At 42.2% G+C, this 48,557-nt stretch carries 45 protein-coding genes, 22 tRNA genes, 1 rRNA gene, 1 pseudogene and 1 riboswitch; of the genes and pseudogenes, 8 read left to right on the top strand and 61 right to left on the bottom strand.

Annotated elements, in window-relative coordinates:
• Positions 1–97: 97 nt before the first annotated feature.
• The 13 genes from HNQ82_RS13320 to HNQ82_RS13260 all read right to left on the bottom strand — a co-directional run bounded on the left by HNQ82_RS13320 (position 98) and on the right by HNQ82_RS13260 (position 2,138).
• Positions 98–168 (bottom strand) — tRNA-Gly (locus tag HNQ82_RS13320).
• A 178-nt stretch (positions 169–346) separates the two neighbouring features.
• Positions 347–423 (bottom strand) — tRNA-Pro (locus tag HNQ82_RS13315).
• Between the two features lie 20 nt (positions 424–443).
• Positions 444–520, bottom strand: a tRNA-Arg gene (locus HNQ82_RS13310).
• 59 nt (positions 521–579) lie between these two features.
• Positions 580–662 (bottom strand) — tRNA-Leu (locus tag HNQ82_RS13305).
• 21 nt (positions 663–683) lie between these two features.
• Positions 684–767, bottom strand: a tRNA-Leu gene (locus tag HNQ82_RS13300).
• A gap of 5 nt (positions 768–772) precedes the next feature.
• Positions 773–848 (bottom strand) — tRNA-Lys (locus HNQ82_RS13295).
• A 148-nt stretch (positions 849–996) separates the two neighbouring features.
• Positions 997–1,071: transfer RNA gene (locus HNQ82_RS13290), tRNA-Gln, on the bottom strand.
• A 31-nt stretch (positions 1,072–1,102) separates the two neighbouring features.
• A tRNA-Asp gene (locus tag HNQ82_RS13285) sits at positions 1,103–1,178 on the bottom strand.
• 7 nt (positions 1,179–1,185) lie between these two features.
• Positions 1,186–1,258: transfer RNA gene (locus tag HNQ82_RS13280), tRNA-Val, on the bottom strand.
• A 39-nt stretch (positions 1,259–1,297) separates the two neighbouring features.
• Positions 1,298–1,369: transfer RNA gene (locus HNQ82_RS13275), tRNA-Glu, on the bottom strand.
• Positions 1,370–1,385: 16 nt separating this feature from the next.
• Positions 1,386–1,478, bottom strand: a tRNA-Ser gene (locus tag HNQ82_RS13270).
• A gap of 2 nt (positions 1,479–1,480) precedes the next feature.
• Positions 1,481–1,555, bottom strand: a tRNA-Asn gene (locus HNQ82_RS13265).
• Between the two features lie 127 nt (positions 1,556–1,682).
• A complete protein-coding gene (locus HNQ82_RS13260; protein WP_171335226.1) occupies positions 1,683–2,138 on the bottom strand; it encodes a SprT family protein in 456 nt (151 codons plus the stop codon).
• Positions 2,139–2,210: 72 nt separating this feature from the next.
• Here HNQ82_RS13260 and cmpA point away from each other — a divergent pair, with 72 nt between their 5' ends.
• Positions 2,211–2,324, top strand: a complete 114-nt coding sequence (gene cmpA, locus HNQ82_RS13255; RefSeq protein WP_171335225.1) for a cortex morphogenetic protein CmpA — start codon at positions 2,211–2,213, stop codon at positions 2,322–2,324.
• Here the strand turns inward: cmpA and HNQ82_RS13250 are convergent.
• The 9 genes from HNQ82_RS13250 to HNQ82_RS13210 form a co-directional block, all read right to left on the bottom strand.
• Positions 2,319–4,484 carry a Tex family protein gene (locus tag HNQ82_RS13250; protein WP_246349065.1) on the bottom strand — a complete coding sequence of 722 codons (2,166 nt, stop codon included), beginning with the start codon at positions 4,482–4,484 and terminating at the stop codon, positions 2,319–2,321. The two genes, cmpA and HNQ82_RS13250, sit on opposite strands and share 6 nt — an antisense overlap.
• Before the next feature lie 57 nt (positions 4,485–4,541).
• Positions 4,542–4,892, bottom strand: a complete 351-nt coding sequence (gene ndoA / locus HNQ82_RS13245) for a type II toxin-antitoxin system endoribonuclease NdoA (protein WP_003253417.1) — start codon at positions 4,890–4,892, stop codon at positions 4,542–4,544.
• Between the two features lie 4 nt (positions 4,893–4,896).
• Positions 4,897–5,178 (bottom strand): CopG family ribbon-helix-helix protein, encoded by a 282-nt coding sequence (locus HNQ82_RS13240; RefSeq protein WP_055441975.1) that lies wholly within the window; start codon positions 5,176–5,178, stop codon positions 4,897–4,899.
• A gap of 152 nt (positions 5,179–5,330) precedes the next feature.
• Positions 5,331–6,488, bottom strand: a complete 1,158-nt coding sequence (alr, locus tag HNQ82_RS13235; protein ID WP_183250224.1) for an alanine racemase — start codon at positions 6,486–6,488, stop codon at positions 5,331–5,333.
• A 93-nt stretch (positions 6,489–6,581) separates the two neighbouring features.
• The gene (locus tag HNQ82_RS13230; RefSeq protein ID WP_183250222.1) at positions 6,582–7,601 is read right to left on the bottom strand and encodes a LolA family protein; all 1,020 of its coding nucleotides are present in this window, start codon (positions 7,599–7,601) and stop codon (positions 6,582–6,584) included.
• Between the two features lie 74 nt (positions 7,602–7,675).
• Complete coding sequence (acpS, locus tag HNQ82_RS13225) at positions 7,676–8,038, bottom strand: holo-ACP synthase (RefSeq protein WP_183250220.1); 363 nt, start codon at positions 8,036–8,038, stop codon at positions 7,676–7,678.
• Between the two features lie 49 nt (positions 8,039–8,087).
• A complete protein-coding gene (cshA, locus tag HNQ82_RS13220; protein ID WP_246346321.1) occupies positions 8,088–9,494 on the bottom strand; it encodes a degradosome RNA helicase CshA in 1,407 nt (468 codons plus the stop codon).
• A gap of 145 nt (positions 9,495–9,639) precedes the next feature.
• Complete coding sequence (locus HNQ82_RS13215) at positions 9,640–11,016, bottom strand: UDP-N-acetylmuramoyl-tripeptide--D-alanyl-D-alanine ligase (protein ID WP_183250219.1); 1,377 nt, start codon at positions 11,014–11,016, stop codon at positions 9,640–9,642.
• A 9-nt stretch (positions 11,017–11,025) separates the two neighbouring features.
• Positions 11,026–12,069: a D-alanine--D-alanine ligase gene (locus HNQ82_RS13210; protein WP_183250218.1), complete on the bottom strand. Its 1,044-nt coding sequence runs from the start codon at positions 12,067–12,069 to the stop codon at positions 11,026–11,028.
• 152 nt (positions 12,070–12,221) lie between these two features.
• On the opposite strand from HNQ82_RS13210, the gene HNQ82_RS13205 reads away from it, so the two are divergent.
• Genes HNQ82_RS13205 through HNQ82_RS13195 form a run of 3 tightly spaced genes read left to right on the top strand, consistent with a single transcriptional unit; the run spans position 12,222 to position 15,885 of the window.
• Entirely contained in the window at positions 12,222–13,301 is a 1,080-nt protein-coding gene (locus HNQ82_RS13205) for a GerAB/ArcD/ProY family transporter (protein WP_183250217.1), read from the top strand.
• Positions 13,298–14,761 carry a spore germination protein gene (locus HNQ82_RS13200; RefSeq protein ID WP_183250216.1) on the top strand — a complete coding sequence of 488 codons (1,464 nt, stop codon included), beginning with the start codon at positions 13,298–13,300 and terminating at the stop codon, positions 14,759–14,761. Before HNQ82_RS13205 ends, HNQ82_RS13200 begins: the two co-directional genes overlap by 4 nt.
• Entirely contained in the window at positions 14,758–15,885 is a 1,128-nt protein-coding gene (locus tag HNQ82_RS13195) for a Ger(x)C family spore germination protein (protein WP_183250215.1), read from the top strand. The genes HNQ82_RS13200 and HNQ82_RS13195 overlap by 4 nt, the downstream gene beginning before the upstream one ends.
• 16 nt (positions 15,886–15,901) lie before the next feature.
• Here HNQ82_RS13195 and HNQ82_RS13190 read toward each other — a convergent pair whose 3' ends face one another.
• From HNQ82_RS13190 to HNQ82_RS13100, 19 genes are all read right to left on the bottom strand, one after another.
• Positions 15,902–17,014 carry an MGDG synthase family glycosyltransferase gene (locus tag HNQ82_RS13190; RefSeq protein ID WP_183250214.1) on the bottom strand — a complete coding sequence of 371 codons (1,113 nt, stop codon included), beginning with the start codon at positions 17,012–17,014 and terminating at the stop codon, positions 15,902–15,904.
• A 15-nt stretch (positions 17,015–17,029) separates the two neighbouring features.
• On the bottom strand, positions 17,030–17,611 hold the full coding sequence (locus HNQ82_RS13185) for a DedA family protein (RefSeq protein WP_183244160.1): 582 nt from the start codon (positions 17,609–17,611) through the stop codon (positions 17,030–17,032).
• Positions 17,612–17,625: 14 nt separating this feature from the next.
• Positions 17,626–18,294: a polysaccharide deacetylase family protein gene (locus HNQ82_RS13180; protein ID WP_183250213.1), complete on the bottom strand. Its 669-nt coding sequence runs from the start codon at positions 18,292–18,294 to the stop codon at positions 17,626–17,628.
• Between the two features lie 184 nt (positions 18,295–18,478).
• Positions 18,479–20,026 (bottom strand): acyl-CoA carboxylase subunit beta, encoded by a 1,548-nt coding sequence (locus tag HNQ82_RS13175; RefSeq protein WP_183250212.1) that lies wholly within the window; start codon positions 20,024–20,026, stop codon positions 18,479–18,481.
• Between the two features lie 5 nt (positions 20,027–20,031).
• Entirely contained in the window at positions 20,032–20,814 is a 783-nt protein-coding gene (locus tag HNQ82_RS13170; RefSeq protein ID WP_183250211.1) for an enoyl-CoA hydratase, read from the bottom strand.
• A complete protein-coding gene (locus HNQ82_RS13165; protein WP_183250210.1) occupies positions 20,814–21,704 on the bottom strand; it encodes a hydroxymethylglutaryl-CoA lyase in 891 nt (296 codons plus the stop codon). Before HNQ82_RS13165 ends, HNQ82_RS13170 begins: the two co-directional genes overlap by 1 nt.
• A 10-nt stretch (positions 21,705–21,714) precedes the next feature.
• Positions 21,715–21,927, bottom strand: a complete 213-nt coding sequence (locus tag HNQ82_RS13160; RefSeq protein WP_006322526.1) for an acetyl-CoA carboxylase biotin carboxyl carrier protein subunit — start codon at positions 21,925–21,927, stop codon at positions 21,715–21,717.
• Positions 21,920–23,281 carry an acetyl-CoA carboxylase biotin carboxylase subunit gene (locus HNQ82_RS13155; RefSeq protein ID WP_183250209.1) on the bottom strand — a complete coding sequence of 454 codons (1,362 nt, stop codon included), beginning with the start codon at positions 23,279–23,281 and terminating at the stop codon, positions 21,920–21,922. The genes HNQ82_RS13160 and HNQ82_RS13155 overlap by 8 nt, the downstream gene beginning before the upstream one ends.
• Before the next feature lie 11 nt (positions 23,282–23,292).
• Positions 23,293–24,933 (bottom strand): AMP-binding protein, encoded by a 1,641-nt coding sequence (locus HNQ82_RS13150; RefSeq protein WP_183250208.1) that lies wholly within the window; start codon positions 24,931–24,933, stop codon positions 23,293–23,295.
• Positions 24,934–24,947: 14 nt separating this feature from the next.
• The gene (locus HNQ82_RS13145; RefSeq protein ID WP_183250207.1) at positions 24,948–26,090 is read right to left on the bottom strand and encodes an acyl-CoA dehydrogenase; all 1,143 of its coding nucleotides are present in this window, start codon (positions 26,088–26,090) and stop codon (positions 24,948–24,950) included.
• A 96-nt stretch (positions 26,091–26,186) separates the two neighbouring features.
• Positions 26,187–26,822 (bottom strand): TetR/AcrR family transcriptional regulator, encoded by a 636-nt coding sequence (locus tag HNQ82_RS13140; RefSeq protein ID WP_183250206.1) that lies wholly within the window; start codon positions 26,820–26,822, stop codon positions 26,187–26,189.
• A gap of 89 nt (positions 26,823–26,911) precedes the next feature.
• Positions 26,912–27,625, bottom strand: coding sequence for a DUF3298 and DUF4163 domain-containing protein (locus HNQ82_RS13135; RefSeq protein ID WP_343053498.1), 714 nt, complete (start codon positions 27,623–27,625; stop codon positions 26,912–26,914).
• A gap of 53 nt (positions 27,626–27,678) precedes the next feature.
• Positions 27,679–28,722 (bottom strand): NAD(P)/FAD-dependent oxidoreductase, encoded by a 1,044-nt coding sequence (locus tag HNQ82_RS13130; RefSeq protein WP_221261174.1) that lies wholly within the window; start codon positions 28,720–28,722, stop codon positions 27,679–27,681.
• Between the two features lie 92 nt (positions 28,723–28,814).
• A complete protein-coding gene (locus HNQ82_RS13125) occupies positions 28,815–29,576 on the bottom strand; it encodes a MerR family transcriptional regulator (RefSeq protein ID WP_183250204.1) in 762 nt (253 codons plus the stop codon).
• Between the two features lie 91 nt (positions 29,577–29,667).
• Positions 29,668–30,294 carry a response regulator transcription factor gene (locus HNQ82_RS13120; RefSeq protein ID WP_183250201.1) on the bottom strand — a complete coding sequence of 209 codons (627 nt, stop codon included), beginning with the start codon at positions 30,292–30,294 and terminating at the stop codon, positions 29,668–29,670.
• Between the two features lie 13 nt (positions 30,295–30,307).
• Positions 30,308–31,315, bottom strand: coding sequence for a sensor histidine kinase (locus HNQ82_RS13115; RefSeq protein ID WP_183250199.1), 1,008 nt, complete (start codon positions 31,313–31,315; stop codon positions 30,308–30,310).
• Complete coding sequence (liaF, locus tag HNQ82_RS13110; RefSeq protein ID WP_183250198.1) at positions 31,312–32,037, bottom strand: cell wall-active antibiotics response protein LiaF; 726 nt, start codon at positions 32,035–32,037, stop codon at positions 31,312–31,314. The genes HNQ82_RS13115 and liaF overlap by 4 nt, the downstream gene beginning before the upstream one ends.
• Positions 32,038–32,146: 109 nt before the next feature.
• Positions 32,147–32,812: a PspA/IM30 family protein gene (locus HNQ82_RS13105; protein ID WP_183250196.1), complete on the bottom strand. Its 666-nt coding sequence runs from the start codon at positions 32,810–32,812 to the stop codon at positions 32,147–32,149.
• A complete protein-coding gene (locus tag HNQ82_RS13100) occupies positions 32,785–33,135 on the bottom strand; it encodes a lmo0954 family membrane protein (protein ID WP_183250193.1) in 351 nt (116 codons plus the stop codon). The genes HNQ82_RS13105 and HNQ82_RS13100 overlap by 28 nt, the downstream gene beginning before the upstream one ends.
• 226 nt (positions 33,136–33,361) lie before the next feature.
• On the opposite strand from HNQ82_RS13100, the gene HNQ82_RS13095 reads away from it, so the two are divergent.
• Entirely contained in the window at positions 33,362–34,213 is an 852-nt protein-coding gene (locus HNQ82_RS13095) for an RpnC/YadD family protein (RefSeq protein WP_246349064.1), read from the top strand.
• Positions 34,214–34,467: 254 nt separating this feature from the next.
• On the opposite strand, the gene HNQ82_RS13090 is transcribed toward HNQ82_RS13095, so the two are convergent.
• On the bottom strand, positions 34,468–34,971 hold the full coding sequence (locus tag HNQ82_RS13090) for an IS630 family transposase (protein WP_240468873.1): 504 nt from the start codon (positions 34,969–34,971) through the stop codon (positions 34,468–34,470).
• A gap of 26 nt (positions 34,972–34,997) precedes the next feature.
• Positions 34,998–35,528, bottom strand: a complete 531-nt coding sequence (locus tag HNQ82_RS13085; protein ID WP_006322879.1) for a winged helix-turn-helix domain-containing protein — start codon at positions 35,526–35,528, stop codon at positions 34,998–35,000.
• Between the two features lie 361 nt (positions 35,529–35,889).
• Between HNQ82_RS13085 and HNQ82_RS13080 the strand changes: the two are divergent.
• The 3 genes and pseudogenes from HNQ82_RS13080 to HNQ82_RS13070 form a co-directional block, all read left to right on the top strand.
• Positions 35,890–36,009: pseudogene (locus HNQ82_RS13080) on the top strand (IS701 family transposase); the annotation flags it as partial.
• 281 nt (positions 36,010–36,290) lie between these two features.
• Positions 36,291–36,481: riboswitch (cobalamin riboswitch) on the top strand.
• 141 nt (positions 36,482–36,622) lie between these two features.
• Positions 36,623–38,899, top strand: a complete 2,277-nt coding sequence (gene metE, locus HNQ82_RS13075; RefSeq protein ID WP_183250191.1) for a 5-methyltetrahydropteroyltriglutamate--homocysteine S-methyltransferase — start codon at positions 36,623–36,625, stop codon at positions 38,897–38,899.
• The gene (locus tag HNQ82_RS13070) at positions 38,890–39,339 is read left to right on the top strand and encodes an acyl-CoA thioesterase (protein ID WP_183250189.1); all 450 of its coding nucleotides are present in this window, start codon (positions 38,890–38,892) and stop codon (positions 39,337–39,339) included. Before metE ends, HNQ82_RS13070 begins: the two co-directional genes overlap by 10 nt.
• A gap of 80 nt (positions 39,340–39,419) precedes the next feature.
• Here HNQ82_RS13070 and glmS read toward each other — a convergent pair whose 3' ends face one another.
• The 18 genes from glmS to rrf form a co-directional block, all read right to left on the bottom strand.
• Positions 39,420–41,222, bottom strand: coding sequence for a glutamine--fructose-6-phosphate transaminase (isomerizing) (gene glmS, locus HNQ82_RS13065; RefSeq protein ID WP_183250187.1), 1,803 nt, complete (start codon positions 41,220–41,222; stop codon positions 39,420–39,422).
• A gap of 386 nt (positions 41,223–41,608) precedes the next feature.
• The gene (glmM, locus tag HNQ82_RS13060) at positions 41,609–42,955 is read right to left on the bottom strand and encodes a phosphoglucosamine mutase (protein ID WP_183250185.1); all 1,347 of its coding nucleotides are present in this window, start codon (positions 42,953–42,955) and stop codon (positions 41,609–41,611) included.
• Positions 42,956–42,971: 16 nt separating this feature from the next.
• Entirely contained in the window at positions 42,972–44,207 is a 1,236-nt protein-coding gene (locus HNQ82_RS13055; RefSeq protein WP_032101909.1) for a CdaR family protein, read from the bottom strand.
• On the bottom strand, positions 44,200–45,021 hold the full coding sequence (gene cdaA / locus HNQ82_RS13050) for a diadenylate cyclase CdaA (protein ID WP_183250183.1): 822 nt from the start codon (positions 45,019–45,021) through the stop codon (positions 44,200–44,202). The genes HNQ82_RS13055 and cdaA overlap by 8 nt, the downstream gene beginning before the upstream one ends.
• Positions 45,022–45,084: 63 nt before the next feature.
• A complete protein-coding gene (locus HNQ82_RS13045) occupies positions 45,085–45,699 on the bottom strand; it encodes an anti-sigma factor family protein (RefSeq protein ID WP_183250181.1) in 615 nt (204 codons plus the stop codon).
• Positions 45,700–45,717: 18 nt separating this feature from the next.
• Positions 45,718–46,281: an RNA polymerase sigma factor SigW gene (gene sigW, locus HNQ82_RS13040; protein WP_183250179.1), complete on the bottom strand. Its 564-nt coding sequence runs from the start codon at positions 46,279–46,281 to the stop codon at positions 45,718–45,720.
• A gap of 123 nt (positions 46,282–46,404) precedes the next feature.
• Positions 46,405–47,301 carry an arginase gene (gene rocF / locus HNQ82_RS13035; protein ID WP_183250177.1) on the bottom strand — a complete coding sequence of 299 codons (897 nt, stop codon included), beginning with the start codon at positions 47,299–47,301 and terminating at the stop codon, positions 46,405–46,407.
• Between the two features lie 139 nt (positions 47,302–47,440).
• A tRNA-Ala gene (locus tag HNQ82_RS13030) sits at positions 47,441–47,513 on the bottom strand.
• Between the two features lies 1 nt (position 47,514).
• A tRNA-Gly gene (locus HNQ82_RS13025) sits at positions 47,515–47,589 on the bottom strand.
• Between the two features lie 6 nt (positions 47,590–47,595).
• A tRNA-Lys gene (locus tag HNQ82_RS13020) sits at positions 47,596–47,668 on the bottom strand.
• Between the two features lie 145 nt (positions 47,669–47,813).
• A tRNA-Gln gene (locus tag HNQ82_RS13015) sits at positions 47,814–47,888 on the bottom strand.
• 17 nt (positions 47,889–47,905) lie between these two features.
• Positions 47,906–47,990: transfer RNA gene (locus tag HNQ82_RS13010), tRNA-Tyr, on the bottom strand.
• Positions 47,991–47,995: 5 nt separating this feature from the next.
• Positions 47,996–48,071: transfer RNA gene (locus HNQ82_RS13005), tRNA-Thr, on the bottom strand.
• Positions 48,072–48,130: 59 nt separating this feature from the next.
• Positions 48,131–48,206: transfer RNA gene (locus HNQ82_RS13000), tRNA-Val, on the bottom strand.
• Between the two features lie 8 nt (positions 48,207–48,214).
• A tRNA-Glu gene (locus HNQ82_RS12995) sits at positions 48,215–48,286 on the bottom strand.
• 15 nt (positions 48,287–48,301) lie between these two features.
• A tRNA-Thr gene (locus HNQ82_RS12990) sits at positions 48,302–48,374 on the bottom strand.
• A gap of 2 nt (positions 48,375–48,376) precedes the next feature.
• Positions 48,377–48,451 (bottom strand) — tRNA-Asn (locus tag HNQ82_RS12985).
• A 14-nt stretch (positions 48,452–48,465) separates the two neighbouring features.
• A 5S ribosomal RNA gene (gene rrf / locus HNQ82_RS12980) occupies positions 48,466–48,557 on the bottom strand; the annotation flags it as partial.

Here is a 48,557-nt window from a genome sequence, read left to right as displayed (position 1 = left end):
CCAGCGTTCGTCCTGAGCCAGGATCAAACTCTCCATAGAAAAGTTATCCTTAGCTTTTGTACGCTTTTCGCTTCGTTCAGTTTTCAAGGAACATCAAAGCGGGTGATGGGAATCGAACCCACGACATCAGCTTGGAAGGCTGAGGTTTTACCACTAAACTACACCCGCACGTTAATTAATTTTAAATCAGAGCCAATCACTACGCACGATCATGCCTCTTCCTCTACTCGTAAAATCAAGGATGATTGATGCGTCGAGGCAACTCGTAGCCTATTCAACGATGCGTCGCTCGTGGCTGAGGTTTTACCACTAAACTACACCCGCATAATCATAATTATTAGCAAAATGGTCGGGAAGACAGGATTCGAACCTGCGACCCCATGGTCCCAAACCATGTGCTCTACCAAGCTGAGCTACTTCCCGTCTTCATTATAATAAAAACATGGCGCGCCCGAGAGGATTCGAACCCCTAACCTTCTGATCCGTAGTCAGATGCTCTATCCAATTGAGCTACGGGCGCATTTTTAACGACCTTTTCAATATATCATGTTTCATTAATCAAAGTCAAGCTTTTCTTGATGCGGCCGAGAGGACTTGAACCTCCACGGGGTTGCCCCCACTAGGCCCTCAACCTAGCGCGTCTGCCATTCCGCCACGACCGCATATGATAGAAACTGACCGACTGGTGCGGGTGGAGGGACTTGAACCCCCACGCCAAAGGCGCCAGATCCTAAGTCTGGTGCGTCTGCCAATTCCGCCACACCCGCATACATGGTGAGCCATGGAGGACTCGAACCTCCGACCCTCTGATTAAAAGTCAGATGCTCTACCTACTGAGCTAATGGCTCGTTTCAAAAAGAGTTTTTAAATAAGATTTTTGACGTCCCGCTCTCAGTATGCTTAATCAAGTAGCAGCTCGAGCGGTACGCTGTTGCTTTTTCAAAGAAGCTAAATCGATCGTGCTCTACCTACTGAGCTAATGGCTCGTCACATTAATGGCTGGGCTAGCTGGATTCGAACCAGCGCATCACGGAGTCAAAGTCCGTTGCCTTACCGCTTGGCTATAGCCCAACAAACACCCTTAAAAAGTTCAGTTCTTGAGTGGCGGTCCCGACGGGGATCGAACCCGCGATCTCCTGCGTGACAGGCAGGCATGTTAACCACTACACCACGGGACCAAAAGAGTGGAGGATGACGGGATCGAACCGCCGACCCCTTGCTTGTAAGGCAAGTGCTCTCCCAGCTGAGCTAATCCTCCGAAATAAAATGGAGTGGACAAAATGAGCACTCCAAAAGATGACCCGTACGGGATTCGAACCCGTGTTACCGCCGTGAAAGGGCGGTGTCTTAACCACTTGACCAACGGGCCATGTTTATTATTTTCGTGGCGGAGAAGGCGGGATTTGAACCCGCGCGCCGTAAAAGAACGACCTAACGGTTTAGCAAACCGTCCCCTTCAGCCACTTGGGTACTTCTCCAATGGCTCCGCAGGTAGGATTCGAACCTACGACCGCTCGGTTAACAGCCGAGTGCTCTACCACTGAGCTACTGCGGAATAACTTAATCATTAGGACTGTTTATATTATATTTACTCTTTTTTGATCTGTCAACTGTCTTTTTTATTTTGTTTCTTCGTCGAGTAACGACGGCTTTTATAATTTAGCATATAAGGATTTGGCTTGTCAACACTCTCTTTTTATTTTTTTCAATTTCCCTCGACAAAAACCACATACGTATCGAGTTGTATCTACTGCTTTTCTTCGCACGTACATATAACGACATGATGTGCATTCGTAATAATACGTTTTCCCTTTCTTCGGTAATACAATAGGTTTACAAAAGCGTGGCGCTTGCACTTTTTTCAATAGTTCCCGAAAGTCACGATCGCGATGGCGATACCCTTTTCCTTCAAGGTGCAAATGGTAATGGCATAACTCGTGTTTGATGATTTGAATAAATTCGTCTTCCCCGTATTGTTCGTAATATTTTCGATTTAGTTCAATATGATGCGTAGAAAGAATGTATCTTCCGCCAGTCGTTCTTAAACGATCGTTAAATATCGCTCGATGGCGAAATGGCTTATGAAATACATGTAATGATATGCGCTCAACAAGCGCTTGTAACTCGCGCTCATTCATTTTATTTCCGTCCTTTCACCATTGGACTTTTTTACTCATAACATAACAAAAAATAATTTGAAGGTGATCATTATGCCGATGTGGCTAAAAAAGCAAATGCGACGTGCATATTATGAGAAAAATCGCGCTCAAATTAAACTTCTCAATCAATGTTGGTTTTTTTATCGGAAAACACACTGCTCATGACAGTGTGTTTTCCGATGTTGGTGGAATCATTGTTAAAGCGATGCGTTCTTTTTGCAAATCGACCGAATCGACCCATACTTTAACAATATCTCCTACTGATACGACATCAAGTGGATGTTTCACATATCGATTGCTTAATTTCGAAATATGAACAAGCCCATCCTGCTTCACACCAATATCTACAAATACACCAAAATCGACAACGTTTCGTACCGTCCCCTCTAATTCCATTCCTTTTTTCAAGTCCTCCATTTTTAACACATGTTGCTTTAAGATTGGTTTAGGCAAATCATCACGAGGATCGCGCTCTGGACGCTTCAGCGCATCGATAATATCTTGAAGTGTCAGTATTCCGATATTAAGTTCTTGTGCTACTTCTTCGATGCTGATCGCTTCAAGCGCACTTCGCAACTGCTCGCTTCCAATCGCTTCTGTTGAAAAGCCAAGTCGATGCAACAATTGATGCACTTCTTCATATCGCTCGGGATGAATCGGCGTGCGGTCTAACGGCTCATCTCCGTCTAAAATACGCAAAAAACCGATACATTGTTCATACGTTTTAGCCCCAAGGCGCGGTATACATTTTAATTGCATTCGATTAGTAAACTTCCCATACTCTTCGCGATATTTGACTATATTTTCAGCCACAGTCTTCGTTAGACCAGATACATATTGCAATAACGTTGGGGAAGCGGTATTGACGTTTACACCCACTTGGTTCACGACTGTTTCAACAACAAACTGCAACGACTGTTCTAGCTTTTTTTGTGACACGTCATGTTGATATTGGCCGACCCCAACAGACTTTGGATCAATTTTTACTAATTCGGCAAGTGGATCTTGCACGCGCCGGGCAATCGAGACAGCGCTTCTCTCCTCGACTTGCAAATGCGGAAACTCTTTGCGTGCTAAATCTGATGCAGAATATACACTTGCCCCCGCTTCGTTGACAATCAAATAAAACACGTTTCCTTCCCACTCTGCAATTGTATCAGCGATAAACTGCTCCGTTTCTCGCGATGCCGTTCCGTTGCCGATGGCAATCAACTCCACTCGGTATGTATGAAGTAATTGCTTTAATTTTTCTTTTGATTTTTCCACCTCATTTTTCGGCGGATGTGGGTAAATGACATCAATATGAAGTACCTTTCCGGTTTCATCGACAACAGCTAACTTACATCCTGTACGATACGCTGGATCTACTCCTAAAACAACTTTCCCTTTTAATGGTGGTTGCAACAATAAATTGCGCAAGTTTTCAGCGAAAATGTGAATGGCCCGTTCTTCTGCGTGTTCTGTCAGCTCATTTCGCACATCTCGTTCAATGGATGGGGCAATTAAACGTTTATATGCATCTTCAATCGCTTCAGCTACAATGTCAACCGCCGGCGATTGCTCATTTGTTATGACTTTTTTACGAATGTACTCAATCATTCGGTTTCCATCTACGTCAATGGCAATGCGTAAAATTCCTTCTTTTTCACCACGATTCATCGCTAAAACACGATGAGCAGGTGCTTTGGCGATCGGTTCCTGATGATCGTAATACATTTCAAATACACGCTTTTCGTCTTTTTCTATTTCTTTTCCAAAAGAAACAATCGTACCCATTTGCCACGTTTGTTGACGAATCCATTGACGAAGCGCAGCGTCATCTGACACTTTTTCAGCGATAATATCTTTTGCACCTTGAATGACTTCTTCAACCGTATGTACTTCTTTTTGTGAATCAATAAACCTTTGTGCTCGTTCTATGATGGGTTCGCTCGGGAACGTCAACAACCATTCCGCAAAAGGTTCGAGCCCTTTTTCTTTGGCAATTGTTGCCTTTGTTCGCCGTTTTTGTTTATATGGGCGGTATAAATCTTCCACTTCTTGTAATTTCGTTGCTCTCGTAATCGCTTCTTTCAGTTCGTCCGTTAACTTTCCTTGCTCATCGATTAGACGAATGACTTCTTCTTTTCGCTTCGCTAAGTTTTGCAAGTAATTCCATTCATCTAAAATGGTTCGAATTTGTACTTCATCGAGCGCACCAGTCATTTCTTTTCGGTAACGAGCAATAAATGGAATTGTGTTTCCTTCCTCATGAAGTTGAATGACTTGTTGCACATGCACAAATGGAATGTTTAATTTCGTAGCCAATTGCTTTAATAGCTCCAAACAAAATTCCTCCCCTAAACAAAAATAGCTACACAACGTAGCTATTTTCCCAACATATTAAAAATCAATAAGACCAAGACTAATTTGCAACGCTTCATCTACTTTATCCATCATCTCGTCATCTAGATGGGTAATCTTATCTGTCAGACGTTGTTTATCAATCGTCCGAATTTGTTCAAGCAAAATGACAGAGTCCCGTTCAAATCCGTAGCGCTTTGCGTCGATTTCAACATGTGTAGGCAACTTCGCTTTTTGGATTTGCGCAGTAATGGCAGCAACAATGACGGTTGGACTGAAACGGTTCCCAATGTCATTTTGAATAACAAGCACAGGGCGCACGCCCCCTTGCTCTGATCCAACTACTGGAGAAAGATCGGCAAAATACACGTCACCACGTTTGACAATCAAAAGATTACCCCCCGCTAACTAAGCGTTCAACGGTGTGGTCAGCTTCATATTCCGCAAGAAAAGCTTCCGACGCAAGCGACAAATTAATTTTCGCCATCTCCATATACCCACGTCTCATCGCTTCTCGAATTTGACGTTTTTTCCGCTCACGAATGTACATCTTCATCGCTTGATAAATAAGTTCATTTCGGTTGCCATTTTCTTGCTTCACAATGCCATCTAATTCGCTCACTAACGCCTGCGGTAACCGAATAACAATTTCTGTTGTTGCGCTGGATTCAGACACAAACACACACCTCCAACTAAACTACAACCACATAGTCGCTCCCAATTTACATCATACCATTTCATCTTCATGATGCAAAGTCATTTCCAGCATCATTCGTCCATTTTTTGTAGAAATTTTTCGAAAACGATCGTTCTCGTTGCACCCATCTACTATAATACCGCATTTCTCACTTCAATTATACTCTTGTTTTTCAAAAAAATACGGGGGACACGATAACTAATTGTACAAGGAATTTCATAATTAATCGTATTTACATGTGCTGCAACATCATCAATGGAAATACGGTCCCCTTGTTGTTCACCAATAAGCGTTACTTTTGTACCAATTGGAAGTTCGTAAGGTAAACGAATCATCATTTGATCCATACAAATCCTCCCAACAATCGGAGCTCGTTTTCCATCAACAAGGACAGAAAAGTGCTGCATGCGACGCAACCAACCGTCTGCATAGCCAATCGGAACCGTACCAATCCATTCATCCGCTTCTGCGGCATATGTCGCCCCGTAACTAATTTTTTCCCCTGCCTTCACCTTTTTTACGTGCGTTAAACGGCTATGGAGCGAGAACGCTTCTTTTAATGGATACGGCAAGAATGGTTTCATCTCTTGTGACGGTGTCAATCCATACATAGAAATACCGAAACGAACTGCATTAAATACACGATCAGGATAGCGTAATGCCGCTGCGCTATTGGCACAATGGATGAGCGGTGGCTTAATCGGTAACCATTCTAGCATGTGTAGAAATGTATCGTATTGAAATGAGAAATAGTCCGCATTTTGTTCATCGGCTGTCGCAAAATGGGTATATACTCCTTCAAGCACAAAACATGTATGTTGTTTAAGCATGTGTACCATCTGCTGTACTTCTTCTTTTGTTTTCGCTCCCAATCGTCCCATCCCCGTATCCAACTTCATATGAACGTTCAATGGCCGGTCATATGGGGCATACATCATCGCTTGCTCTAACCAATCCACTCGAAAAATTGTTAAAGCAATATTTTGGCTAGCCGCTAACGGCGCATATGAAGGGTTTGTTGCCCCAAGTACGATAATCGGGACGTTTAAAGGGAGTCCTTTTTTTCTTAGCGCGAGCGCTTCATCTAAAAAGGCTACGGCTAAATGTGTTGCACCTGCTTCAAGCGCTGTTTTCGCTACTTGAATATCTCCATGTCCATAAGCGTTTGCTTTGACAACAGCAATGACATCGACTTGAGTCCCAACGTGTTGTTTCATCGATTGCACATTATAAAAAATTGCATCTAAATCAATTTCTGCCCACGTATCGCGATAAAATGCTCGGTCCATCCTTCATACCCCTTCAAAAATATGTTCACGTTTGATTATTTCTTTTGTCCTTGCATCATGTCAACAAAAAAATAAAGACCCGCCGCGCGAGTCTTACTTCATCACCTTGCCTTGCACTGAACGAGCAATCGCAACCATCTCATCTTTCGTTAAATCTTGTGAAGCAAGAATAAAATCGACACCTTTATACGTCCACGTCAATGTGCCATTTGCCAGCGCTCCAACGGCAAATCCTAAATCAACAGGCTCACCCTTAACCGTTGTCGATACGTTTGCCGTCGGCACAGCATGGGCTTTTTCTTGTACAAGCGTAAACGATTTTTCCCCAGAAAATGTCATAACAATTCGTTTCCCGTTTGCTGTTGTAAATTCTTTTTCTTCGACAAGTTTCACACCGTCGAGTTCATATGTCGGATACATAACTGGCACTGCTTGTTGATTAGCTTCTTTTGTCACTTCTTGTTCATTTTCCAACTTCGCTCTCGTCATATTTTTACTTACATCAAAAGCGTTATCGTCAAACGCAGCATTCCATTCTACTTTTGAAAATTCCACAGTCAACATCGGTTGTGAGTCAATGTCCATGACGGTCACTTTCACTGGCGTTAAATCTTTTTTATTTAATGTGATCTCTTGTTTTGGTAGCATTTTCTTGTTTTCATAATTTGTTTTTGTCTGGAATACGTAATGGTTTTTTGTTGCTTTAAAATCTGCTTTCGAGTCGGCTAAAATGTCTTTTACGAGCGATTCATACAAATACACTTGACTTGCGTTTTGCGGCCAGTCGCTTTGAAAACGAAAACTTTTATTTAGTGCAGGCGTCAATACAAATACTCCTTCGTCGTTACGCAAAATCATTTGATGTTGATCACGCTGAGCATTTTTCAAGTTCACACGATAGTAATTTGGGGACTTATGCCAAATTTCGATTTCATACACTTGTGGCTCCGTCCCTGTCTGAAGCGTCATTTTTGCTTCGGCTTTGTACCCAGACATCGTTTGTACTTTCTCATCGAGCGCTTTTAACACATCTTGTTGCGACTTTTCTCCGCAAGCGGCCAGACTGCCTACAACGAAAAGAAGTAGGCACCAAAAAAGCCATGTTCGTCTCATTTTTTCAACCCCTTTACCTCATTTGGACTTCCTTCATAAGCCATCATATGAGATCAAACGGGAGAATATGCAGACTAGCTTGACAAGCGTTCAATAATTACTTGGGCCACCGCATAATGTTCGCTATGTGAAATGGAAACGTGTACACGTTCATCTGGAGAAGAAGAAACAATATACGGTTTGCCATTTTCGTCATTTTTTATTTCAATATCCCGAAAAGAAACATGGGCACCAATCCCCGTCCCTAACGCTTTCGCGTACGCCTCTTTTGCGGCAAATCGCCCTGCCACAAATTCAATTTTTCGCTTTGCTGATCGGTCATGAAGACAATTACGTTCATTGTCTGTTAAAACACGTTCAATCAATTTCGGCTGTCGGTTTATTAGCTCTGCAATGCGATTTAATTCGACAATATCAATACCAATGCCGATAATCATCTCGTATCCCTCCAAATAAAGAAAAAGAAGCTATCTGTTCAGACAGCTTCTATCGTTTTGTGCGCGTTTTCGATCCACGGCCTCGCGTCTCGTTTCGACGTTGGCGCGTTTGTACTTGCCGCTTCTTCTCTTTTTTCATAATTGGCGGTTCTTCTGTCAACTGCACCGGCGTCATATCCGGTTCTTTTGTTAACATTTTAATACACGCGGCAACAAGCGAAACAGAGTCGTGTTCTTCCAACAATTCTTCTGCGGCGCGTTTATAAAACGATAAATTGTTATGCTCGATCGTCTCAAGCAATTTTTCAATTGCTGCTCGTTGTTGACCTTCAAGCGCCTCATCTAACGTTGGTGGTTTCATACGTTCCATTTTTCGTTTCGTCGTTTTTTCAATGTGGTGCAACTGTCCGATTTCACGTGGAGTAACAAGCGTAATCGCCATTCCTGTCTTACCAGCACGCCCTGTCCGACCGATACGATGAACATAGCTTTCTGGGTCTTGTGGAATGTCGAAATTGTACACGTGTGTGACACCAGAAATATCCAAACCACGTGCAGCTACGTCTGTCGCCACTAAAATATCAATAGAACCTTCTTTAAACTTACGCAATACGGATAAACGCTTTGCCTGGCTTAAATCACCATGAATCCCCTCTGCCGTATAGCCACGCAAATTGAGAGCTTCTGCTAGCTCATCGACACGGCGCTTCGTTCTTCCGAAAACGATCGCTAATTCAGGGGATTGAATATCTAATAAGCGAGTTAACGTATCAAACTTTTTCTTCTCTTGAATTTCAATGTAATATTGTTCAATGTTTGGAACCGTCATTTCTTTTGCTTTTACGCGAACGAGCTCTGGATTGTTCATAAATCGTTCAGCAATACGACGAATCGGTTCAGGCATCGTCGCTGAGAAAAGAAGTGTCTGACGCTCTGTTGGCACATGGCTTAAAATTGCTTCAATGTCTTCAACGAAGCCCATGTTCAACATTTCATCCGCCTCGTCTAATACGACCGTATGCACATTTTGTAAACGGAGCGTACGACGTTGAATGTGATCAAGCACCCGTCCCGGTGTACCGACAATAATATGTGGATGTTTTTTTAATGCGCGAATTTGACGTTCAATATCTTGTCCTCCATAAATCGGCAAAACGCGCACACGCTTCGTTGAACCAATTTTATATAGTTCTTCGGATACTTGAATGGCTAGTTCTCGCGTCGGCGCAACAACGATTGCTTGCACCGCATCGTTGTTCATATCAATTTTTTCAATAAGTGGGATACCAAACGCTGCCGTCTTTCCTGTTCCTGTTTGCGCTTGACCAATGACATCACGATTTTGCAAACTAAGCGGAATCGTTGCCGCTTGAATTGGCGTTGCCTCTTCGAATCCCATTTTACTAACTGCTTTCATCAACTCTGGACTTAATCCAAATTCTTTAAATGTAACCAATGTTTTCATACTCCTTCTTCAAATAACTTACGAAAAAAGGCATTCCCGTATAGACGGAAGTGCCTTGTTGAAATTCATTCCGTAAACAGCTCTCGTTCATCATACCATTTTATGCATATGTTTTCAACAAATTGAACGCTTCTTTTTATTTATTTAACAAAGAAATGATTTCCTCTAGTCTCATCCCCCGAGATGCCTTTAGTAAAATGATGTCACCTGCTTCTATCATTTTTTGCACATCCGCTGCTAGCTTCGCCTTATCGTCATAAGAACGAACATGCCCTTTGCTAAATCGCTTGCTCGCTTGCTCAGCAATTGCCTTTGCACGCTCACCGTATGTCAACACATAATCTATTTTTTGCGGATCGATCATCTCGCCAATTTGTTCATGAAAAGTAATTTCTTGTTCACCTAATTCAAGCATGTCGCCAACAATGGCTATTTTTTTACGATATCCAGTCAATTGTCCAAGCAATTCAAGCGCAGCGCGCATCGATGTCGGACTGGCGTTATATGCATCGTTAATAATTGTTACCCCGTCAGGACGCTTTATGACTTCTGTACGCATTTTTGTTACAGATAAACGTAAAAAACCTTCTTTCATATGAGCCACATCAACAGAAGCGAAACGTGCAACCGCAATCGCTGCTAGCGCATTCATCACATGGTGCCGACCAATAAGAGGCATATGAAACGTCTCGTCTGGCCAACAATTTACCTTAAACGTCGTTCCGTCCGCTTGAACACGAATGTCTAGCGGATAATAATCGTTTGTTCGTTCCACTCCAAACGTTTGAACATGCGAAAGATTAGTGTTTTCCACACGTGTTTGCAACAGCGGTTCATCCCCGTGATAAATAAACAGTCCGTCACGCTTTAGGCCTTTTACAATTTCAAACTTCGCTGTTGCAATTCCTTCACGTGAACCGAGCTCTTGTAAATGCGATTCACCAATGTTTGTAATCACTGCAATGTCAGGCTCTGCGAGGGTAGAAAGTAACTCAATTTCTCCAAAGCCGCTCATCCCCATTTCAACGACGGCATACTCTGTTTCTTCTTTTAAACGAAGCAATGTCAGTGGCACACCGATATGATTGTTTAAATTCCCTTCTGTCTTTTGCACACGATATACTGTCCCAAGCAGTGATGCAATCATATCTTTCGTTGTCGTTTTTCCGTTGCTTCCAGTCACCCCGATAATACGTGTACGAAGTTGTTTTCGATACGCATGAGCCAGCTGTTGCAATGCAACGAGTGAATCTTCAACAAAAATGAGCGGCACATCTGTCGGGGCGTTCGGCTCATGTTTGCTCCATAGCGCAGCGACTGCTCCTTTGTCAAACGCCTCCTTCACAAACTGATGGCCGTTGAACGTGGCCCCTTTTAGCGGAACATATAAATTTCCTCGCTCAATTGTGCGCGTATCTGTTGACACACCATGAATCACAACAGAAGCATATCGCTCATCAATCATACTTCCCGGAATCATCATTTGAACATCAGCTAGTGAACGTGTAAGCATATGATCACCTTAAAATACGTACGTAATATTTTGTTTTTCTTCATATCGCTCGATCGCCAGTTGAATAAGACGTTCAATTAACTCCTCATACGATACACCTGTATGTTTCCATAAAAGCGGGAACATGCTAAAAGGGGTAAATCCCGGCATCGTATTGACTTCGTTAATATATGCTTCACCATCTGCTGTCAAGAAAAAGTCAGCTCGGACTAATCCGGCTAAATCGAGCACTTTAAAAGCGGTAAGTGCCATTTGTTTTATCGTTTCATATTCTTGATCCGTAATGTTTGCTGGGATGACTAACTCTGTATTTCCATCGACATATTTTGCTTCGTAATCATAAAATTCTTTTTTCGGCACAATTTCCCCGACAACTGAACAAGTCGGCTCATCGTTTCCGATCACGCCAATTTCCACTTCCCGACCAATAATCGCTTCCTCCACGATGACTTTTCGATCGTAACGAAACGCCTCTTGAAAAGCTATTTGCAATTGTTCACGGTTTTTACATTTACTTATTCCTACACTTGAACCTGCGTTAGCTGGCTTCACAAAACACGGATAACTAAGTTCCCGCTCTACCGTTTCATATACGGTTTCTTTATGCTTTTCCCACTCTTTTTTTAAGAAAAAAACATAACGCGCTTGTTTTAGCCCCGCTTGCGCAAACAGTTGTTTCATCACAATTTTATCCATACCGACAGCCGATGCTAGCACACCGTTTCCGACATACGGTACGTTTAATAATTCTAACATTCCTTGTACCGTTCCATCTTCTCCGTTCGGCCCGTGTAAAAGAGGAAAAATAACATCAATGCCGTTTGCAATAGACGCGAGCGCTGGTAAACCTTGTTGAAAAGCGAGCTGGTTGACATCTTTCACTTCCCCTTCAATCGCCTCACCGCGCAACCATTCCCCATCTGTCGTAATGTAAATCGGAACAACTGTAAACTTTTCTTTATTTACCGCATTAATGACAGAGCGTGCCGTTTGTAACGATACTTTATGTTCAGGCGATTTGCCGCCGTATAATACGCCTAATGTGATTTTCATGTTCGTTCCTCCTCAACTGTTCATTCACTTCATTTATTGTAGCACAACTACTTTTTTATTTATATGGTGAAGCAAGCCTAGATGGTGACAATGCATATCATTTCCCAACTTGGAAACGATAAAAAATACAAAGAGATAAAAGGTGTGTGCTTATGAATACAGTGCAAATGCTATTCGTTTTAATGTTATCAATTGGACTGATGAATCACGTTATCATCATTCCTGTGTTGCTTGAAATTGCCGGACGTGATGCATGGATATCAACCGTCATCGGACTTATATTGCTTATCATATTTCTCCCTGTTATTTATTTCCCTATAAAACAATCGCAACAAACACATATCTTTCAATGGCTAAAAGAAAATATAGGGGCACCAATTGCTTATTTTATCGCTTCTGTCACATGTTTATATTTACTTATCATTAGCATTGTGACATTAAAGGATACGACAACGTTCACAACAACATCGTACTTAACAGCTACACCAAACTGGGCAATTGTCGTTACACTTTGCATCATTTGTTTTTATAACGCGTCGATTGGTTTGCCATCGATCGCGAAAACATCTGGCATTCTTTTACCTTTCGTCGTATTGTTCGGCATTTTTGTTGCTTTAGCGACGACCCCACATAAAAATTATGAACTGTTAAAGCCGATGCTTGAGAACGGATGGGAACCGGTGTGGAAAGGAGTCATGTATGTCGCTGCTGGCTATGGAGAAATTGTTCTTTTACTATTTATGCAACAACAAATGAAAACGAACATTTCTTTTATGAAACTCGTTTTGTTTGGGGTTGTAGCTGCCAGCTTATCACTTGGACCGACAATCGGGGCCATTACAGAATTTGGACCGGCAGAAGCGAGCCATTTACGTTATCCGGCTTTTGAACAATGGCGAATGGTGAACTTAGGAACGTATTTAGAGCATTTTGATTTTTTATCGGTCTATCAATGGCTAGCGGGGGCGTTTATTCGTATTTCACTTGCGACAGCGCTCATTCCCGAGCTATTTCATATTACAAATAAAACATCGCGACGATGGATTTTACTATTCGTATACACCGTTATTTTCTTTGCGGCGATGACGCCGATGAGCGATTATACATTTTTTCATACGTTAAAAAAATGGCTGTTACCGATTTCGTTTTTCTTCATTTGTTTTCTTGCGACGTTATTGTTCGTCCTAGCGTTAGCAATACGTATAAAAGAAAGGAGAGCGTCCGCATCATGACTGCTGAAATCATTGTTGATGAACGAACGTTAAAAGAACACTTTGCTCAATGTAAAGATGTTGTAATCATTCCCGCTACCATTTATTCAGAGGAACGAAAGCCGCTATCGCTTATTTTCATTTATTGTGAAGAATTATGTGACACAAAGTTACTGAAACAATTTGTTTTCCCAACCATTACGCGTATGGGACAACAATATCCGCTATATTCAGTCACAGACATTGAAAAATATAAACAAATGCCGCTTCATTTAATCGGCAAATCTGTTTCTGCCCAACAGCTCGATTTTATCGTTTTTAACGGAGATTTAGTCATTTATTTCGTGGAAGCGGGTGCCATGTATTCTATTTCTCTTGCCAATCCACCGAACCGAAACCCAGAAGAACCAAATACAGAAGTGTCGATTCGTGGACCGAAGGACGGTTTTATTGAAGAAGTGGCGAAAAATGTGGCGCTCGTGCGGAAACGGTTAAAAACGAGTAGTTTACACGTTGAACAAGTATTAGTCGGCAAACGAAGCCGAACGAAAGTCGATATTTTATATATTCAAGATATTATTAATCAAGAAACAGTAGTCGAATTAAAGCGACGCTTAAGTACCATTAACATTGACGCCTTAACCGGAACAAACCAATTAGAGGAATTGTTAAGCGAAAAATATGTTTCTTTATTTCCTGTTTTCGCTTACTCTGGTCGTCCTGATTTTGTTGTCAATGCGCTATTGAACGGACGATTTGCTGTCTTTATCGACGGATCACCGACCGCATTAATCGGCCCGACCAATTTAACATTTTTGTTAAATACATCGGAAGACAATAGCACATCATTTGTGTTCGTTACGTTTCAGCGAATCATTCGGCTCATTGGCGTCAGCGTCGCCGTTTTTTTACCAGGGCTTTGGGTCGCAATTGTAACATATCATCAAGACCAACTACCGTTTACGTTGCTAGCCACCATCACACTTGCAAGACAAGGGGTACCGCTCCCTGCTCCACTTGAAGCGTTTATTATGGTTAGTTTATTTGAAATTTTTAAAGAAGCAGGGATGCGGCTCCCGATTGCCATTGGACAAACGTTATCAGTCGTTGGTGGTTTAATTATCGGGCAAGCAGCGATAAACGCAGGGCTTGCAGCACCTGGCACACTCGTTGTTATCGCAACATCTGTTATTGCGACGTTTACGCTCGTCAATCAATCACTTGCTGGAACAGTGTCCATTTTACGTTTTATCGTCCTTGCCGCTTCAGCGATGCTTGGACTTTTCGGTTTTATTACATCCATGTTCTTTCTTCTCGTTTATACGGCAAATTTAACATCGTTTGGCGTTCCGTATTTAGCACCGCTTTCCCCAGCAACAGGAGATATATGGAAAGTAGTGATTACGAGCGGATGGAAAAAATTTAAAATACGTCCAAAAATGTTAAAGACGAATGATAATACACCAGGTGACGAAGCATGACAAGGCTAATCATTTGTTGTTTTTGTTTATTTTTAACAGGGTGTTGGGGGATGAAAGAAATTGATCATCTTGCATATATTCATGTGATCGGTGTGGACTATGAAGACGGGCAGGTCGTCGCTTATGCTCAACTTATTAGTTTTACAGGACTTGCGAAAGTCGAAGCGGGCGGTGGAAGACAAAAATCAACGGTTACGATCGGAAAAGCAACAGGAGAGACGTTTAACGTGGCAACCGATCGCTTGTATCAAGCGATCCAACAAGGTGTGTCATGGGGACATGTCAAAGGGATCGTCTTTACAGAACGGGCACTCAAAAAAGGGCTTGTACGCGACGTGATCGATGTGCTTGATCGTTACAATGAAATTCGTCATACGATTTGGGCATTCGCTACGAAACAACCGATCGAACTCATTTTTGAAACAACACCGTTTTTAGACTATTCACCATATTTTTCGTTGCTCGCTAATCCGACAGATATTTACGAACAAAGTTCATTTATTCAACCAAAACGGCTCAATCAACTCGTTGCCGCTTCAAACGAAAAAGCGGCTCTTTTCCCTCTCCCTTCCCTTACAGTTGAGGAGAAAAGTTGGACAGAAAATAAAAAAAAGAAACCGATGTTAAAAATGGATGGTGTCTGTTTTTTACATCGCTACAACAAACAAGCATGTGTCCCACGCCATAAACTCGATGGTTTACGATGGGTGACGAAAGGCACGGGGCGAACACCGATTTACATTCAGCCAAATGGTAAAATGATCGGTACGCTCGTTGTACGTGAACCAAAGGCAAGCATATCGTACAAAATAAAAAATGGTCGCCCTTTGTTTACCGTTCATGTGCAAGCTACGGGAAGCATTATTGAACTGCGCGAGCACATGTCTGAGAAACAAATTATTGAATACGCCTCAAAAACGGTCGAAAAAGAGATAAAAAGCTTATTCGAGCTCGGTGTAAAAAAACAGATTGATACTTTGCAACTATCGAACGCCTTGTATCGTCAAAATGTGAAGGACTGGAAGAAATATACGACAAACGGATTAGTTCCACTGACAAAGGATACGCTAGGGCAAATCAACGTGAAGTTAAGCATTGACACATACGGAAAATCAAAGAAATAAAAGCGATGAGCCAGCCTCATCGCTTTTTTATCGCATATATATTCGCTTCGATCCACTCGCTAAGCACATCTTGTGCCGTTTTTTCACGTTCGAGTGAATAGCGCTCGATACGCTTTTCTAATTCGTTCATTTCCTCCTCATTCATTAATACACGCATCAATTGTTGGTCATACGGTTCATTGTCATGAAGAAGATAAATAAGTCCTTTTTTTCTTAAATAGTGCAAATTCATTTGTTCTTGACCAGGCAAATATGAAAGTGTGAAAGCAGGTAGCTTTTTGGCTAGCACTTCGCTCATTGTTACACCACCTGGTTTTGTCACAACTGCATCGACTTCATCGTACAATTCATTCATTTTCGCTGGGTCGGAAATGTACCGATATGGACGAATGCGCGGATTGTTCCAACTTTTTAATTCATGATATAACGCTTCATTTTTGCCACATAGTACGTCATACGTCAGTTGTGTATGGGTAGCATTCATTAAAAACTGTTTCATTTTCCCTAACCCTTGGTTGCCACCTGCTACTAAAATCCGTTTATTTGTTCGCCGTTTCATCTTTTCCGCAGGTACGATACGTTCATGAATAGGAATACCTGTGACAATAACGCGATGATGTTCGATGCGAAATGTGGTGCATATGGACTGTTTTGCTTCTTTATGGGGAACGAAGTGATAATCAATCGCTGTTTTTCCCCAAATACCACTTAAAAAGAAATCAGTATATACGTTCACAACAGGAATGGTTATGATTCTTTTTTGTTTCAACCTTTGCAAAACGTGAGAAGGAAATGAATGCGTGCACACAACGAGATCGGGCTTTTTTTCTTGAAGGAGACGTTTCATCTTTTTTTCAAAATAAAGTAACCATGGCTCCATCGTCGGTTGTTCAAACTTTTTCATCCATCGTCGATACATCCATTCATACGAATGTGGTGATAGTGAAATCCAGCGGAGGTAAAAATCAGCTACTCTCTTTTCCATTTGTTCATTGCAATAACTAAGAAAATCAAGTTTTTCGCAAGAGACGTTGGGAAAACGATGGTATAATGAATAGATGAGTGCATCGGCCACTTGATGATGACCAGATGGCATTTGAAACAAAGGTAGTACGAGAATGTTCATCATTATGCGAACTCCCTTTTATTTTTGTTTTCTACTTTTTACATATAAAGCAACAAAAAATAAACTAAAAAATAATACCGTGAGCCATGGTAATACATGAAGCGGAATATGAATACGCTCCCCAAGAAACTTGCCTACAAATATAAATAAACAAACCCAGAACGCCGCTCCGAGAAACGACAAAAAGAGAAATGGAAAAAACGGAAAACGAACAACTCCAGCCATATACGGAGATAATTGACGAATACCAGGAACAAAATAGCCAAAAGGAATAACTAAAAAAGCACGTTTTCGAAAGTGACGATACACATAACGATAACGACGACGATGGAAACCAATAAAATGTCCATATTTAAACAATAGCGGGGATCCAAATGTATAGCCAGCAATATAGGCGACAACCATGCCAACAGTTGCGCCAGAAATCGCGAAAAATAAACTTTTTAATAAATGTAATTGGTCGTGTGAAATAAAAATGCCAATGAAAAACAGAAGCGACTCTTCCGGCGCAGGAATACCAACAATGCCGAAAAATAAAGAAAGAAATAACACAATATAACCGTGAGATTGAATATATGTTAACACGCTGTTCGCTTCCACTTTCCCATTCCCCTTTACTCCTCATTGAGGTTTACCCATTTTACATTCACATGTTGAAATAGTCGTTCTAGCGCTTGTAGCATATTTGCGGGCGCATGTTCATCAGCTCCAAATGTTGAACCACTATCATGCAACACGATGATCGCTCCATCTTCTATACTGTTCCTTAATCGTTCATAAAGGCGATCTACACCTAATGTAGCATTCCAATCACCAAGAATATATGTCCACATCACGATTTTATACTTTTTTTGCATGAACAACATCCATATGTTTATATGTCCCCATGGCGGGCGGTAGTATACGGGGGGGACACCTGTGATCTGTTCGATGATACGTGCTGATCGTTCAAGCTCCCATTGTGTGAAAAACGGAGGAAGAAGCCAATTGCTCGTATGATAATAATGGTGTAAACCGATCGTATGTCCCTCTTCTTTCATTCTTTTAATAAGATGTGGATATTTTTTTGCTTTCCATCCAACAACAAAAAACGTTGCTTTTACGTTATATTTTTTCAATAAATCAAGCAACTGAGGCGTATACATCGGATCAGGCCCATCGTCAAACGTTAATGCTACACCGCGTTTCACTCTTTTTTGTATACGAAACGAAAAAATACGGATGAACGATGTTGGCAATATACTATAAATGAAAAATGTTACAATCAACCATATGTACGTCAAATGTCAAACTCCTTTCTTGATTATACAAAAAGAAGCCACATGAGTGAAATTTCTCGTTTTCATCGGCAACATTCGCCTCATGTTTTGCCTATTCGACACAAATGTTGTCGATTTCCGGGGAAATTTCCCGAAAAAAAGACGATGTGAAAATACATCGTCCTCATTGTACCATATGTGTTGACAGCTACACAGGGTAAACGCCATGTTTTCGTTCAGAAAATACAACATATTTCGACATATATGCATCTAATCGCCGAATAAGCTCGGAACGTAACTCATTTGGCGCAATAATTCCATCGACAACCATTTCGGAAGCGAGGCGATAAATATCGATGTCTTTTCGATATTCTTCACGTTTTTGTTCAATAAATGTAGCGCGTTCTTCTTCTGGCAGTTCAGCAATTTTATTGGCATACACCGCATTCACGGCGGCTTCCGGTCCCATGACAGCAATTTGTGCATGTGGGAAAGCTAAACAACAATCTGGTTCAAATGCTGGACCTGCCATCGCATATAATCCTGCTCCGTACGCTTTTCGTACAATAATTGATATTTTCGGGACGGTCGCTTCTGACATCGCCGAAATCATCTTTGCACCGTGACGAATAATACCTGCACGTTCGACTTTCGTGCCGATCATAAAGCCAGGGATGTCTGCTAAAAAGATAAGCGGAATGTGGAATGCATCGCAAAGTGTAATAAATTTCGCCGCTTTATCTGCGGAATCATGGAATAATACGCCGCCTTTCATGCGAGGCTGATTCGCAATAATTCCAATCGGTTGTCCGTTTATACGGGCAAGACCTGTAATTAACTCAGGGGCAAATAATTTTTTGATTTCACAAAATGAGTCTTCATCAATGACACGATCAATTAAATCATACATATTGAACGGTGCATTTTGGTTTTGTGGAATAATCTCTTCAATCGTTTTCTGAAACGATTTCGGTTCTTTCGGCTCAGCCACTGGCGGTTTTTCACTGAAATTCGGTGGAAAGTACGATAAATATTTGCGAGCAAACGCAATTGCCTCTTCTTCCGTTTTCACAAGCACGTCACCGCAACCTGAAACCGAGCAATGCATGCGCGCACCGCCCATCTCTTCAAGTGTCACTTTCTCACCAATGACCATTTCAGCCATGCGCGGAGAACCAAGATACATCGAAGCGTTTCCTTCGACCATAATAACGATATCACAAAAAGCCGGAATATATGCGCCACCCGCTGCTGACGGTCCGAACAACAAACAAATTTGCGGCACTTTTCCAGACAGTTTCACTTGATTATAAAAAATGCGTCCCGCCCCACGACGCCCTGGAAACATTTCAATTTGATCAGTGATGCGGGCACCTGCCGAATCCACCAGGTATAAAATCGGGCAACGTAATTTATCTGCTGTTTCTTGAATACGAATAATTTTTTCTACTGTTCTTGCTCCCCATGAACCTGCTTTGACGGTCGAGTCATTTGCCATGACGCATACCGTTTGTCCGTTAATTTTCCCGACCCCTGTCACGACACCATCTGCCGGCAGTCCGTCCGCTAAACAGTTGGCAAAAAAGGCATCTTCAAACTGCAAACCATCATCAAATAACAGTTTCAAGCGATCGCGCACAAACAATTTTCCTTGCTCAGCATTTTTTTCATGGTATTTGCGCGCTCCCCCTTGTTCAATTTGTTTTCGTTTTTGTTGTAGTTGTTCAACGAGCGATAATTGTTCATTTGAAATCATGTCCCTTACTCCCCTTTGTACACCGGTTTTCGTTTTTCTTTGAACGCTTGTAATCCTTCGAGCCGGTCGTTTGTATGAATTGTTCGTTCATATGCCATTTGTTCAATCACAAGCCCTGTCTGTATATCGACTTGCATTCCATGATTAATCGATGCTTTTGCTTGTGCAACGGCAATCGGAGCGTTATTGGCGATCGTAGTGGCTATCACAAACGCTTCATCTAACAATTGTTCAGTAGAAACGACGCGCTCGACTAAACCAATTCGCGCCGCTTCCTGAGCAGAAATACGTTTTGCCGTATAAATCATCTCCTTAGCCCGACCAATGCCGATTAGTCGCGGAAGGCGTTGCGTTCCACCGGCACCAGGGATAATCCCAAGCGATGTCTCAGTCAGTCCCATCACCGCATGTTCAGCAGCAATACGAATGTCACATGCGAGCGCCAATTCGAGACCACCACCAAACGCCCCTCCGTTTAATGCACAAATGACCGGCTGAGGCAGTTGCTCGAATCCGTTAATCGTCTCCCGAATAAGCGCAACTGTCTGACGCACTTGAGTTTCGCTCATTTTTGTCCGTTCTTTTAAATCTGCTCCCGCACAAAATGTTTTTTGTCCTGCTCCTGTGACAATGACAGCACGTACGTTGCGATTCAACTTCAGTTCCGCTTGAATGCGTTGCAATTCGTTTAACATTTTTATGGACAGAGCGTTTGCGGCATCTGGTCGATTTAGCGTAACAACCGCCACACCCGCATCAATTGTGGAATAAAGGACGGCTTCCATCATCATGCATTCCCCCTTACAACGTGTGAATGGTGGCTCGTGAGCGGACGGCCAATTTTTTCTTCAATCCATTGCGCTGCTTTCGTTAACGGCTCAAGTTGAACACCACAGTCGATACCCATTTGAGTAAGCATATATACTAAGTCGTCTGTCGCTAAATTGCCAGATGCCCCCGGGGCATATGGGCAACCACCGAGCCCACCAAGCGAGCTATCAAAAATGGTCATCCCCATTTGTAAGGAAGCAAACACATTCGCAAGCGCCATGCCGTACGTATTATGAAAATGAAGCGCCATCTTTTCCACTGGAAACTGCTTCAATAGTCGTTCTAACGTTCGCTGGACTTGGATCGGGTTAGCGACACCGATCGTATCCCCAAGCGACAGCTCATCAATGCCCAGTTCAAACAGTCGATCAGAAATAGCAATAATGCGCTCGATGCTCACTTCCCCTTCATATGGACAACCGAAAACCGTTGATACGTAGCCACGCACCGTTTTGTTTGCTCGCTTCGCTTCATCAATGACTTCTTTTAACACCGGATACGTTTCTTCAATCGACTTATTAATGTTTTTTCGATTGTGCGTTTCACTTGCCGACATAAATACCGCAATCTCATCCATATTGGCTGCTAAAGCACCTTCTAATCCTTTTTTATTAGGAACAAGCGCAGCGTATGTCACACCTTCTACGCGCTCAATGCGTGAAGCAACTTCGTACGCATCCGCAAGCTGTGGAATCCATTTTGGATGGACAAACGATGTCACTTCAATATACGACAATCCTGTTTTTGATAGCTGATTAATCCACGCAATTTTATCTTCCGTTTGAATAAAGAGTGGTTCATTTTGTAATCCATCACGTGGACCGACTTCTTTCACCTTCACGCGCATACGCGTCCTCCTATTCGATTTCAAGTAATACGTCCCCTTCGTTTACGAAATCTCCTTCCTGCACGCGGATCGCTTTGACGACTCCTGCCACTTCGGCAGCGATCGGAATTTCCATTTTCATCGATTCTAAAATGACAACATCTTGTCCTTCTTCCACAACATCACCTACTTGAACGACAATCTTCCATACGTTTCCTGCCATCAATGCAACTACTTCATGCATGTGTTTTACCTCCCTTTTTGCTCATGTACATATTCACAAAGTTTGTTGTCGTATGCCCTTGTTGAAATGCTTCATGCGTCAATACATCGATTAACATCGGAATGTTCGTTTTAATTCCTTCGACTTTGTATTCATGTAAAGCCGTAATCATATTGGCGATGGCCATTTGCCGATCGCCCCCTTTGACAATGCATTTTGCAATCATCGGATCGTAAAAAGGGGTAACGACCGAGCCACTTTGCACCGCAATTTCATGACGTATATGTTTCCCTCTTGGCAGTTGTAACGAGGTAATCGTTCCCGGTGAAGGGAAAAATGTATTCGGATCTTCAGCGTAAATCCGCACTTCAATCGCATGTCCTTCTCGCTTCACTTCAGTTTGTGTAAAAGATAGTGGCTCTCCTGCAGCAATGCGTAGTTGTTGTTCGACGATGTCAATGCCTGTAATTTCTTCTGTTACTGGGTGCTCGACTTGCAAACGTGTATTCATTTCCAAAAAATAAAAGTTTTTTTGCTCATCTACGAGAAACTCGATCGTTCCTGCGTTCGTATATCCGATATGTTTTGCCGCTCGCACAGCAGCTTCTCCCATTTCCCGACGCGTCTCTTCATCTAAAAACGGTGAAGGTGCTTCTTCGACAACTTTTTGATGGCGGCGTTGGATGGAACATTCCCTTTCCCATAAATACACGCAGTTTCCGTATGCATCAGCTAACAGTTGAATTTCAATATGGCGTGGATTGTCGATATATTTTTCAACATACATCGCCCCATCTCCAAAGAAGGAAGCTGCGCGACTTTGATTTCCTTCAAATGCTTTCCGCAGTTGCTCTTCATCGTAAACAAGCTGCATGCCGATGCCTCCGCCCCCTGCGGACGCTTTTAACATAACAGGATAGCCAATCTCGCTTGCTACATTTGCTGCCTCATCAACATCGGCAAGCGGAAAGGAGATGCCGGGCACAATCGGCACTCCGGCTTCCGCCATCGTCTGTCGCGCTTCAATTTTGCTTCCCATTTTCGCAATAACATCAGGTTTTGGACCGATAAATACGATTCCTTCTTCTTCGCACCGCCGAGCAAACGTTGCATTTTCTGAAAGCAAGCCGTAACCTGGATGAATAGCTTCTGCCTTCGTTTCTTTGGCGATGGAAATAATTTTTTCGATATTTAAATAACTCTCATTCACGCGCGCTTTTCCAACGACATACGCTTCATCCGCTTGCTTTACATGAAGCGAATTAGCATCAGCTTCCGAATAAATGGCAACTGTTTGAATGCCAAGTTTTTGACACGTGCGAATGATACGCAACGCAATTTCTCCTCGGTTAGCGATAAGCACTTTTGAAAACATTTTCTTCCCCCTTACACGTTCTTTTTCTGCTTTACTCGTTCACGCGCCCATTCGCGCAATTTAAATTTTTGAATTTTTCCTGATGCCGTCATCGGATACGATGTTGTAAATTCGATATATCGCGGAATTTTATGGCGCGATATATGCCCTTCACAAAACGAACGAATGTCTTCTGCGGTCGCATGTTCCCCCTCTTTTAAAATGATCCACGCCATGACTTCTTCCCCATACGTTTCGTCTGGAACACCGACAACTTGCACATCAAGCACTTTCGGATGTTTATATAAAAACTCTTCAATTTCGCGCGGATAAATATTTTCTCCTCCGCGAATGATCATATCTTTTAACCTTCCTGTAATACGGCAGTAACCGTTTTCATCCATTACCGCTAAGTCGCCTGTATGCAACCATCCTTCTTCGTCGATTGCCTCGCGCGTTGCTGAAGGATTGTTGTAATATCCTTTCATCACATGATATCCGCGCGTACATAACTCTCCTTGCACACCAGGTGGCACTTCTTTATTTGTTGTTGGATCGACAATTTTCACTTCCACATGCGGAAGAGCGCGCCCGACTGTTTCCACCCGCAATTCAATTGGATCATCCGTACGCGTTTGTGTAATGACAGGGGAAGACTCTGTCTGTCCGTACGCAATGGTAATTTCTTTTGCCCCCATCTTTTCGATGACTGCTTTCATCACTTCAATCGGGCAGTTCGATCCAGCCATAATGCCTGTGCGTAAAGAAGATAAATTATATGACGCAAAATCTGGATCGTTTAATTCAGCAATAAACATCGTTGGTACCCCATGAAGGGCTGTACATTTCTCGTCTTGCACCGTTTGTAGCACTTGTTTTGGATGGAATTGCTCAAGCGGTACCATCGTTGCACCAACCGTTACGCAAGCAAGCGTACCGAGCACGCAACCAAAGCAATGAAAAAAAGGTACGGGAATACATAAACGATCTTCTTTTGTTAGCTTCATACATTCGGCAATGTAATACGCGTTATTGACAATGTTGTAATGTGTAAGCATGACGCCTTTTGGGAATCCTGTCGTTCCTGAGGTATATTGCATGTTGATGACATCGTGTGGATCGAGGGAATTCATTCGGTCATCTAGTGCTGCGTCTTCGACATCTTCCGCCATGGCTAAGAGGTCATTCCATGAAAATGTTCCTGGATAACGTTGTTCACTTAATACGATGACGTTTCGTAGTTGTGGAAGTCGTTTCGCTTGTAGCTTTCCAGGTTCACAATAAGCAAGTTCAGGTGCAATCTCGTAAATGATGTCAATATAAGAGGTATCGCGGTATTGTTCCATTAAAATAATCGTTGTGGCATCGGATTGTTTTAACAAATATTCGAGTTCTGCTGTGCGGTAGTTCGTATTTACCGTAACAAGTACCGCTCCCATTTTCCCTGTCGCAAACTGACATGCCAGCCACTCCGGTTTATTTGTTGCCCAAACAGCAATATGTTCTCCCGCTTCAATGCCAAGTTTCATCAATCCTTTCGCAACGAGGCGACAATAATCGTTAAATTGTCGATATGACCAGCGCAACTGACGGTCTGCGTACACAACTGCCTCATGAGCGGGATGCGCCAAAGCCTTTTGCTCAAGCAATTGTCCAACTGTGATATGAAGCATACACTCACTCCTTTTTAGCATCCTAATTGACGGGCAATGACGAGCCGTTGAATTTCTGATGTCCCTTCACCAATTTCCATCAACTTCATATCGCGAAGATGACGTTCGACACCATAGTCTTTCATATACCCGTATCCACCGTGAATTTGAATCGCTTGATTACAAATATGAAATCCTGTTTCAGAAGCAAATAATTTCGCGAACGCTGCCTCTTTCGTAAACGGTTTGCCTTGGTCTTTTAGCCATGCTGCTTTGTACACCATATTGCGCGCAAGTTCAAGTTGCATTGCCATGTCGGCAAGTTTAAATTGAATGGCTTGAAACTTGGCGATCGGTTGACCGAACTGCTTCCGTTCTTTCGCATATTGAAGCGCCTTTTCAAATGCAGCTTGCGCGATTCCGACAGCTAATGCTGCAATAGATATGCGTCCGCCATCTAGCGTATATAAAAACTGCTTAAATCCTTTTTTCGGATCGCCTAATATATTTTCTTTTGGCACGCGCACATCTTGCAAAACAAGCTCGCACGTATTCGATGCGCGAACGCCCATTTTGTCATAATGGCAGTTAATCGTAAACCCCGGCGCATCCGTCGGAACGATAAAAGCGGAAATAATATTTTTTCCTCGTTCATCTTTACCGGTGACAGCGGTTACAATGACTTGGCGAGCATATCCCGCATTTGTAATCCAACATTTTTCTCCGTTAATGACATATTCATCCCCATCTAAAACGGCACGCGTTTGCGTTCCCCCTGCGTCAGATCCTGCATTCGGTTCTGTCAATCCGAACGAACCGAACGTTTCACCTTTTGCCATCGGCACGAGCCATTTCTCTTTTTGTTCTTCTGTCCCGAAATAATAAATTGGGCTAGCACCGAGCGATACAGCGGCCGCATAACTTAACCCTGTTCCACCGCACGCTCGACCAATTTCTTCAACCGCAATCGCATACGAAATCGTATCTCCACCAGAGCCGCCATATTGTTCAGGGAACGGAATGCCGAACAGACCGAGCTCGCCCATTTTTTTGAACGTCTCAATTGGAAAAATCGCCTCCTCATCCCATTTCGACGCGTATGGGGCAATTTCCTTTTCCGCAAAATCACGAACCATTTCTTTAATCATTTGTTGTTCTTTCGTTAATTCAAAATGCATTTGCTTTTCCCCCTTTATAAAATGAAAGTATATGAAACCAACAAGCCTGTTTTTATTTCAAACCGACTAGTTGGTCTGTTCACTTTGCAAAAATCGTCATTCTTCGCCTACATGCGATAAAAGAAATGATGAAATATCTTCATCTCGCTTCGCTTCTTCTGTCAAAAGCGAATGTAAAATCAAGTCATTAAAAACCGCTGCAATTTGTTCAATTGACATCGGGCCATCTGGCTTATACCATTTGTACATCCAGTTTACCATTCCGATAATTGATAAACCCGCCAATTCGATAGATATTTCTGAGCGAAATTCCTTTGCTTCAATGCCTTCCCGAAGTACTTGAAAAATAATTTGCTTATACTGCTCACGCTTTTCATTAATTTTTTCCGCGTATTCTGGCTTTAAATACGCCGCCTCTTGATTAAATACTGTAATGTGCGGTTTATATATATGAAAAACTCTCACAAACGAATGAATAATTGCACATAACCGCTTTGTTGGCGTCCTATATTTTACATATGCTTCTTGCGCTTTATTTAGCACATACGTAATAAATACATCGTGAATGTGGTAAAGCAACTCATCTTTTGATTTAAAGTTATGATAAAAGCCTCCTTTTGACGCTCCACATTCCGCAACAATTCGATCTACTGTCACCCCATGATACCCATACTTTTCAAACAATGTAAGCGCTGTTTCAATAATGCGCTCTTTTAATTGCTTTTCAACCATGCATATAATCTCCTTTTTGTTGTATTTTAACATAATATTTAGAAAAAAATAAATATTTTTTATAAATTACAAATAAAAAACTAGCGCTTTTATCGCGCTAGCTTGATTTTCATATATGGTCGCAAAGTCGAAAATGGAATGAGAAATTCGCGAATGCCAGCGGCGTACGGGGCAATTTCGTATAGACCATAATAAACGACAATACCACCTTTCGTCATATAGTAAGGCTGGTCGTTCGGCATGTTTTGTACGATGGCAAGCGCATTATCAAAATATAGATCATTTTCTTTTTTGATTTGGGCGATGATTTCTTCCTTTATCACTTGTTTATAGTTCGTTCCTTTTTTAAATAAATCGCCCAGTTGCAACGATTTTCCTGTATAAAAATCGAAATTGTTTGGCACTTTCACAGTCATGCCATGCGCCCCGCCTGTATAGCTGTATAACTTAACAGGAATGCTTAAAATGCCACGTTGATTGTACGTCACCTCATAATTACTGACCGCCGCATGCAAGCGATACGGAAATCCTTCTTTTTTGCTTATTGCCATATTTTCATGCGCTTCTTTTTCGACTTGACGCTTTAAATCAAGTGATTCCTTTCGTAATAAGCGGTTCACTTGGCGCTGAAACGATGGATTGACTGAACCTGATACGATCGGAATGTTTAAATCGACTTCCATTAGTTCATTTGTATATTTCATTTGCTTCGTTGTCACAGTAAGTGGGTGGCTGTACGCTGTCAATATAAATAACATCAACACCATCATCCATATGTTTCGTTGTTTAAGCAAAATTTTCACCTCGTTTGTTTTATCGAAAGTTTGCGTTCAAACAAACGAATTTATGCGTGCTATCATTTTAACATTTGTTTCACTAATTCTCGATTTCGTTCCTTAAACGCTTCGTGATGTGATGACACCATCGCATACGGATCAGCCATTGGCTCAATGAACCGTTTCGCACTATTGACTGCATTCGCTGCATCTTGGAAGGCACCTGTAAGTAAATATAACTTTCCATCATATTTTGAAATATCGCCAGCTGCATATAACCCCGGAACAGAACATTCTCCTTTTGCATTTGTCGCAATATAATATTCGTCAACCATTTGAATGGGTAGTTCACTATTGGCAAGCAATGAAGCATCTCGTTCATACCCGTGGCTAATAATGACATCATCTACATCGAGTTCAAACACATCGCCCGTCTCATGATTTGTCAGCACTACTCGCTCAATCGTTTCATGATTGCAACTAGCGATCAACTTTGTAATAGTCGTATGGAAAAAACAAGTAGCTGAACTATTCAATAATTGTGTCACTTGTGCTTCATGTCCTTTTAACGATTCATTGCGATAAGTGACATATACCTTTTTCGCAATCGGTACGAGCTCATTTGCCCAATCAATTGCTGTATTTCCTCCACCCGAAATGATCACCGTTTTCTCTTTAAACTGTTTTAACGACTTCACCGTATAATGTAAATTTGTAATCTCAAACTTTTCTGCTCCTTCAATTTGAAGCTTTTGCGGTTTTAATATACCGCTTCCTACTGCAATAATGACCGTTTTCGATATATGTTGTTGTCCGGATGCTGTTTGTAAAACAAATATGCCGTCCTCTCTTCGCCGAATCGTTTCGACTTTTTCGTTTAGCACAACGGTTGGGTTAAATGTCAGCGCTTGTTTGACAAGTTGCTCGCGTAATTTTTCTCCCGTGATCGGGGCATGTCCGCCAACATCCCAAATCATTTTTTCCGGGTACACATGTAATTTTCCGCCTAACTGCGGCTGATACTCGATCAATTTCGTTTTCATTTCTCGAAGCCCACTATAAAACGTAGCATATAGCCCTGCCGGACCGCCTCCAATAATCGTCACATCGTATAGTTGTTCCATCGCTATCACCTTTTAAATTTGATTATCATTCTCATTTAAATATACATCTTTTTTCAAACTTTTACAATGTAAAAAGACAGGCCAATGCCTGCCTACTTTTTGCCTGTATAAATGAAAATCGCATCACGAAGAAACTCCGCCATTCCTGATTGTTTTTGATCGTAGTATGCTTTAAACCGCTCATCGTCAACGTACATTTGCGCCAATCCTGCATGCGCTTCTCTTGAGTAATGATCCCAAAAATATCCTAACCATTGACGATGCAATTCCGCTACTTTTTGCGCAAGCTCTCCTGCTGGATCGCCCGTCAAAAACGCTTCATGCAATACGCGCAATACTTCTTCACCGAGCTTTGTCGCTTCTTCGTATTGTGCTTGCGTCATATTTTTTACTTTTTCGTTTGATTTGTTCACTTGCTCATCGCCATACTTTTCCCGAATTTCTTTGCCATATTTTCGTTCATTTTCGTCAATAAGCTGCTGTTTAAACGCCTCAAACTTTTCTTTGTCGCTCATGATGATTCTCCCTTCTTTCGCTAATATTGTTTTTTCGACATTGGCAATTAGCGCCTCTAACCGCCTCCGTTCTGCCAAGAGTTTTTCGCGATGCTGCTTCAACGCCTGTACATCGTCAAATGATGGGGAGGTGATGATTTGCTTAATCGTTTCTAAATCAACCCCGAGCTCGCGATAAAATAAAATTTGCTGGAGCTGGTCTACCTCTTTCGATCCGTATATGCGATAGCCCGATGCATGAGCCCTCGCCGGTTTTAAAAGACCGATTTCATCGTAATACCGTAGCGTCCGACTCGTCACCCCCGCCAATTTCGCTAACTGTTGCACCGTATATTCCATAGCGCTCACCTCCTGACACTTTCACTATAAACGTTGACGTAACGTCAATGTAAAGCGAAAAAATAAAAAAATCTCGCCACAGGAGCGAGCATTATTTGACTAATCCGTGTTTAAAAGCATAAATGACTGCTTGTGTTCGGTCTTGAACGTCTAGTTTTGCTAAAATGTTGCTGACGTGGACTTTAACTGTTTTTAAGGAAATAAACAATTCCTCCGCAATTTCTTGGTTCGTTTTTCCTTGTGCTATAAGTAGTAGCACTTCCATTTCACGGCTCGTTAGTTGTTCGTGTGGAAGCGATTGTTTTCGCATGCTATTCATCATTTTTCCCGTCACTTCGGGCTCGAATACGGATTGCCCATGAAACGTAGCGCGAATCGCATTCGCAATTTCGCTCGCTTTCGATGTTTTCAACATATAACTGACCGCACCTGCTTCAATCGCTGGATATACTTTATCATCGTCTAAAAAGCTCGTCACGATCATAATTTTCGCTTCCGGCCAAGCGCTTATAATTTGTTTCGTCGCTTCAATGCCGTCCATCGGCTCCATCACTAAATCCATTAAAATAATATCCGGGCGAAGCTGAAGGGCAAGTTCGACCCCTTTTTCTCCGCTTTCGGCTTCCCCGACGACTTCCATATCTGGTTGGGCAGATAAGTACGCAGAAACGCCAAGCCGCACCATTTCATGGTCATCAACAAGCAATACTTTAATCATATAGCTTCCTCCCCTACACAAGCGGTACTTTCACTTCTAAGCGCGTCCCTTTATTTTTTACGCTTATGATTTTCAACGTCCCACCGATTTCAGCCGCTCGTTCGTACATATGTTGCAAGCCGTAAGAGCCGCTTTTTGTCCGTTCGACATCAAAGCCAACCCCATCATCCGACACGCGCAAAATGACAAAACCATCTCGCTCAAGCAACAACACTTCTAACATGTTCGCTTTTGCATGGCGAAGCGTATTGGACACCGATTCTTGCAAAATGCGAAATAAATGATCTTCCACCCCGCGGTCCAGTGTCACCTCTTCTATCTTCCACTTGATCTCCATCGGCACTTTTTGCGCAAGTTCCGCTAACAGCTCTTTCATCCCATCTTGAAGCGATTTTCCTTTCAGCTGCACCGGACGCAAATGAAGCAATAGTGCCCGCATTTCAAGCTGAGATTGGTGAATCATTTGTTCGACGAGTTTCAATTGCTTTTTTCCTTGTTCGCTTCCTGTATACGTTTCCATGAGAGCGGACATCATCATCGATGCGGCAAATAGTTGTTGGCTAACCGAATCATGCAACTCGCGCGCTAGACGGTTTCGTTCTTCCGAAATGATTCGCTCGATCAGCTCTCCTTCATGTTCCGCTTTTTCTGTCGCTAATTTTTGAGTACGTTTCGTTTGTTCGAGCCAATGTTTTTGTAGTTTCTCTATTCTCTCCCATACATCGTTCAGTTCTTTTGTCGTTTGTTTGTGCGGCAGCTCTGTATTCCCTTGTTCGATTTGAAGCAACGCATGTTCAATCGCTCGCCATTGTTTTCGCCAAAACCAATCGAACGAAACGCCAAAAAGCACGCCAATACCCCCGCTTGCCATAAACAAAAAAACGACAAACGGCACACCAAGCACCGTTTTATTCCATAATACTGACCATTCCGCAGGCGGAAATGTGAAAGCGTATGAAAGAAACAGCACAACCGCAACGGTAAAAGCGAGCAGAAGTGCCCAAACGATGTGCCGATTCATATTCGTTTCACCTCAACATTCCCAATCGCCATCGAGGTGATGATTTTTAGCTTCTGTTCGGCATTTTCATACGCTGGCGTTTGGTAAATAAACGTTTGATTCCATAGCCGCTCCGTCTCTTTTGAAAAAATAGATGCTGCCCCAAACAGGACGGAATGAACGACACTTACTTCCATTTCGTATGGAACAAAAATGTGCACATTGCCAATCCAGCCGCGAATGACGATCGTCGCTTCCCCTTTCGGAACGACCGTATAGCTTAAATCAATGATCGTATCGCCAATGCCTGTTTGGATGTTTACATCGCTCCATTCATACGCATGCTCTGGCGTTTTTTGCCGACCGAACAACATGTTTTGAAAAAGCGGTTGACGAAAAACGCCTTCCGTTTCTGCATCGTTTGTTTTCATTTCAGGACGAATAACGACAGGACGCCGCTTCGATTGTGCAAATTGGATAACCGCATAAAACAATAGTGCAACAAGCAAAAACCTGACCGTCATCATCGTCAGCACATGGACAACAAGACCGATGCACCCAAGCCAAAAGGTAATTTTCCCAAGTTTCCGATTCCATTTTTTTCTTCCTATATAAATAAATCCTGCCGAGAAAAGAACAGAAAAAATAATGCCTGGATGAAAAAACACAATTTCTAACGCCAAAATCATGAACGCAAGAAGCACTACCCAACTAACATAGTCGGTCGTTTTTTGTCGATCCATGGGGCATCCCCCTTTCAGCGATAAATCACTTTAAAACATAGCTCGTGATGGATTTTGATGCTCAATAAAACGAAAAAGGCGCAACAACGTACGCCTTTAGCATATATGTTTATTGCTCTTGCTGCAACCGCTTTTCCAATTCAGCGATGCGAGCGTCAATCGTATGGCGATAATAATCTGACTGCACTTGTTGCTCGAGGCGCTCTAAATATGACTCTGTATCCGCAAACGCAGAAAGCGTCGGGCTTGTATACCCGTCTAGCACTCGATTCATGCGGTAATGCGCCCGTGCGATATTTTCTCGCCCCATCAGCTCCATGCGCCGCATATGCATATCTTTTAGTTGATGTTTCATTTGTTCGTATTTCTTTTCTAGTTCCAACAACTGTTCGCTCGTTTGGTCTAACAGTTGCTTTAATCGCGCCGCTCGCTCTTCGTACTGCATTTGCTCATGAGATGCAAACGCAAACAACTCTGACTCACCGGCTTTTGAGGCAATATCCGCCTGTTTTTTCCGCTTTTCCGCCAGCTGCACAGCTTCGCGATATTCGCGTGTAAACTGCTCTTTTAATAAGTATTGTCGTTCCAGCAGCTTCCGTACTTTTTCTACTTCTTGTTCGCATTGGCGTAAGTATTCATTTAACACCGCAATCGGATTTTTCTTTTCCTTTTCATCCAGCCATTCATGAATATCTGCCGCAATCATCGTTTTCATCCGAGAAAGTAAACCCACTGTTCTCCACTCCTTTAATAATGTTTTTGTAGCTCCGCCCATTGTTTTTCGAAGTTCACGAACGGATCGTCAACGACGTGCACCACTTCTTTCGGTTCGTTCCATTTTTTATACGCGACATAAAGCACATATGCTGCGACAATGGCAATAAGCGCCGGTACATTCGAAACGCTCGCCATAAGCGCAGCCAAGCCAATGAGCGCCCAAACGACTTTGCCGAACGTCGAATCGGCTTTGAAAAACTTCTTGACCGCATAATATAAAATCGCCAAGCTGATCGCTAACCCAACGAGCGGTCCGAGGTGAAACATAAGCACAAACACCGCTATACCGCCTAAAAACAACCATCCGATTTTTTTAAACATCTCCTTCGCCTCCTTCCTTGCTTTCATCTTACCGTTTCTCCTTTTTTCCTATCATGTCCCATAGCTATATTTTCACCTACGACTCAAGGCGTATTTTTAAGTAATGAGAGTCGTTTCAATTCTTATGCGAAGGAGGTATAATAGTAATAAAATGGGAGTGTGCATAAGCATGGCACGAGACATATCGTATCAGGCGAAAGATATTTTGTTCAAATGATTAAGTGAGTTGTACAAAAATCAGGCGCTCGATGTATACGGGCTCCACGGACTCCCAAAAATTAAAGCATTGTTACCAAATGAGTTTCCAGCTGTCCAAGCGAGCACGAAGCGATCAGATACGCTATTTCTTCTTGAAGACGACTCCATTCTTCTACTCGAATATGAAAGCAACAATCGATTTATCGCTAACCATCTAAAGTACCTCGATTATGCTTACCGACTATTAGACACATACTATAAAACAGAGAAACAAATTCGACCGATTCGTATTGTTGTTATTTACACGAGTGATGTCACACGTGTGGAGGAGCAACTACATGCAGGCGATGTATTCATTTCCTCAAAGGCAGTATTACTTTGTGAATTCAACGGCGATGCGATTTTCCATGCAATTGAAGAAAAAATTCGCAACAATGAACCGTTAACTGCTGAAGAAACGATGAAGCTCATTCTCGTCCCACTCATGCATAGCCGCTACGATCGACAAACGATGATTGAAAAAACGATTGGACTCGCAAAAGAAATCAAAGATGAGCCGACACAACTGCACATCATCGCTGGCGTTTTAACAGCTACCGACAAATTGATTGACGAACACTATGCAAAAAAAGTAAAGGAGTGGATGAAAATGAACAAAGTCCTACGCTTGCTTGTCGAAGAATTAGAACAAGAAAAAGAATTAGCCGTAAAGGCCGCAATGGAAGAAACAGAAAAGAAAAAAGCCATCGACATCGCTAAAAATCTTTTAGATGTTTTACCTATTCACGAAATAGCAAAACGGACAGGTCTGTCGATTGCGGAAGTTGCTGACTTAGCAAAAGAAATGGAAGCATCCCTTCATAAAAAAGAGCCGCAATAAAACAAAGCGGCTCTTGTTGTGGGTCATTGCAAACTAAGGATTTGTGTAATGAAAACAATGTATTGTGGCTAAACACACCTGTTTTACAAATTACCAAAAACCTTCTCCATATTAATACAAAACCAAGAGAGCGTTCGCCATCATTTTTCAAAGTTTGTTAGAGAAAAATGCTCATTCGGTCCGTGCACATTTGCGGTAGGCAGTCCAAATCCCATTATATACATCCAATTTAAAATAAAATTTTAACCTCTGATTCACACAGCACACCCCATGCGGCGTAACACCTCATCTGGATGTTGTAAGACGTACTGTTCAAAGCGAGTAATGGATTGGGCAATGTCATTTTGATCCTTGTGAAAAACGTTGGCAATCACTTCATCTTTCAACCACTTCCACAGCCGTTCAATCGGATTTAACTGTGGAGAATACGGTGGCAAAAAGATGAAATGAAAAGCATCGCCTTCCTCGCCATCAAGAAAGGCTTGCACCATCTTGGCATGATGAATACGCGCATTGTCCAACACAAGCACGAGGAATCGGTCCGTATATTTCTCTTTCAATCGGCGCAAAAAGTCGAGGAACGTTTCGGCATTGGCGGATGATGCGCGATGAAATACCACATCGCCTTGTTGAACATCGACGGCGCCAAAAATAGAAACGTGGGCGTGGTGACCGTAGCTCGGCACGTGTTTTTGATTTCCTACTTCTGCCCATGTCGTACGTAGCGCTTGATAAGCACGAACATGTGTCTCATCCACATAAAACAGCATGGCATTCTCGGTAATTAGTTTTTTTTTATAAATTCAAGTTCTCTTTGAAAAGCAGCTTGACGCTTAGCGTCTCCTTTGACGAGCTTATACGTCGGGCGTGTCCATGACAAACGCAAACGATGCAACAACTTGCGAATCCCTTCCCGTGACATGGAAACACCATAGGTTTGTTGAATGTAAGATTGTAAAATGCGCGTGTTCCATGACGAAGCGATGCCCCAGCCAGCATCCACAGGTGTAGTAGTTAACACGAGTTGTCTGATTTCTTGTTGTTGTTCTTCCGTAAGAAATGGCACGCGACCAGGTGGTAAGCGACGATCGAGTAGATGATCGAGCCCACCTTGATTAAAACGTGCAACGTAGAGGGCAACCGATTGACGGCATACGTTGACCATTTTTGCGACATCTTTACCGAGGTGACCTTCCATAACAAGACGAACAGCGGTCACCCGAACACGAAGGGAAGCATCTTTGATTTTCCGTTCTTGTTTCCGAAGTGTTCGAGGTGTCCAACCGTGATCATTTGTGATTTTTAGACGTTTCATGTCCTTTCCGCTCCTTTTACACATGAGTATTTAGGAGCAGTATAGCCATGAAAAAAGGGGTTCATACAGAAGTCATTACTTTAAAGTGCATGTATATATAATAAGAAAGCTGGATTAAACCAAATTGAAAAAGTGTAATTTTATTATTGGTCATAAATATCAGTAATATAGATCTTGAAAATCTCGAGTTAGATAAAATTATAAATAAAAAATAAGATAGATATCCCATTAATACTTCAGTCCCTTTTTGATGAATAAAATATATAACTGTAGATGAGCAAATTCGCTAACATAAATTTACAACCAAACAAAAAAAAGACATGAACCCGATTCCTTGGTTAAAATAGATGTGCCATAACTATCCACCGGGCTTGACTTTCTCCGAACGAACAAAGCACATCGTCTTGTAGAATTTATCTACGGCGCAGCGAAACAAAATATTCCCATTGATGCCGTGAAAAAACAGCTCCATGTGGCATAAGGGTTACCCCATTTGTCTCTTTTTAAATGGTAATTATTGTAACAAAAATTACTCAACTACAGTATTTAAAATAATTCAATTTTTATACATGTAAAACTATAACAAAAAAAAAAAATCAATACTTTTTAACATAAAATTATCAATAAAATATCAATATTAACTTAAAAGAAAAATATAACCATTAACTACGGCGTTACATCTCTCAAAACCACCCACACGAAAAAAACATTTCAGTTGAAAAAAACAAAAAGTTCGTTTATTCTGAATTTTATACAATAACATAATAAGTTCACGCAACAGGTGGTTCACAACATGTTGTGAATCTTAAAAGGGAAGTTTGGTGAAAGTCCAACACGGTCGCGCCACTGTGATGCAGAGCTGTTTATCATCATCCACTGTTTCATGCGAAATGGGAAGGAGATAAGCAGCGATGAAGCTAAGTCAGGAGACCTGCCTGTTGTATGCACTTACGACCTACGCGTCATAGGGAGGAGTGAGGACATATGATCTTGAGGCACTTCATGTATCTCAATACGAGCTAGCTATGCCCTCCTTCTGTTTGGAAGAGGGGTTTTTTGCTTGATTGGGATATAAATGACTGGAGGTGCTTAACTTGTTCATCCGTAGTTCAAATGTAGGGTATCCGCGCATTGGTGAAAAAAGAGAATGGAAAAAAGCATTAGAATCTTTTTGGAATGGGCAAATAAACAAAGAGCAATTCATAAAAACAATGGAAACGATTCGACTCGATTCGATTCGTAAACAACTAGAGAAAGGAATCGATCTCATTCCAATCGGAGATTTTTCTTTATACGATCACGTGTTAGATACAGCATTTATGTTTGGGTATATTCCAGAACGATTTCAACAAATAGACGATACGCTTGAGCAATATTTTGCGATGGCACGTGGGACGAATGGGCAACATGCGCTTGAAATGACGAAATGGTTTAATACGAATTACCATTATATTGTTCCTGAAATTGGGCAAACAAAGCCAAAACTAGTAGAAAATCGCCTGCTGAAAGAATACAAACTTGTCAAAGAAACATTTGATGTGGAAACAAAGCCGGTGTTGCTTGGACCGATAACGTTTCTTTTGCTTTCTAAGCAATACGAGCGAAACGAGTGGCGAAAACATCTCGCACAATTAGTTCCTGTTTATGTGGAATTGTTAAAACAACTAGGCGAAGCAGGCGTGTCATTCGTCCAAATCGATGAGCCGATTCTCGTTCAAGATATAGATGATGACATCATCGATGCATTTCGTGATGTATATGAAGTTTTTCATAGCGATGTACCAAATATAAACCTTATTTTACAAACATATTTTGATAGCGTATCGCATTATCGTGAAATCATTGCTTTACCTGTCGCAGGCATTGGGCTTGACTTTGTACATGATAATGGCGAAAACATGAAAAATATAAACACCTATGGATTTCCGAAAGATAAAATATTAGTTGCTGGGATTGTAGACGGTCGCAATGTATGGAAAAGCTCGCTTGCACAAAAAGCAACGCTCCTTCATCATTTAGCAAACGTTGCTGAACAACTCATTATTCAACCGTCTTGTAGCTTACTGCATGTTCCTGTCACGACAAAACATGAACATACATTACCAACGGAGCTTGCTGGGGCTTTATCATTTGCCGATGAAAAATTAGATGAAATACGTATGTTGACAGAGTATATGAACGGAAACGTAACGATCGACGAGCTAATCAAATACGATCAACAAACAAACAGTGATTTAACCAAATTCCGCCAACAACAAGAACAAATAAATGACATTACAACCGTTCCGGTAAGTCGAACACCTTACAGCGAACGACAAAAAGCACAACAAGCCTATTTACAGCTTCCGCTTTTGCCGACAACGACGATTGGAAGCTTCCCGCAAACGAACGACGTTCGCCAAGCTCGGATGAAGTGGAAGAAAGGTGAATGGAACGACAATCAATATAAATCGTTTATAAAAAAAGAAATCGCAAAATGGATCGACATTCAAGAACAGTTGCGGCTCGACGTGCTTGTCCATGGCGAGTTTGAGCGTACAGACATGGTGGAGTTTTTCGGCGAAAAGCTACAAGGGATGGCATGCACGACAAACGGTTGGGTGCAATCATACGGCTCGCGTTGTGTGCGCCCGCCAATTATTTTTGGCGATATTGCGCACCTACATCCAATGACTGTAGAAGAAACGGTGTATGCTCAATCGTTAACGAACAAACCTGTGAAAGGAATGTTAACAGGTCCTGTGACGATGTTAAACTGGTCGTTCATTCGCGACGATATTTCACGCAAACATGTACTCATACAGCTTGCCCTTGCGATTCGTGAGGAAGTATTGCAGTTAGAAAAGGAAGGGATACGCATCATTCAAGTCGATGAGCCAGCGTTACGGGAAGGGTTGCCGCTTAAAAAAGAGAAACATGCATCATATTGGAAAGATGCCATCATGGCATTCCGTCTCGCTACCTCATCGGTGAAAGAGGAAACGCAAATTCATACACATATGTGCTATTCGCAGTTTGAACATATGATGCATATTATTGATGAGCTTGATGCGGACGTCATTTCCATTGAATCGTCGCGAAGCCATGGCGAGCTTATTTCTGCGTTTGAGACATATGAATATAAAAAAGAAATTGGCTTAGGGGTGTATGACATTCATAGCCCGCGCATTCCGACAAAAGAAGAAATAAGCGAACAAATCGAACGGGCACTTCGCGTTCTTCGTCCAGAACAATTTTGGGTCAATCCCGATTGTGGATTAAAAACGCGAAAAGAAAAAGAAGCAATGGCCGCACTAAAAGCCATGGTGGAAGCCGCACACGAATACCGCGAACGACTTTTGGCTTACGGAGGGATGAAGTCATGGAAGTAAGCGTTGAACAATCAAAAACGATTCAAACGCGGCTCGTTTTGCCTTCTGATACGAACCATCTTGGCACAATTTTTGGCGGTACCGTTTTAGCTTACATTGATGAAATCGCGGCAATATCCGCTATGCGCCATGCACGAAAAGCAGTCGTCACCGTTTCGATCGACAAAGTTGATTTCATTTCGTCCGCAAAAGTGGGCGATATTTTAAAGCTTGAAGCATTCGTCTACTCGACCGGACGCACATCCATGAAAGTATTCGTCAAAGTCGAAACAGAAGATTTATTTACAGGCGAGCATCACTTAACAACCACATGCTTTTTAACAATGGTCGCCATCGATCAAAACAAAAAACCGACCCCTGTTCCAAAAGTCACCATTAGCGAACGGGAGGAACAAATCGTACAACTGCATCAGCAAAACAAACGAAACAACAAGGCATAGATATTTACAAGAAAAAAACACACGTCCGATTACATACATCGTAATCGATAACGTGTGTTTTTTATCATTTCTTCTAAGCTTTACTCCACCGTTACTGACTTCGCTAAGTTGCGCGGTTTGTCGACGTCGCAGCCACGGTGTAATGCTGCATAGTAAGCAATTAATTGCAATGGCACGACAGACGCAAGCGGTGTGAGCATCGGATGAACGGCTGGGATGACGAAACGGTCGTCCTCCATATCTAATCCTTTCATGGAGATCATGCACGGATTAGCGCCGCGGGCGACAACTTCTTTGACGTTACCGCGAATGCTTAAGTTGACATGTTCTTGTGTCGCTAATGCGATCACTGGTGTGCCATTTTCAATTAAAGCGATCGTACCGTGCTTCAATTCTCCACCCGCGAAGCCTTCTGCTTGAATATAAGAAATTTCTTTTAGCTTTAGTGCCCCTTCTAATACGACATAATAGTCAACGGCGCGACCGATAAAGAAGCAGTTGCGTGTTGTCGCTAAATATTCGCGTGCAATTTGTTCCATTTCATGCTTTGCGTCGCAAAGTGTTTCCATCGCATTTGCAACAATGCCGAGCTCTTTCGTCACATCAACATCTAGCGCCATTCCTTTCGCTTTCGCAGCTACCGCTGCTAACATCGCAAGCACTGCAATTTGTGCTGTATATGCTTTCGTTGATGCAACGGCGATTTCTGGTCCAGCGTGAAGAAGAAGCGTATAATCTGCTTCGCGCGATAATGTCGAACCTGGCACGTTCGTAATCGTTAATGATTTATGACCAAGCTCTTTCGTACGTACAAGCACCGCACGGCTGTCCGCTGTTTCCCCACTTTGTGAAATATAAATAAATAGCGGTTTTTCTGATAAAAGCGGCATGTTGTATGAAAATTCGCTTGCGATATGCACTTCCACAGGAATTTTCGCCCAGTTTTCGATCAATTGTTTACCGACTAAACCAGCATGATAGCTCGTGCCGCATGCGACAATATATAAACGGTCTGCTTCTTTGACTGCTTGAACAATGTTTTCGTCAATCGCCAATTCACCTTGTTCGTTTCGATATTTTTCAATCAAACGGCGAATGACAAGCGGTTGTTCGTCAATTTCTTTTAACATGTAGTAAGGATACGTTCCTTTTTCAATGTCGCTTGCATCCAACTCCGCTACGTACGGCGCGCGCTCTACGACTTCACCATTTAACTTTTTAATCGTGACACTTTCCTTTGTGACGATGACGATTTCTTTATCCATTAACTCGACATATTCGTTTGTCACTTGCAGCATCGCTAATGCATCGCTTGCGACAACGTTGAACCCTTTGCCTAATCCAGCTAAAAGCGGGCTTTTATTTTTCGCTGCGTAAATGACGCCATCATTTTCTGCATCAATTAAAGCGATCGCATAGGAACCTTTCAAGAGCGAAAGCGTCTTACGAAACGCTTCTTCTACCGCCAATCCGTCGTTCACGAATGTTTCAATTAACTGCACAATGACTTCTGTATCTGTATCACTTTTGAACGACACGTGTGCTAAATAATCACGTTTTAGCAATTCATAGTTTTCGATTACACCATTATGCACAAGAGTAAAACGACCTGATGCACTTTGGTGTGGATGGGCATTGACGCGGTTTGGCACGCCGTGTGTCGCCCAACGTGTATGACCGATGCCAAGCGGCGCGTCTACATCTTCTGCGACAATGGCACGCAAATCAGCAATGCGTCCTTTTTCTTTAAACACATGTACACCTTGTTCGTTTAATAACGCAATACCTGCAGAGTCATATCCACGATACTCTAATTTCTCTAATCCGTACAATAAAATTTCCTTTGATGGTTGTTCACCAATATAACCAACGATTCCGCACATAACAAGTCCTCCCTAATAATAGGGGCAAGAAGGGGCTCTTGCCCCTTGATTCGTATGTGCGATGAACGTTCTTTCCTTTGTGCAAAGAGTCGCCTCTTTGTTTTAAGAAAGAACTTGCGGCTGTCATCGCATCAGCCGGGAGGCATCCGCCGAACACTCGATAAACCTCCTCCTCGTCAACTAAGCTTTCTTCCCGTCCAAAGCTTAGTCCAGGCGCTTTAATAACTGTTGTTTTCCGCTATCCTCCTTTCATGTAAGATGTCAAACAACAATAGTTTACAACAACAAAGAGGCAAACGTCAATGTGTATCGCTTACCCCTGTATAAACAAAATATGCATAAATGGAATAAACCGTTCCATTTATGCATATTGTTTATCAAAAACATTATTGTGTGCCAAAGCGCTCACGAATAACAGCTGCAATTCGCTCAACGTATTGATCGCAAAGCTCGTTTGTCGGTGCTTCTGCCATCACGCGAACGAGTGGCTCCGTACCAGACGGGCGAACGAGAATACGACCATTTCCAGCCATTTCTTCTTCGACTTCACGAATGACTCGTTGCACTTCTTCGCTTGCGATTGCTTCATGTTTATCCGTTACTTTTACGTTCACTAATTTTTGTGGGTATTTTTTCATTTCCCCTGCTAGCTCAGAAAGCGGCTTTTTCGTTACTTTCATAATGTTGACAAGCTGTAGCGCTGTCAACAACCCGTCTCCTGTCGTATTGTAATCTAAGAAAATAATATGCCCTGATTGTTCTCCACCTAAATTATAGCCGTTCTTTTTCATTTCCTCCACAACATAGCGGTCACCAACGGCTGTTTGCACACTTTTGATCCCTTGCGCTTCAAGCGCTTTATAAAAACCAAGGTTGCTCATGACGGTTGAGACGACCGTTTGATGTTTCAAACGCCCTTGTTCATGTAAATATTTTGCGCAAATGTACATAATTTGGTCACCGTCAACAATTTCACCATTTTCATCAACCGCAATTAATCGGTCGCCATCTCCATCAAACGCTAATCCTACATCTGCCCCTTTTTCCTTCACAAATGCGGCTAACGCCTCCGGATGTGTTGAGCCGACACCGTCGTTAATATTTAACCCATTCGGTGATGCCCCCATTGTCGACACATCGGCATCTAAATCGGCAAATAAGTGCGTCGCTAATGACGATGTCGCACCGTGCGCGCAATCAAGCGCTACGTGAATGCCGGAAAAATCCTCGTCTACTGTTTGCTTTAAATATTGTAAATATTTTTGTCCGCCTTCAAAATAGTCGTTTACTTGCCCTAAATCTTTGCCTATTGGACGTGGCAACGTATCTTCTTCACTATCGAGAAGAGCTTCAATTTCTTGTTCTTGTTCATCGGACAGCTTAAAACCATCTGGTCCGAAAAACTTAATGCCGTTGTCTTGAACAGGGTTATGCGAAGCGGAGATCATAACCCCCGCTTGCGCCCCTAATACTTTTGTTAAATAAGCTACACCTGGTGTAGAAATCACGCCGAGGCGCATCACTTCTGCCCCGATGGAGAGCAGTCCAGCTACAAGCGCCCCTTCAAGCATATGACCAGAAATGCGCGTATCGCGCCCGATTAGCACTTTCGGACGTTCTTTATCTTTCGTTAATACGTAACCGCCAAAGCGGCCAATTTTAAAAGCTAATTCTGGTGTTAATTCACTATTGGCAATCCCTCGAACACCGTCTGTTCCGAAATACTTACCCATGCTATCGCTCCTTTTATCATGACTCATTTCTTGTGATACGAATGGTTGCTTCTTTTTGCGGTAGTTTCCATCGAACGTTTTGAGGCCCGTTGACTTCAATTGGCACATTATGCTCACCAATACCTAATTCACTAACGTTTAAGTATACCTCAATATCCTGCAACTGAATAGCATTCAGTACACGTTGAGCTCCTAATGCCGTGAGCGTCATATTTTGATCGATAGGATTTATCAACTCAGCCTTATATGCATCGTTTAGTCCAATGATTTCAATTGGAACATTATAAAACGTTCTCTCTTTTTCTTGTTCCACTTCAATTAAAATTGTAACTTTCGCTGGGTCTACAGCTTTCACCCCTTTTGGAACAGGTACATCGACTTGTAAAGTCGTATTGCTTGTAATACCGCTTAAATCAATTTCAATGCCAGTAATAAATTCGATTTCGTCGATTTTTGCCTTTGGTCCAAAAATCGTTACCTCACTCGGAATGACTTCCATTTTGACGATGCTTAATCCTTCTCGTAACGTTCCTTTTCGTTCAATTTTTAGGGGAACGGTCTTGCTTGGGCTTTTAATCGGTACGGTAATATCGACAATAGATGGTTCTACATCAAGTGGTAATACATTTCCTTCTTTATCATATACCGTCACTTTCGATTCTCGTTCAATCGTTTCTTCGACTCCTTTTAAATCGACGCGCGCCTTTACTAATGCCACTTTATCAATTAATGTTTTTGCTCCCGTCACTTTCACAATATTTGGTTTAACAATTGGTTGTTCCGGTGAATAACCATCTGCAATTTGCGATTTGTTAATAAAGTCGACTTCCACCGGAAAGTCTTTTGACACTCGTTCATCGATAGTTACAGTAATTGTCGCTGGATCAATGGTGACGCGTAATTTTTCAGAAATATTTCGGTATTTCAAAGGGACGGTATGCGTACCAATTGGTAATTTAGATAAATCAACGTACACTTCAAAATCCCGTTGCAGCTTCGTTGGCGTGACAATACTTTTTGGTCCTTCAAGCATGACGTTGACCGATTGAGGAATACCAGAAACAACAAGGTTTTCTTGATCGTAATACGCTACAACCGGTACGTCCGTCACCGTTTCAATATCCGTTTGTCCAACCGTATTTCGTGACGTACTATTCGATTGTGTTTCAATATTAACTGAAACGTAAATCATAAGTGCTAACAATAAAGAAAAGATGCGTATAAACCATGGGCTATTCATCCATTTATCCACTTTTTTTCGCCCTCCACTGCCAACGAGATGAAGAAGTTGCTTTCGGTTGAATGAGCTCCTTCGTCAGCAATTCTCGTAATACATCTAATTTTAAATCTCGGTAAAGCTCCCCATTTTTCGCAACAGAAATCGCCCCTGTTTCTTCGGACACAACAACAGTAATGCTGTCTGTTACTTCGCTAATACCTAATGCCGCGCGGTGTCGCGTACCGAGCTCCTTGGAAATAAACGGGCTTTCCGACAACGGCAAATAACATGATGCCGCAGCAATTTGATTTTTTTGGATAATGACAGCTCCATCGTGAAGTGGTGTATTTGGAATAAAAATGTTAATGAGCAACTCTGATGAAACGTGCGCGTGTAATGGAATGCCGGTTTCAATATAATCGCCCATTCCTGTTTCTCGTTCGATAGAAATAAGGGCCCCGATTCGTCGTTTTGCCATATACTCTGTCGCTTTTACGATCGCTTCGATCATATGCGTTTGTTCTTCCTCTTCAGGAGTCGTACTTCGTGAAAACAGTTTCCCTCTCCCTAGTTGTTCAAGTGCTCGGCGCAATTCTGGTTGAAAAATGATAATGATAGCTAAAAAGCCCCATGTAATCGCTTGATCCATCAACCATTGTAACGTGCTCAATCCCATGAAGCTACTTACAATTCGAACAAGAATAATGACAATAATCCCTTTAAGCAGTTGCACCGCTTTCGTGCCACGCACAACCATAATGAGCTTATAAATGACAAACCAAACGACAAGAATGTCTACAAACTTAATGAGGTAATTCACAAATGTTGGGAGCTCTCCAAATGGCATTCTTACACTTCCTTCACTCATTCTAATTGCTCTCACATGTAAAAAAGCCATCAATATGGATGGCTATTTCGTTAATGTTTTGGCGATATTGTAACCGACTCTTTTTACATTATACCAAATCCAATCAAACACTTCATTAACTTCTTCAATTTGTCCAGTTACTTCACCAGCAGAAGCTAAATATTTATGGCCGTTAATGACGGTAACATTGCCATGCACTTCTCCTTCAATTTTAATATCGCCGTTTCGAACAACAATATCACCTTCCACGACTTTTCCTTCTGGCACAATGACGGTATGGTTTTGAACAATTAAATGTTCTTGCTTAGAAAATGAAAATTCATTATCCTCTTGCCAAACTGCCCATAAACTGCTCGTGCTTAATAGGAGAAATAATGATGCAGCCGTTAAAAACGGATGATGAGTAAGCCATCGTTTCCAACGTACACGCCGTTTTTCACGAGGTAAATTGTACATCACTTTTTTAATAAAATCGTCGGAAGGGGTGAAGTGGGAAACATTTTCGACAAACGCCACTGTTTTTTTCAATGCATAAAAATGCTCTCGACATGCTTCACATTGTTGAATATGGCTACGTAATTGTTGCTCTTCTTCTTTTTGAATATCTCCGTCTAAGTAGTCATGCATCCATTGAACAATTTTTTTAGAGCATGGCATCCGTCTCACTCCTTCTTATCATAAATGTTCTAAATGTTTGCGCAATGCTTCACGACCACGATGAATACGCGTTTTTACCGTGCCAATCGGCAAGTTTAAAATATCACTAATCTCTTGTAACGATAATTCATCAATATATTTTAAGACGATGACAGCGCGATATTTTTCCGGTAGTTTTAAAATCGCTTCTTGTACCATTTGTTGTAACTCTAAACTTTCTAACGCATCTTCCGGGGAAGTTCCTTCGCCTGCGAGCTGGGAGTACATCGTTAGCCCGTCTGTCCCTGATACTTCTGCATCTAAATAAACATCCGGCTTTTTTTTACGCATGCGATCAATCGATAAATTTGTTGCAATACGATATAGCCAAGAAGAAAATTTCATGTTTGGATCGTATGTATGAATGTTGACATACGCCCGAATAAACGCTTCTTGGGCAGCGTCTTCTGCCTCATGACGGTTTCCTAACATCCGATAGCATAGTTGATAAATTTTATCTTTGTACATTTCGACAATGTCAGCAAAAGCATTTTGATCTCCTTTTTTTACTGCTTTAATGCGTTGCCTAATAAACATGTCCATTCAATATTTACCTCCACATGGGGGCTACTATTTTATACGAATAACATAAAGCAAAGTTCCATAAATCGCAACGAATATGTTAATTTTTTTAAAAAAAATCGAGAGGGGGCATCATGCCACCTCTCATACGAGCTTCTCACCAAACAACGAGCCCATTAAAGCAACAGCGGTTGCAGCTGTTTTATTTCGTTCATCTAAAATGGGATTGACTTCAACAAACTCTGCTGACGTGATAATTTGTGCTTCAGCTAACATTTCCATCGCTAAGTGACTTTCACGATACGTCAGTCCACCAATTACAGGTGTTCCAACTCCCGGTGCATCGTGTGGATCAAGTCCATCTAAGTCAAGAGACAAATGTACACCGTCTGTTCGTTCTTTTAAATACGCAATCGTCTCTTCCATCACTTTCGTCATGCCTAGACGATCGATCTCATGCATTGTATATATTTTAATTCCTTTTTCCTTAATGAGTTGTTTTTCACCTTCATCAAGTGAACGAGCACCGATGATCACAATATTTTCTGGTTTCACTTTTGGGCTATATCCACCAATCATCGTTAAAGCTGGATGACCAAGTCCTAAGCTTGCAGCAAGCGGCATACCGTGAATATTCCCTGAAGGCGAAGTTTCTTCCGTGTTTAAATCCCCATGCGCATCATACCAAATGACGCCTAAATTTTTGTAATGTTTAGCCACTCCTGCAAGTGTCCCAATCGCAATACTATGATCACCACCGAGAACAAGTGGAAAGCGACCTCTTGTTACAACTTCATCTACTGTATTAGCTAGCTTTTCATTTGCTTCAGCAACCGCTTTCAAGTTTCGTAATTTTGGATTTGTTACATCTTGAACGCGCTCAGCGCGACCAATTTGAATATCACCTAAATCTTCAATATCATGATTTAAGTTTTCCAAACGCTCTACTACACCCGCATAGCGAATTGCGCTTGGTCCCATATCAACGCCACGACGTGTTTGTCCTAAGTCCATTGGCACACCAATAATAGAGATGTTCATCTTGATCTCCTCCCCTTGCTGTATCTAATGTTTATTGTACATGAGGAGAAACAGTTGGCTCAACTCGACAACTTTTTGAATATTTATTCTATACTAAACAGAAAAAAACCTTAGGTAGTACCTAAGGTTTTAAGTAGTATGGAGCCTATCGGGATCGAACCGATGACCTCCTGCGTGCAAAGCAGGCGCTCTCCCAGCTGAGCTAAGGCCCCGTGGAGCGGAAGACGGGACTCGAACCCGCGACCCCCACCTTGGCAAGGTGGTGTTCTACCACTGAACTACTTCCGCAAACAGTGAGCCATGGAGGACTCGAACCTCCGACCCTCTGATTAAAAGTCAGATGCTCTACCTGCTGAGCTAATGGCTCGTTATAAGTTAAAAAAACTTACTCAATCTTTCTTTACCTGTCCCTTCCTCTACTAACACAGCCAAGATGCCAAGTGCGTCGGGACAAATCGTAACATGTTCGAAGAAGTTTTGCTCGTTGCTGAGCTAATGGTTCATTATACAAATGGCTGGGCTAGCTGGATTCGAACCAGCGCATCACGGAGTCAAAGTCCGTTGCCTTACCGCTTGGCTATAGCCCATTGATGAAAAAAAATCATGGTGGAGGGGGACGGATTCGAACCGCCGAACCCAAAGGGAGCGGATTTACAGTCCGCCGCGTTTAGCCACTTCGCTACCCCTCCGCAGATGGTGCCGGCTGCAGGACTTGAACCCGCAACCTACTGATTACAAGTCAGTTGCTCTACCAATTGAGCTAAGCCGGCAGTTGTTTTTTATCAACTACGTTATGTTATCCAACTTCTTATTATTTCATACAAATGTATGGTGGAGGATGACGGGATCGAACCGCCGACCCCTTGCTTGTAAGGCAAGTGCTCTCCCAGCTGAGCTAATCCTCCGTAAAAGATGACCCGTACGGGATTCGAACCCGTGTTACCGCCGTGAAAGGGCGGTGTCTTAACCACTTGACCAACGGGCCAACATACGACACACAAGCTTCCAACCGGGCTTGAACCGGTGACCTCTTCCTTACCATGGAAGTGCTCTACCAACTGAGCTATGGAAGCACTGGCTCCGCAGGTAGGATTCGAACCTACGACCGCTCGGTTAACAGCCGAGTGCTCTACCACTGAGCTACTGCGGAACAATTTATGTTTTGCCCGGCAACGTCCTACTCTCGCAGGCGGTGTCCCGCCAACTACCATCGGCGCTGGAGAGCTTAACTTCCGTGTTCGGGATGGGAACGGGTG

Source organism: Anoxybacillus tengchongensis, assembly GCF_014201585.1.
In the GTDB taxonomy this organism is placed as follows: domain Bacteria; phylum Bacillota; class Bacilli; order Bacillales; family Anoxybacillaceae; genus Anoxybacillus; species Anoxybacillus tengchongensis.
This window is presented reverse-complemented; position numbering and strand designations above follow the sequence as displayed.

Bases quoted from the DNA above. Each gene is read 5' to 3' on its own strand.
- HNQ82_RS13260 (WP_171335226.1), bottom strand. From the start codon at position 2,138: ATGAATGAGCGCGAGTTACAAGCGCTTGTTGAGCGCATATCATTACAT.
- cmpA (WP_171335225.1), top strand. From the start codon at position 2,211: ATGCCGATGTGGCTAAAAAAGCAAATGCGACGTGCATATTATGAGAAA.
- alr (WP_183250224.1), bottom strand. From the start codon at position 6,488: ATGGACCGAGCATTTTATCGCGATACGTGGGCAGAAATTGATTTAGAT.
- HNQ82_RS13230 (WP_183250222.1), bottom strand. From the start codon at position 7,601: ATGAGACGAACATGGCTTTTTTGGTGCCTACTTCTTTTCGTTGTAGGC.
- acpS (WP_183250220.1), bottom strand. From the start codon at position 8,038: ATGATTATCGGCATTGGTATTGATATTGTCGAATTAAATCGCATTGCA.
- HNQ82_RS13215 (WP_183250219.1), bottom strand. From the start codon at position 11,016: ATGCTTACACGTTCACTAGCTGATGTTCAAATGATGATTCCGGGAAGT.
- HNQ82_RS13210 (WP_183250218.1), bottom strand. From the start codon at position 12,069: ATGAAAATCACATTAGGCGTATTATACGGCGGCAAATCGCCTGAACAT.
- HNQ82_RS13205 (WP_183250217.1), top strand. From the start codon at position 12,222: ATGAATACAGTGCAAATGCTATTCGTTTTAATGTTATCAATTGGACTG.
- HNQ82_RS13200 (WP_183250216.1), top strand. From the start codon at position 13,298: ATGACTGCTGAAATCATTGTTGATGAACGAACGTTAAAAGAACACTTT.
- HNQ82_RS13195 (WP_183250215.1), top strand. From the start codon at position 14,758: ATGACAAGGCTAATCATTTGTTGTTTTTGTTTATTTTTAACAGGGTGT.
- HNQ82_RS13190 (WP_183250214.1), bottom strand. From the start codon at position 17,014: ATGATGAACATTCTCGTACTACCTTTGTTTCAAATGCCATCTGGTCAT.
- HNQ82_RS13175 (WP_183250212.1), bottom strand. From the start codon at position 20,026: ATGATTTCAAATGAACAATTATCGCTCGTTGAACAACTACAACAAAAA.
- HNQ82_RS13170 (WP_183250211.1), bottom strand. From the start codon at position 20,814: ATGATGGAAGCCGTCCTTTATTCCACAATTGATGCGGGTGTGGCGGTT.
- HNQ82_RS13165 (WP_183250210.1), bottom strand. From the start codon at position 21,704: ATGCGCGTGAAGGTGAAAGAAGTCGGTCCACGTGATGGATTACAAAAT.
- HNQ82_RS13160 (WP_006322526.1), bottom strand. From the start codon at position 21,927: ATGCATGAAGTAGTTGCATTGATGGCAGGAAACGTATGGAAGATTGTC.
- HNQ82_RS13155 (WP_183250209.1), bottom strand. From the start codon at position 23,281: ATGTTTTCAAAAGTGCTTATCGCTAACCGAGGAGAAATTGCGTTGCGT.
- HNQ82_RS13150 (WP_183250208.1), bottom strand. From the start codon at position 24,933: ATGCTTCATATCACAGTTGGACAATTGCTTGAGCAAAAGGCTTTGGCG.
- HNQ82_RS13145 (WP_183250207.1), bottom strand. From the start codon at position 26,090: ATGCATTTTGAATTAACGAAAGAACAACAAATGATTAAAGAAATGGTT.
- HNQ82_RS13140 (WP_183250206.1), bottom strand. From the start codon at position 26,822: ATGGTTGAAAAGCAATTAAAAGAGCGCATTATTGAAACAGCGCTTACA.
- HNQ82_RS13130 (WP_221261174.1), bottom strand. From the start codon at position 28,722: ATGGAACAACTATACGATGTGACGATTATTGGAGGCGGTCCGGCAGGG.
- HNQ82_RS13125 (WP_183250204.1), bottom strand. From the start codon at position 29,576: ATGGAATATACGGTGCAACAGTTAGCGAAATTGGCGGGGGTGACGAGT.
- HNQ82_RS13120 (WP_183250201.1), bottom strand. From the start codon at position 30,294: ATGATTAAAGTATTGCTTGTTGATGACCATGAAATGGTGCGGCTTGGC.
- HNQ82_RS13115 (WP_183250199.1), bottom strand. From the start codon at position 31,315: ATGAATCGGCACATCGTTTGGGCACTTCTGCTCGCTTTTACCGTTGCG.
- liaF (WP_183250198.1), bottom strand. From the start codon at position 32,037: ATGGATCGACAAAAAACGACCGACTATGTTAGTTGGGTAGTGCTTCTT.
- HNQ82_RS13105 (WP_183250196.1), bottom strand. From the start codon at position 32,812: ATGGGCGGAGCTACAAAAACATTATTAAAGGAGTGGAGAACAGTGGGT.
- HNQ82_RS13100 (WP_183250193.1), bottom strand. From the start codon at position 33,135: ATGTTTAAAAAAATCGGATGGTTGTTTTTAGGCGGTATAGCGGTGTTT.
- HNQ82_RS13085 (WP_006322879.1), bottom strand. From the start codon at position 35,528: ATGAAACGTCTAAAAATCACAAATGATCACGGTTGGACACCTCGAACA.
- HNQ82_RS13070 (WP_183250189.1), top strand. From the start codon at position 38,890: ATGGAAGTAAGCGTTGAACAATCAAAAACGATTCAAACGCGGCTCGTT.
- glmS (WP_183250187.1), bottom strand. From the start codon at position 41,222: ATGTGCGGAATCGTTGGTTATATTGGTGAACAACCATCAAAGGAAATT.
- glmM (WP_183250185.1), bottom strand. From the start codon at position 42,955: ATGGGTAAGTATTTCGGAACAGACGGTGTTCGAGGGATTGCCAATAGT.
- cdaA (WP_183250183.1), bottom strand. From the start codon at position 45,021: ATGCCATTTGGAGAGCTCCCAACATTTGTGAATTACCTCATTAAGTTT.
- HNQ82_RS13045 (WP_183250181.1), bottom strand. From the start codon at position 45,699: ATGCCATGCTCTAAAAAAATTGTTCAATGGATGCATGACTACTTAGAC.
- sigW (WP_183250179.1), bottom strand. From the start codon at position 46,281: ATGGACATGTTTATTAGGCAACGCATTAAAGCAGTAAAAAAAGGAGAT.
- rocF (WP_183250177.1), bottom strand. From the start codon at position 47,301: ATGAACATCTCTATTATTGGTGTGCCAATGGACTTAGGACAAACACGT.